The sequence below is a fragment of the Shinella zoogloeoides genome (genome assembly GCF_003574625.1).
GTDB lineage: Bacteria > Pseudomonadota > Alphaproteobacteria > Rhizobiales > Rhizobiaceae > Shinella > Shinella zoogloeoides_A.
Genome location: NZ_QNUJ01000009.1, coordinates 54,471 through 112,141, shown reverse-complemented (window position 1 = coordinate 112,141; position 57,671 = coordinate 54,471). Strand labels below are relative to the sequence as shown.

Below are 57,671 nucleotides of genomic sequence, written 5' to 3'. Positions count from 1 at the left end.
TCCGGCCTCGCGCTCGCCGCCGAACGCGCGGAACTCAGGCTGACGGGCGGCGCGTGGATCGAGGCTCTGGTGCTGGCGATCCTCATCGGTTCGCTCGTGCGCCTCCTTCTGCGCCGGCCGGAGGCCTTCGATCCCGGCATCGCCTTCTCGGCCAAGTATTTCCTGGAGGTCGCCATCGTGCTGCTCGGCGCCGGCGTCAGCGCGGCGGCGATCGCCGGCATGGGCCTGCCGCTGATCGCCGCCATCGCGGCGGTGGTTGCGACGGTCCTGGTCGCCAGCTACGGGATCGGCCGGGGGCTCGGGCTTTCGCGCCGTGTCGCGCTGCTGGTCGCCTGCGGCAATTCCATCTGCGGTAATTCCGCCATCGCCGCGACCGCGCCGGTCATCCATGCGGATGCGGAGGACGTCGCCTCCTCCATCGCCTTCACGGCGGTGCTCGGCATGGTGACGGTGCTGCTGCTGCCGGCGCTGGTGCCGCTGCTCGGCCTGTCGGCGACGGGCTACGGGGTGATGGCGGGCATGACGGTCTATGCGGTGCCGCAGGTACTGGCCGCCACCGCCCCGGTCTCGGCCCTCAGCATCCAGATCGGCACCTTCGTCAAGCTGATGCGCGTGCTGATGCTCGGCCCGGTCGTCTTCGTGCTGTCGCTCGTCTCGGGCAAGGCGGGCGGGCGCCGGCCGGCGCTGCACCGGCTGGTGCCGTGGTTCATCCTCGGCTTCCTCGCCATGCTTTTCGCGCGCAGCTTCGGTCTCATCGATGCGGGGCTCGCCGGGACCATGAGCAGGGCGGCCACCGTGCTGACCATCCTCTCCATGGCCGCGCTCGGCCTCGGCATCGACCTGAAGCGCGTCCTGCGCGCCGGGCCGCGGGTGACGGTGGCGGTCGTGCTTTCGCTCGGCCTGCTGGTCGTCGCCAGCTATGCCATGGTGCTGCTGCTCAACCTTGCGACGGCCTGAGAGGTCTCAGGCCGCGTCTTCCCGCACGGTCGTCGGCACGTAGTTGAGCACGGGGCCGAGCCAGCGCTCGACATCGCCGACCGCCATGCCCTTGCGACGCGCATAGTCCTCCACCTGGTCGCGCTCCACCTTGGCGACGCCGAAATAATAGCTTTCGGGCGAGGCGATGTAGAGGCCGGAGACGGAGGAGCCCGGCCACATGGCATAGCTTTCCGTCAGCTCGACGCCGATCTCCTTCTCCGCGTCGAGCAGGCGGAAGAGCGTCGTCTTCTCCGTGTGGTCCGGCTGGGCGGGATAGCCCGGCGCGGGGCGGATGCCGGCATAGGGCTCGCCGATCAGGTCGGTGGGCGAGAAGGTCTCGTCCGGCGCATAGCCCCACAGTTCCTTGCGGACATATTCGTGCATGCGCTCGGCGAAGGCTTCGGCGAAGCGGTCGGCCAGCGCCTTGACGAGGATCGAGTTGTAGTCGTCGTTCGCCCGCTCGAAGCGCTCGGCGATGGCGATCTCGCCGATGCCGGCCGTCACGACGAAGCCGCCGAGATAGTCCTTGCGGCCGCTGTCGACGGGCGCGACGAAGTCGGAGAGCGCCACGTTCGGCCGGCCGTCCCGCTTGGAGAGCTGCTGGCGGAGCGTGAAGAAGGTGGCGAGGTCCTTGTCGCGCGCCTCGTCGGTGAAGAGCCGGATATCGTCGCCGACGGTGCCGGCCGGCCAGAAGCCGACGACGGCCTTCGGCGTGAACCATTTTTCCGCGATGATCTGGTTCAGCATCGCCTGCGCGTCGGCAAAGAGCTGGCGGGCCACCTCGCCGTGCTTTTCGTCCTCGAAAATCCGGGGATAGACGCCCTTCAGCTCCCAGGTCTGGAAGAAGGGCGTCCAGTCGATGTAGCGGGCGAGCTCGGCAAGGTCCCAGTCCTGGAAGACGCGGGTGCCGAGGAAGGACGGCGTTTTCGGTTCATAGGCCGACCAGTCGGCCTTGAAGGCGTTGTCGCGGGCCCTTGCGATGGGAAGGCGCTGCTTTTCCGCCTCGCTGCGCGCATGGGCGTCGGCGACCTTGCGGTATTCGGCCTTCAGGGTGTCGACATAGCCGGGCTTCATCTCCGCCGACAGCAGGCTGCCGACGACGCCGACGGCGCGGCTGGCATCGGTGACATAGACGGCCTGGCCGCGCTCGTAGCGCGGGTGGATCTTGACGGCCGTGTGCACGCGGCTCGTCGTCGCCCCGCCGATGAGGAGGGGAATGTCGAAGCCTTCGCGCTCCATCTCGGCGGCGACATGGGCCATCTCGTCGAGCGAGGGGGTGATGAGGCCGGAAAGGCCGATGATGTCGACCTTCTCTGCCTTCGCCGTCTCGAGGATCTTCGTCGCCGGCACCATGACGCCGAGGTCGATGATCTCGTAGTTGTTGCAGGCGAGCACGACGCCGACGATGTTCTTGCCGATATCGTGCACGTCGCCCTTGACGGTCGCCATCAGGATCTTGCCGGCGCTCTGGCGTTCGTCGCCGCCGCCGCCATTGGCGAGCTTCTCGGCTTCCATGTAGGGCAGCAGCACGGCGACGGCCTGCTTCATCACGCGGGCGGACTTCACCACCTGCGGCAGGAACATCTTGCCCGCGCCGAAAAGGTCGCCGACGACGTTCATGCCGGCCATCAGCGGGCCTTCGATGACGTGGAGCGGGCGCTCGGCCTTCTGCCGCGCCTCTTCCGTGTCCTCTTCCACGAATTCGGTGATGCCGTTGACGAGGGCGTGCTCCAGCCGTTTCTCCACCGGCCATTCGCGCCAGGCGAGATCGCGCTCCTTGGCTTCCTTGCCGCCCGCACCCTTGAAGCGCTCGGCGATCTCCAGCATGCGCTCGGTGGCGGTGCCGCCGGTCTTGGGCACGCGGTTCAGCACCACGTCCTCGCAGGCCTCGCGCAGCTCGGGCTCGATCGTGTCGTAGACGGCGAGCTGACCGGCATTGACGATGCCCATGTCCATGCCCGCCTGGATGGCGTGGTAGAGGAACACGGCGTGCATCGCCTCGCGCACCGGCTCGTTGCCGCGGAAGGAGAAGGAGAGGTTCGAGACGCCGCCGGAAATGTGGACATGCGGCAGCGTCGCGGTGATCTCGGCGGTCGCCTCGATGAAGTCGACGCCGTAATTGTCGTGCTCCTCGATGCCGGTGGCGACGGCGAAGATGTTGGGGTCGAAGACGATGTCCTCCGGGGCGAGGCCCGCGACTTCGGTCAGCAGCTTGTAGGCGCGGGTGCAGATCTCCACCTTGCGCGCCTTGGTGTCGGCCTGGCCTTTCTCGTCGAAGGCCATGACGACCACGGCGGCGCCATAGGCGCGCACGAGCTTGGCATAGCGCAGGAAGGCTTCCTCGCCTTCCTTCAGCGAGATCGAGTTGACCAGCGGCTTGCCCTGAACGCATTTCAGGCCCGCCTCGATGATCTCCCACTTGGACGAGTCGATCATCACGGGAACGCGGGCGATGTCCGGCTCGGCGGCGATGAGATTGAGGTATTCCACCATCGCCTTCTGGGAATCGATGAGGCCTTCGTCCATGTTGATGTCGATGATCTGCGCGCCGTTGGCCACCTGGTCGCGGGCGACGTCGAGGGCTGCCGCATAGTCGCCGGCGGTGATCAGCTTGCGGAATTTCGCCGAGCCCGTGACGTTGGTGCGCTCGCCGACATTCACGAAGGGAATGGCCTCCGTCAGCGTGAACGGCTCGAGGCCGGACAGGCGCATATGGCGCGGGATATCCGGGATCTGGCGCGGCTTGTGGCGCGCGGCGGCTTGCGCGATGGCGCGGATATGGGCGGGCGTCGAGCCGCAGCAGCCGCCGACGATGTTGACCAGGCCGTCGCGCATGAAGCCTTCGATCTGTTCGGCCATTTCCTCCGGCGTCTCGTCGTACTTGCCGAAGGCGTTGGGCAGGCCGGCATTCGGATAGGCGCAGACGAAGGTCTCGGCGACCGAGGAAATCTCGGAGAGATGCGCGCGCATGGCATTGGCGCCCAGCGCGCAGTTGAGGCCGATGGAGAAGGGCGTTGCGTGACGCACCGAGTTCCAGAAGGCCTCCGGCGTCTGGCCGGACAGCGTGCGGCCGGAAAGGTCGGTGATCGTGCCCGAGATCATGACCGGCAGATGGATGCCCTTTTCCTCGAAGACCTCGCGGGTGGCGAAGATCGCGGCCTTGGCGTTCAGCGTGTCGAAGATGGTCTCGATGAGGATGATGTCGGCGCCGCCGTCGATGAGGCCGCGCACCTGCTCGGCATAGGCGGTGCGCAGGTCGTCGAAGGTGACGGCGCGGTAGCCGGGATTGTTGACGTCCGGCGAGATGGAGGCGGTGCGGTTCGTCGGGCCGAGCGCGCCGGCGACGAAGCGGCGACGGCCGTCCTTCTGCTCGGCGCGCAGGCCCGCGCGGCGGGCAAGGCGCGCGCCGTCGCGGTTCAGCTCATAGACCATGTCCTGCATGCCGTAATCGGCCTGGGCGATGGTGGTGGAGGAGAAGGTGTTGGTCTCGAGGATGTCCGCGCCGGCCAGCGCGTAGCGGTAATGGATGTCCTCGATGGCGGCCGGCTGCGTCAGCGTCAGGAGGTCGTTGTTGCCCTGCTGGTGACAGGCACAGTCGCCGAAACGGTCGCCGCGGAAGTCCTCTTCCACGAGCTTGAGCGTCTGAATCTCCGTGCCCATGGCGCCGTCGAGCACGAGTATGCGCTCCTGCGCGGCAGCCTTGAGCGCGGCCAGGACTTCGCTGCCGTCGCGCGGCGGCTGTTCGGGGCCGAACAGGGTGTCCAGGTGGGAATTGGCCATGGGAGCCCTCCGGTACTGACAAATCGTATGTTGGAGATCACATAAAGATATCTTTATGTCAATATGTGTTCATTCGCGCAGATCGATTCAACGCCCGGCGGAAGGAGCCGCCAAGGGGTTGTTCATGGCAATACCCGGATCGGCGTTTCGTTGCGAGCGCTATTGCAGGCGGACTGCCCCAAGGTTGCCGGAAAGGGCGGTTGTAATGCCCCACAGGAACTTTTCGCGCGGTTGCGCGTTGCGCTTCGCCAGTATCCTGTCTTCCCTCGCGTCAAACGAGGGGCGCAGGGATTCACCAAAACCGCAGATGAGGGTCCATGCTGCGCCATCCGGTCCTGTTGACATGTTGCAAGTCTCTGTCCTTACGGCTAAAAAATGCCGTTTTCATGCACCACGCGGCCAGGATGCCAATCAGCGTGTCGCCTGAGCCAGTTCCATCCGTGAAGCGCCCCGAGGGCGCCGCCCGGTGTCATGGCTGATCGCGGCGCCGAGACGAAGCCTGTCCGCGACAAACCCTCCGGCGCCAAGGCCGCCGCCGGTTGGCTCACCATGGCCGGATCCAGAATCAGAAACATGCCCCTTCACAATACGCCGCAAGCCCCGCGTGATGCCGATGCCAAGCACATCGACTACAACGATTCCATCCGCGCCACCTATCTGACGCTGGAGGAGCTGGCCGAGTGCGGCGAAGCGCTTGCGCGCGACAGGACGGCGGCCCTGCCCGGCTACCAGCCCTTCGAGTTCCGCCCGCGGCACAAGGAGAACGAGAAGGAAATCTTCCGCGTCTACCAGGCGACCGCACGGGACGTGGAGGCCGGTGCGCAGATCACACCCGCGGCCGAATGGCTGCTCGACAACTATTACGTCATCGAGGAAGCGATCCAGGAGGTCCGGCGCGACTTTCCCCGCCGCTTCTTCCGGCAACTGCCGACCATCGAGATCGACGGCAGGCCGGTTCCCCGCACGCTGGCCATCGCCTGGCTCTATGTCGCCCATACCCATAGCGGCGTGTCGGTGGAAAGCCTGACGGCCTTCGTGCAGGGCTTCCAGAAGCTCGATGCGCTGAAGATCGGTGAACTCTGGGCGCTGCCCTCCTTCATCCGCTTCGTGCTGCTCGAGAATCTGCGGCGTATTTCCAGCCGCGTCGAGCGCTCGCGCAAGATGCGCTTCAAGGCGAACGAGGTGGCCGACGAGCTGATCCGCCTCAACGATCCGGAAAAGTGCATCGCCTATCTCGGCTCGCTGGAGAGCTTCGTCGAGGACAATACCTTCGTCATTCAGCTTCTCTATCGCCTGCGCGACGGCCTTCAGGCCTCCGGCGCGGTCATCCAATGGCTGGAGCGCAGGATCGAGAGCCGCGGCAGCGACCTCGAAGAGCTGATCGTCGCGGAGAACAACCGCCTGTCCTCCGGCAACGTGACGATGAGCTCGCTCATCAAGAGCCTGCGCACGGTGGACGACACCGAATGGCCGGTCTGGTTCGAGAGCGTCAGCCGCCTCGACGAGGCGCTGCGCCAGAGTTCGGACTACAGCGACCTCGATTTCGGCTCGCGCAACAAGTACCGCAACACGATCGAGCGTTTCGCCCGCCGCTCCGGCAAGACGGAACTGGAGGTCACCGAGACCGCCATCGCCATGACGGCCGAGGACGCGGCCGCCCATGGGGACGATCCCGACTACGAGGCCAATGTCGGCGCCTTCCTCGTCGGCAAGAAGCGCAAGCTCCTCGAAAAGCGCATCGGCTACCGCCCCTCGCTCGTCCAGCGCATCGTGCGCCTGACGCGCAAGCTCGACTGGCTCGCCATCGCCGGCCCGAACATCATCCTCACGCTGCTGGCGATGATCGCGGTCTACTATTTCCTCGACCAGCTCGACATTCCGAACGGCGCATGGCTGATCATGCTCGTCCTCTTCGCGCTGCCGGCCTCGGAAGGCGCGACGGGTCTCTTCAACACGCTCGTCACCTTCTTCGTCACGCCCTCGCGGCTCGTCGGCTACGAGTTCAAGGACGGCATTCCCGAGGATGCGCGCACGCTGCTCGTCGTGCCCTGTCTGATCTCCAAGCGCGACCATGTGGACGAGCTGGTGCGCAACCTGGAAGTCCACTATCTGGCCAATCCGCGCGGCGAAATCTATTTCGCGCTGGTCAGCGACTGGGCCGACAGCCAGAGCGAGGAGACGCCGGCCGATCTCGACGTCCTGGAATACGCCAAGCGCGAGATCGCCACGCTCTCGGCCCGCTATGCCTATGACGGGCGCACGCGCTTCTATCTGCTGCACCGCCGCCGCCTCTACAATCCTTCCGAAGGGGCGTGGATGGGCTGGGAGCGCAAGCGCGGCAAGCTGCACGAGTTGAACCTTCTGCTGCGCGGCGACGGCGACACGACCTTCCTGCCGGGCGCCAATGTCGTTCCGGCCGACGTCAAATATGTCATGACGCTCGATTCCGACACGCGCCTGATGCGCGATGCCGTGACCAAGCTCGTCGGCAAGATGCACCACCCGATCAACCGCCCGGTCATCGACGAGGCGACGGGCGAGATCGTCGCCGGCTATTCCATCCTCCAGCCGCGCGTCACGCCCTCGCTGACGACGGGCAAGGAAGCCTCCACCTTCCAGCGTATCTTCTCGGCCGACCGAGGCGTCGACCCTTACGTCTTCACCGTTTCCGACGTCTACCAGGACCTTGCCGGCGAAGGCACCTTCACGGGCAAGGGCCTCTACCATGTCGACGCCTTCGAGGCGGCGGTGAAGGGGCGGATCGGCGAGAACGCCGTTCTCAGCCACGACCTGCTCGAAGGTTCGCTCTCGCGCTGCGCGCTGGTGACGGACGTGGAGCTCGTCGAGGACTTCCCGACGCGCTACGGCGTCGAGACCTCGCGCCAGCATCGCTGGGCGCGCGGCGACTGGCAGCTGCTGCCCTATCTCTTCGGCCCGTCGAGCGGCATTCCCATGCTCGGCCGCTGGAAGATGTACGACAATCTGCGCCGCAGCCTCATTCCCATCGGCTGGCTCGTCGCCTCCGTCATGGGCTGGTACTACATGGAGCCACGCCAGGCGCTGATCTGGCAGCTCGTGCTGATCTTCCTGCTCTTCGTCGCGCCGACGCTCTCGCTCATCTCGGGCATCATGCCGCGCCGCAGCGACATCGTCGCGCGCGCCCATGTGCACCGCGTCTTTTCCGATATCCGCGCGGCCAATGCGCAGGTCGCCTTGCGCATCGTCTTCATTGCCCATTCGGCGGCGCTGATGGCGGACGCCATCGTGCGCTCGCTCTACCGCACCTTCATCAGCGGCAAGCTGATGCTGGAATGGCGCACGGCCGCGCAGGCCGACAGCGGCGCGCGCGGCGGCATCCTCGCCCATTACAAGTCCATGTGGCAGGCGCCGGCGCTCGCGGTGTTCTCCGTCGCGCTCGCCATGATCTCCAAGACGGGCCTGCCCTTCATCGGCGTTCCCTTCGCGCTCGTCTGGATGCTCTCGCCGATGATCGCCTGGTCCGTCAGCCAGACGGCGGAGACGGAGGACCAGCTTGTCGTTTCCGACCATGTCGCGACCGAGCTGCGCAAGATCGCGCGGCGCACCTGGCGCTATTTCGAGACCTTCGTCACCGCCGAGCAGCATTTCCTGCCGCCGGACAATTTCCAGGAAATACCGCAGCCGGTTCTGGCCGAGCGCACCTCGCCGACCAATATCGGCGTCTACCTGCTCTCGGTCATCTCGGCGCGCGATTTCGGCTGGCTGAGTTTCGAGGAGACCGTGCGCCGCCTCGAGCAGACCGTCGCCACCATCGACGGCATGCCGAAATACCGCGGCCACCTCTACAACTGGTACCGCACCAATACGCTGGAAACGCTCGGGCCGCGCTATGTCTCGGCGGTCGACAGCGGCAACCTTGCCGGCCATCTCATCGCCATCTCCTCCATGTGCCGCGAATGGGCCGAAGCCCCGTCGGCGCATCTCCAAGGCAGCCTCGACGGCATCGGCGACGTCGCCGCGATTCTTTCCGAAACGCTCAAGCAGCTTCCGGACGACCGCAAGACCGTGCGCCCGCTGCGCCGCCTCATCGAGGAGCGTATCGAGGGCTTCCACAACGCGCTCGCCGCCGTCAAGCGCGAGCACGAATTCGCCTCGATCCGCGTCATCAATCTTTCGGTGCTGGCGCGCGACGTCAACAAGCTGATCGTCAATCTCGACCACGAGATCAAGTCGCCGCAGAGCGCGGAGGTCGTGCACTGGGCGGGCGCGCTGGTCTCGACCTGCGAGGCGCATATCGCCGACAGCGTCTTCGACCTCGGGAGCATCGAGGCGCTGCGCGACCGGCTGGCCGTGCTGCGCGACCGGGCGCGCGACATCGCCTTCTCGATGGATTTCGGCTTCCTCTTCCGCCAGGAACGGCGCCTCCTTTCCATCGGCTACCGCGTCGAGACGAACGAGCTGGACGAGGCCTGCTACGACCTGCTTGCCTCCGAGGCGCGCCTGACGAGTCTCTTCGCCATCGCTAAGGGCGACCTGCCGACCGAGCACTGGTACAAGCTCGGCCGCCCGGTCGTTCCGGTCGGCTCGCGCGGCGCGCTCGTCTCCTGGTCGGGCTCGATGTTCGAATACCTGATGCCGCCGCTCGTCATGCAGGAGCGCCAGGGCGGCATCCTCAACCAGACGAACAATCTGGTGGTCGTCGAGCAGATGAACCACGGCCGCCGCCTCGGCACGCCCTGGGGCATCTCGGAAGCGGCCTTCAACGCCCGCGACCACGAGCTGACCTACCAGTACACCAATTTCGGCGTGCCGACGCTTGGCCTCAAGCGCGGCCTTGGCCAGAACGCCGTGATCGCGCCCTATGCGTCGCTCCTCGCCACGCAATATGCGCCCAAGGCGGCGCTGGAGAACCTCGAGCGCCTGCGCAAGCTCGGCGCGCTCGGCGTCTACGGCTTCCATGACGCCGTTGACTTCACCCCGACGCGCGTGCCGGAAGGCAAGACCTGCGCGGTGGTGAGGAACTACATGGCGCACCATCACGGCATGTCGATCGCCGCCGTCGCCAATGTCGTCTTCAACGGCGTGCTGCGCGAGCGCTTCCATTCGGACCCCGTCATCGAGGCCGCCGAACTGCTGCTGCAGGAAAAGGCGCCGCGCGACATCCCGGTCATCAACGCCAAGCGTGAGCCGGAAACCGTCGGCAGCACGCAGGCCGACCTGCTGCGCCCGGAAATCCGCATCTTCAAGGATCCGATCTCCCGCGAGCGTGAGACCGTGTTCCTGTCGAACGGCCATTACTCCGTCATGCTCACGGCGACCGGCGCGGGCTATTCGCGCTGGAACGGCCAGTCCGTCACCCGCTGGAAGCCCGACCCGACGGAAGACCGCTGGGGCTCCTTCCTCTTCCTGCGCGACATGGCGACGAACGAATGGTGGTCCGCCACCGCCGAGCCCCGGCGCATCGAGGGCGAGGTGACGAAGACCCAGTTCGGCGACGACAAGGCGGAGTTCATCAAGACCGTCGGCACGCTGACCAGCGAGGTCGAGTGCATCGTCGCCACCGAGCACGATGCCGAAGGCCGCCGCCTGACGCTGCTCAATACGGGCACGGAGGACCGCTTCATCGAGGTGACCTCCTATATGGAGCCCGTCATCGCGACGGACGACGCCGACAACGCCCATCCGCTCTTCTCGAAGATGTTCGTGCGCACCGAGATCGGCAAGCGCGGCGACGTCATCCGCGCGGAGCGTCAGAAGCGCAATCCGAACGAGCCGGACATGGCGATCGCCCATCTCATCGTCGACAATGCCGGCCCCTCGCGCCGCACGGAGATCGAGACGGACCGCCGCCGCTTCATCGGCCGCGGGCGCTCGCTGCCGACTGCCGCCGCCTTCGACGCCGGCGCTCAGCTCTCGGGCACGGACGGCTTCACGCTCGATCCGATCCTGGCGCTGCGCCGCGTGGTGCGCGTTCCGGCCGGCAAGAAGGTCAAGGTCATCTTCTGGACCATCGCCGCGCCGAGCCGCGCCGAGGTGGATGCCGCCATCGACCGCTATCGCCATCCGGATGCCTTCAACCACGAGATGATCCATGCCTGGACGCGCTCGCAGGTGCATATGCGCCATGTCGGCGTCACCTCGCAGGAGGCGGCGAGCTTCCAGATGCTCGGTAAGTACCTGACCTATCCGGACATGCATCTGCGGGCCGATACCGGCACGATCGAGACGGGGCTCAAGGCGCAGTCGGCGCTCTGGCCGCTGGCGATTTCCGGTGACTTCCCGATCTTCATCGTACGCATCAACGACGAGATCGACCTTGATGTCGCCCGCGGGGCGTTGCGCGCGCAGGAATATCTGCGCCACCGCGGCGTCACCGCCGACCTCGTGATCCTCAACGAGCGCGCTGCCTCCTATGCGCAGGACATGCAGCACACGCTCGACCAGATGTGCGAGGCGCTGCGCATGCGCGGCCAGTCGGATGGCGTGCGCCAGCATGTCTTCACGGTGCGCCGCGACCTGATGGAGGTCTCCACCTGGCAGGCGCTGCTGGCGACGGCCCGCGCCGTCTTCCACGCCCGCAACGGCACGCTTTCCGACCAGATCGCCCGCACCGTCTCGCTCTTCTCGACGCCGCGCGGTGAGGAGGAGGCAAAGGCGGATGCGGATGCAATCGTGCCGAAGCTTCCGGTGCCGGAAGGCGAGCCCGTTGCCATCGATGGCGAGGGCCTTTCCTTCTGGAACGGCTTCGGCGGGTTCAACGTCGACCGGCGCGAATATGCCGTGCGCCTGCGCGGCGGCGAGGCGACGCCGCAGCCGTGGATCAACGTCATCTCCAACCGCGAATTCGGCTTCCACGTCTCGGCGGAAGGCGCCGGCTTCACCTGGAGCCGCAATTCGCGCGACTTCCAGCTCACGCCCTGGACAAACGACCCGGTCATCAACCGCCCCGGCGAGGCCTTTTATGTGCGGGACCGCGACCGCGACACCGTGATGACGCCCTTCGCCGCCCTTTCGCGCAAGCGGACGGTGAAGTTCGAGACTTGGCACGGCCTCGGCTACACGGCCTTCCGCAGCTGGGAGGACGGCATCGAGCTCGATCTCGTCCAGACGGTCGATCCCGAGGACCCGGTGAAATATTCGCGCCTCGTCGTGAAGAACACCGGCGAGACGGCGCGCAGCCTCACGGTCTACGGCTATGTCGAATGGGTGCTCGGCAACAATTCCGCCAAGACGGCGCCCTTCGTCGTGACGAGCCATGACGAGGAAAGCGGAGCGCTCCTTGCGACCAATCCCTACAGCCTCGAATTCTCCGGCCGGACCAGCTTCTTCGGCGTCAATGCGCCGGTCGCGGGCTTCACGGCGCGGCGGCGCGATTTCATCGGCCGCACCGGCGATATCGTGCTTCCCTCGGCCGTCGCGGCGGGGCAGCCGCTTTCCGGCAGTGTCGACGGCATTGGCGACCCCTGCGCGGCGCTCGCCGTCGACATCACGCTGAAGCCCGGCGAGAAGCGCGAGCTCCTCTTCATGCTCGGCGACACCGCCGATGCGGAGAGCGCCCGCGCGCTGGCCGGCAAGAGCCGGGCGGCGGATTTCGATACGGTCATGGCGTCGGTCCGCTCCTTCTGGGAGCGCTTCACCGGCACGCTTCAGGTCAAGACGCCCGATGCGGCGCTCGACCGGATGGTCAATGACTGGCTGCCCTATCAGGCGCTCGGCTGCCGCATCATGGCACGCACCGCCTTCTACCAGGCGAGCGGCGCCTATGGCTTCCGCGACCAGCTGCAGGATACGCTCGCCTTCATCATGCATCACCCGGAGCTGGCCCGCACGCAGATCCTCAACGCGGCGGCCCGCCAGTTCGTCGAAGGCGACGTGCAGCACTGGTGGCTGCCCGATACCGGCGCCGGCGTGCGCACGATGATCTCCGACGACGTCGTCTGGCTCGCCCATGCGGTGGAGTATTATTGCCGGGTGACCGGCGACCGCGGGCTGCTCGACGAAAGGCTCGCCTTCATCGAGGGCCAGCAGCTCGCTGAGGGGCAGCACGATGCCTTCTTCAAGCCCGACCGCTCGTCGGAAGAGGCCTCGCTCTATGACCATTGCGCCCACGCGCTCGATCTCGCGCTCCGGCGCACCGGCGAGAACGGCCTGCCGCTGATCCTCGGCGGCGACTGGAACGACGGCATGAACCGCGTCGGCGAGGATGGGCGCGGCACGAGCGTCTGGCTCGGCTGGCTTCTCGCCGGTACCCTGCGCGGCTTCCTGCCGATCGCCCGCGAACGGGACGATCACGGCCGCGCCGAAATCTGGGAAGGCCATCTCGGCCGGCTGAAGGAAGCGCTCGAAACGGCGGGCTGGGACGGCGGCTACTACCGACGCGGCTATTACGACGACGGGACGCCGCTCGGCTCGGCGACAAGTGCCGAGTGCCGCATCGATTCCATCGCCCAGAGCTGGAGCGTGCTCTCCGGCGAGGGCGAGCCCGCGCGCTCGCGGCAGGCGATGGACGCCGTCATGGCCGAACTCGTCGACAAGGAAAACGGCATCATCCGCCTGTTCACGCCGCCCTTTGCCGAAACCCCGCAGGATCCGGGCTATATCAAGGCCTATCCGCCGGGCGTGCGCGAAAACGGCGGCCAGTATACCCATGCGGCGACCTGGGTCGTCCTGGCGCTGGCGCGCCAGGGGAGGGGCGACGACGCCTATGCCTGCTTCGATCTCCTCAACCCGGTCGGGCATGCCCTCGACCCGGAGGCGGCCGAACGCTACCGCGTCGAGCCCTATGTCGTGGCCGCCGACGTCTACGGTGTCGGCGAGCGCACCGGGCGGGGCGGCTGGAGCTGGTACACGGGCTCGGCCGGGTGGCTCTACCGGGCGGCCGTCGAGGGCATTCTCGGCATCCGCAAGGAAGGCGGCCGTCTCTTCGTCGATCCGGTGCTTCCGGCGGCGTGGAACGGCTACAGCGCCACCCTCACGCTCGACGGACGGAAGCTTTCGATCCGCGTCGATCGCGGCGAGGACGGTGGATGGCAGGCAACCGTGAACGGCACTGTCATCAAATCTTCAAACGAGGGCTATTTGCTCTGATCCGCACCACGCGGATCAGAGTATCATGGCAGACAGACATGGACCGACAGGCGTCGTGCCGCGGCAACGCGACACGCGCCTCGACGTCTTCCGGGCCCTCGCCCTCCTGACGATCTTCGTCAATCACGTTCCGGGCCAGTACCTGGAGCACCTGACGTACAAGAACTTCGGTTTTTCCGATTCCGCGGAAGCCTTCGTGCTGATCTCCGGCATGTCCGTCGCGCTCGCCTACGGCGCGCGCTTTGCCGTCGGCGAGCGACTCGCCCTGACGCTGCGCATCCTGCGGCGGGCGCTGACGCTCTATATCGCGCATATCATGACGAGCATCATCACCTTCGCGATCTTCGCGGGCGGGGCGTTGTGGTTCGCGCGGCCGGACCTGCTTTCGGAGATCAACCTGCGCGCCGTCGTCGACCGCACGGACGAGGGCGTCGTCAGCATGGTGCTGCTCGGCCACCAGTTCGGCTATAACAACATTCTGTCCATGTATGCCGTCGTCTTCCTGATGCTGCCCGGCTTCCTCTGGCTCTACCGGCAGAGCGCGCGCCTGCTGCTCGCCGTGTCGGGAACGATATGGCTCTGTGCCGGCATCTGGCGGATCGCGCCGTCGAACTTCCTCGACGACGGCTACTGGTTCCTCAACCCTTTGTCCTGGCAGTTCCTCTTCGTCATCGGCTTCGTCGGAATGATGCGCGCGAGGGGGAAGGGCATTCCGCGCCATCCGGTGCTGACGGCGCTTGCCGTGGCCTATCTCGCCGTCTCGATGCTCTGGGTGGTCCTCTCCTGGTGGTTCATCGACTTCTCCTACGGCCTGCCGGCGGTGCTGACCGGCTTCGACAAGACCTTCCTCTCCGCCACGCGGCTGCTGCATGTGCTGGCGGGGGCCTATCTGATGGCGACGATCCCGGCGCTTACCGGATGGGCGGCGCTGCCGCTTTCCCATCCGCTGGTGGCGGTGGGGCGGCATTCGCTCGCCGTCTTCATCTTCGGTACGATCCTCGCGATGGTCGGGCAGGTGCTGATGTTCGTCACGGGGAAGAACCCGCTGCTCGGGACGCTCTACGTGCTGCTCGGCATCGCCCTTCACTTCGCCTATGCGCGCTATCTCGACTGGCAGGCCGCGGTCATCGCCAATGCAAAACGGCAGGGCCTCGAGGCCCTGCCGGTCAAAAGCGATCCGTAAGCGATGACGCCCGTCAGGCGGCAGTGTGGCTCTTGCGCACGTCGTCGTCGGTCAGGATGCCGCTGGCGCGCAGCAGCGCGGCGAAGCGGCCGTTGCTCTGGCTGAGATCGTTGAACGTCCCCATCTCGGCGATCTGGCCGTGATCCATGAAGACCACCAGATCGGCCTCGCGGACCGTCGACAGGCGGTGCGCGATGATGAAGGTCGTGCGGTTGCGGCGGAGCGAATCGATCGCCGCCTTGACGCGTGCCTCCGTCTCCACGTCGAGCGCGCTGGTCGCCTCGTCGAGCACGAGGATCGGTGCGTTCTTCAGGATCGCGCGGGCGATGGCGATGCGCTGGCGCTCGCCGCCGGAAAGGCGGTTGCCGCGCTCGCCGACATGGGTGTCGTAGCCGCTCTGGCGCGAGGTGATGAAGTCGTTCGCCGCCGCCGCTTCGGCGGCCGCCACGATCTCCTCCTGGCTCGCGCCCTCGCGGCCGAGGCGGATATTGTCGGAGATCGAGCGGTTGAGCAGGCCCGCATCCTGGAAGACGGTGGCGATGGAGCGGCGCAGCGACTTGCGCGTCACCGTTGCGATATCGACGCCGTCGATGAGGATCTGGCCGGACTGCGGCTCGTAGACGCGCTGCAGGAGATTGACCAGGGTGGTTTTGCCGGCGCCCGTCGGGCCGACGATGGCGACCGTCTGGCCGGCTTCCGCCGTGAAGGAGACATCGCGCACGCCCTGTGTGGCATTGGCGAAGTCGAAGCTGACATTACGGTACTCGACCCTGCCCTTCACCTCGCCGAGCTCGCCGGCATCGCTCGGCTCCTCGCGGTCCTTGACGGCGTCTTCCAGCGTGAAGAAGTCCTCCAGCTTGGCGCGCGCCTCGAAGATCTGCGTGGCGAAGGCCTTCATCTGGTCGAGGCGACCGATCAGCAGGCCTGCAAAGCCGATGAAGGCAATGACGTCGCCGACGCGGATCTCGCCCTTCTGGACGAGCACGGTGCCGATGACGAGAATCGTCATCATGGAGATGGTGGAGGCGATGCGGTTGAGCGCGCTGGCGAGCGCCCACCAGTCGAGCACCGGGAACTGCGCGTTGATCAGGCGCTCGGCAAAGCCCTTCAGCTCGCGGGTTTCCGCCTCGATGCGGTTGTAACTGTGCACCACCGAGACGTTGCTGATCGAGTCCGACACATGGGAGAAGACGGTGTGGTAATGGTTCTCCACCGACGCCTGTCCCTCGCGCGTGCGGTTCATCACCGCCTTGCCGATGAGGACATAGAGCGCGCCGAGCACCACGAGCACCAGCGACAGGCGATAGTCCATCGTGAAGGCGGTCGGGATGAGGAGGGCGAGCGCGATGGCGGTGGCAAGATGCGTGCGCATGAATTCGAGCCAGAGGCCGAACAGCGTCTCGCAGGCGCGCAGCAGCGTGTGCAGCGCGTTGGAGGTGCCGCGCTGGCTATGCCAGGCGAGCGGCATGGAGATGATGCGGCCGAAGGCTTCCGTCAGCAGACTCGCGCGCCGTCCATGGGCCAGCCGGTCCGCCTCGCGGGCGACGAGCACATAGGCGATGGTGTTGAACAGGCCGAAGCCCGCCCACATCAGAAGCAGCGGCGTGACGGCGCTCTTGCTGGAGATGGCATCGATGATGCGGCCGAAAAGGATGGGCTCGGCAATGGTGATGACCGCCAGGATGACGTTGGCGGCGACGACGAGACCGACTCGAAGCTTGTAGGTGCCAAGATAGCTGAGGGCTCTTGCATAGACCTGAAACAAAGACACGGGAATGGAGCCTTTCCGGCGATACCAGTTATGCGGTGCAGCGAGCACCTTCTGTCCCTTCGCTGCGGGTATTAATCAGCGGAAGCGACAAAAGTTCTTCCGCGTCAAGCAAATTTCATGACCGCCCTGACATCTTGCGTGATTTTCTCATTTTCACGGCAGCCATGCATGCAAGACGATTGATTTTCAGCATGCGATCCTGCCATTTGTAAGGCGGGGAATATGAATGGGGCGCTTGGGCCGGTTGTCGGCCGGGTTCAGCTTTATCAGTTGGTTAAACAAAGCTAGTCAAGCGCGGGGCATATGAATATCAACTTGCTGGTGCAATTCCTTGCACTGATCGACGAGTTGCGCGATCGGGAAGAGGCGACAGCCGAATTCGAGCGTCTGCTGACGCTTTGCGGCTTCGATTATTACGGTCTCCTGCTGGCGCCGAGGCCGGTGGACGAGCCGTCCCGCCTGCTGCTTGCCGGCCGCTGGCCGGAGGGCTGGCCCGAACTCTACCTGCGCAGGCGCTACATGCAGATCGACCCGACCGTGCGCTATCTCGGACATGCCCAGCAGGGCTTTCGCTGGCGTGATACGCTCGGCGCCTTCCGCACGAGCCCGCATCGCAAGCGCATGGAACGCATGATGGTGGACGCCCGCAACAAGGGGCTTGAGGACGGCTATGTGTTCCCTATCCACGGCCGGCGCGGCCTCATCGGCAGCCTCAGCATCGGGGGCAAGCCGGTGGACCTTGAAAGCGTGGAACTCGGTCTCTTCGACAGCATCGCCCGGCGGCTTTACTGGAAGCTGGTCCATGCGGTCGATCCGGAGACCGCCGGCCGGCTTGCCGAGGTGGTCGACGTGGAGTTGACTCGCCGCGAGATGGAGGCGCTGACGCTGCTTGCCGAAGGCATGACCTCGCACGAGATCGGCCGTACTCTCGGCATATCCAGCCATACCGTCGACTGGTACATGAACGGCATTCAGGAAAAACTCGCCGCGCGCAACCGCCATCACGCCATCGCGATCGCCTTCAGGCTGGGGCTGGTATCCTAGCAGGTTTGTAGCCGTAGAATCGCCTAAGCGGTTGCGAGTAAACGATTTTCGGCGCGAAGACGCTTCGCGCCCCCGTCGCGATTGTTTCCAGCGGCGCAAATCTTTTGTTCCGTGACGACTCCAAAATTGCACTTTGGAAATTACCCGCTAATAATTCTCTTCGCGGGTGCAGCATTTTCCCGTTTTCCAAGCCGCCGCTTTCCAAGTCAATGAGGAGTCCGACTTGCCCATTTCCAAGATCCTTGTCGCCAACCGTTCAGAAATTGCCATCCGCGTGTTCCGCGCGGCCAATGAACTGGGGCTGAAAACAGTCGCGATATGGGCCGAGGAAGACAAACTTGCGCTGCACCGCTTCAAGGCGGACGAGAGCTACCAGATCGGCCGCGGTTCGCATCTTTCGCGCGACCTCGGCCCTATCGAGAGCTATCTGTCGATCGAGGAAGTGATCCGCGTCGCCAAGCTCTCGGGTGCTGATGCGATCCATCCCGGCTACGGCCTGCTGTCGGAAAGCCCGGAATTCGTCGATGCCTGCGATGCCGCCGGCATCACCTTCATCGGCCCGCGCCCGGCCACCATGCGCCAGCTCGGCAACAAGGTCGCCGCGCGCAACCTCGCCATCTCCGTCGGCGTGCCGGTCGTGCCGGCGACCGATCCGCTGCCGGACGACGAGAAGGAGATCCATCGCCTTGCGGAGGAGATCGGCTATCCCGTCATGCTCAAGGCCTCCTGGGGCGGCGGCGGGCGCGGCATGCGCGCCATCCGCGATCCGAAGGACCTGATCCGCGAGGTGACGGAAGCCAAGCGCGAGGCCAAGGCCGCCTTCGGCAAGGACGAGGTCTATCTCGAAAAGCTCGTCGAGCGCGCCCGCCACGTCGAAAGCCAGATCCTCGGCGACACGCACGGCAATGTCGTGCATCTCTTCGAGCGCGATTGTTCCATCCAGCGCCGCAACCAGAAGGTCGTCGAGCGCGCGCCCGCGCCCTATCTTTCGGATGCGCAGCGCCAGGAGCTCGCCGACTATTCGCTGAAGATCGCCAAGGCGACCAGCTATGTCGGCGCCGGCACGGTCGAGTACCTGATGGATGCCGACAGTGGGAAGTTCTACTTCATCGAGGTGAACCCGCGCATCCAGGTCGAGCACACCGTCACGGAAGTCGTGACCGGCATCGACATCGTCAAGGCGCAGATCCACATCCTCGACGGCCATGCCATCGGCACGCCGCAGTCGGGCGTGCCCGCACAGGCGGATATCCGCCTCAATGGCCATGCCCTCCAGTGCCGCATCACCACCGAAGACCCGGAGCAGAACTTCATTCCCGACTACGGCCGCATCACCGGCTATCGTTCGGCCTCCGGCTTCGGCATCCGCCTCGACGGTGGCACGGCCTATCCCGGCGCGGTGATCACCCGCTTCTACGATCCGCTGCTGGTCAAGGTCACGGCCTGGGCGCCGGATCCGCTGGAGGCGATCGCCCGCATGGACCGCGCGCTGCGCGAGTTCCGCATCCGCGGCGTCGCGACGAACCTCACCTTCCTCGAAGCGATCATCACCCACGAGCGCTTCCGGGACAACAGCTACACGACCCGCTTCATCGACACGACGCCGGAGCTCTTCCAGCAGGTCAAGCGCCAGGACCGCGCCACCAAGCTGCTGACTTACCTCGCCGACGTTACCGTCAACGGCCATCCGGAGGCCAAGGGCCGGCCGAAGCCGCCGGCCGACGTCGCCAGGCCGGTCGTGCCCTTCATCGAGGGTGAGATCGTCCCCGGCACCAAGCAGAAGCTCGATGAGCTCGGACCGAAGAAGTTCGCCGAGTGGGTGCGCGCGCAAGGCCAGGTGTTCCTGACCGACACGACCATGCGCGATGCGCACCAGTCGTTGCTCGCCACCCGCATGCGCACGCATGACATCGCCCGCGTCGCCGGCACCTATGCCCGCGCCCTGCCGCAGCTCTTTTCGCTGGAATGCTGGGGCGGCGCGACCTTCGACGTCTCGATGCGGTTCCTGACGGAAGACCCGTGGGACCGGCTGGCCCGCATCCGCGAGGACGCGCCGAATCTCCTCCTCCAGATGCTGCTGCGCGGGGCGAACGGCGTCGGCTACAAGAACTATCCCGACAATGTCGTGAAGTATTTCGTGCGCCAGGCGGCCAGGGGCGGCATCGACGTCTTCCGCGTCTTCGACTGCCTCAACTGGGTCGACAACATGCGCGTCTCGATGGAGGCGGTCGCCGAAGAGAACAAGATCTGCGAGGCGGCGATCTGCTATACGGGCGACCTGCTCAATTCCGCCCGCCCGAAATACGACCTCAAATACTACACCGCCCTTGCGAGCGAGCTGGAAAAGGCCGGCGCGCACATGATCGCGGTGAAGGACATGGCAGGCCTCCTGAAGCCGGCCGCCGCGCGGGTACTGTTCAAGGCGCTGCGCGAGGCGACGGACCTGCCGATCCATTTCCACACCCACGATACGTCCGGTATCGCGGCGGCGACCGTGCTTGCCGCCGTCGAATCCGGCGTGGACGTGGTGGATGCGGCGATGGATGCGCTTTCCGGCAACACGTCGCAACCCTGCCTCGGCTCGATCGTCGAGGCGCTGAAGGGTTCCGAGCGCGATCCGGGCCTCGATCCCGAATGGATCCGCCGCATCTCCTTCTACTGGGAGGCCGTGCGCTTCCAGTACGCCGCCTTCGAAAGCGACCTCAAGGGGCCGGCCTCGGAAGTCTATCTGCATGAAATGCCGGGCGGCCAGTTCACCAATCTCAAGGAGCAGGCGCGCTCGCTGGGCCTGGAAACCAGGTGGCATCGTGTCGCCCAGGCCTATGCCGACGCCAACCAGATGTTCGGCGATATCGTCAAGGTGACGCCCTCCTCCAAGGTGGTGGGCGACATGGCGCTGATGATGGTCTCGCAGGACCTCACGGTCGCCGATGTCGAGAACCCGGCCAAGGATATCGCCTTCCCCGACTCGGTCGTCTCGATGCTGAAGGGCGACCTCGGCCAGCCCCCGGGCGGCTGGCCGGCCGGTCTCCAGAAGAAGGCGCTGAAGGGCGAGACGCCCTATACGGCCGTGCCGGGCTCGCTGCTGCCGCCGGCCGATCTGAATGCCGAGCGCAAGGCCATCGAGGACAAGCTGGAGCGCAAGGTCGACGACTTCGAGTTCGCCTCCTACCTCATGTATCCGAAGGTCTTCACCGACTATGCGCTGGCCGCCGACCTGTACGGCCCGGTCAGCGTGCTGCCGACGCCGGCCTATTTCTACGGCCTTGCCCCCGGCGAGGAGCTTTCGCCGGAGCTGGAGAAGGGCGTTTCCCTCGTCATCCTGCATCAGGCGAAAAGCGAGCCGGACGAGCAGGGCATGGTCAAGGTGTTCTTCGAGTTGAACGGCCAGCCGCGCCTCATCAAGGTGCCGGACCGCAACCGCGCCGCCACCTCGGCCGTGCGCCGCAAGGCCGACAGCGGCAATGCCGCCCATCTCGGCGCGCCGATGCCGGGCGTCATTTCGACGGTCTCCGTCTCGGCCGGCCAGACGGTCAAGGCCGGCGACGTGCTGCTCTCCATCGAGGCGATGAAGATGGAAACGGCGCTGCATGCCGAAAAGGACGGCATGATCTCGGAAGTGCTGGTCAAGGCCGGTGACCAGATCGACGCCAAGGACCTTTTGATCGTCTACGGCGCCTGAAGCCCGCATGACAGGGGATGGGCTGGGCCTATCCCCTCTTTGCCCTTGCGCTTGCGCAATTCCGGCCGCAAAACGCTGCCACTCTATCAGAATTGTTCAATGAAACGCAGGCTTCCATGAGCTTCGTCATCCGCACCGCCGCGCTCGGCGATATCGCCGCCTTCACCGAAATCTACCGCGAATCCGTGCTGAACGGCGTGGCGAGCTATGAGATCGATCCGCCGACGCTCGACGAGATGGAAGCGCGCTTCACGGCGATCACCGGCAAGGGCTATCCCTATATCGTGGCGGTGGAGCAGACCGGCCTCATCCTCGGCTATGCCTATGCCTCGGCCTTCCGCACGCGGCCGGCCTATCGCTGGCTGGTGGAGGACTCGGTCTATCTGGCGCCGGAAGCACGCGGCAAGGGCGTCGGCAAGGCGCTCTTGGCCGAGCTCATCCGCCGCTGCACGGATCTCGGCTTCCGCCAGATGGTGGCCGTCATCGGCGGCGCGCACCCGGCCTCCATCGCCGTCCACAGCGCCGCCGGCTTTGCGCATTCGGGCCGCATGACGGCGACCGGCTTCAAGCACGGCCGCTGGCTGGACACGGTCTTCATGCAGCGCCCCCTCGGCGACGGGGCGGAGACGGAGCCGTCGGTGGCGGACTATCCGGGGACGATGGGGTGAATTGAAGGGGGATCGGGGTAGGCCGTAACCTCCTCTCCGTCATGCTCGGACCTGACTAGAGCATCCCGCCGCCAATGCCGAGCTACTTGAATCCTCGGGTCAAGCCCGAGGGTGACTTCATTGGAAGCGGGAGAAGGGGAAGGGCGGGCTTACGTCTCGACGAGACGCAATACCTTGTCGAAGACCTTCAGCACCTGGTTCAGTTCGTGCCCGCGCTTCAGAATCATGCCCTGCTGGTTGACGACGCTGTAGGCGCCCTGCTTGGCGGCAAGCTTCGGGTTCTTCTCCACCCGGTAGAGCGGCATTTCGCCGGATCGCTTGAAGATCGAGAAGACGGCCTTGTCGCGCATATGGTCGATGGCATAGTCGCGCCATTCGCCTTCACCCACCATGCGGCCATAGACCCAGAGGATCGCATCGAGTTCGCGGCGGTGGAAGGTCACCGGCAGCGGATCCTTGCTGTTGCGGTATTCCTTGAGGTCGACCACGACACTGGACGCCTGCAAATCCGGCTGATCGGTCATCGAATCTCCGCACCTCGTCTGTGACGGCTGCGTGACAGTGTGCCTGAGCGGCGCCGAAATGCAAGCTGGATGGGCCGAAAGCGGCGATTTCGCAAAAATCTGTCCCGCCGCATTTCAGACAAACAGAAGCCCAAATTAAAAGAGAGAGTTCGCCCGTCGCGGCCCGTACCAGTCTGTTGCCTCAAGCAGGAAGCCGGTTCGGAACGGTGCGCGACTGTCGAAGTTGCCCTGTATCCGTTGCCGGCAGCTTCGTCCCGGTCCGGTCCGTCTTTCTTCGAACCCTCAAGCCCCAGCCCCTCGAAGAAGCCGGACCGGACCTCCCCCGCGGGGGAGGATTTACCGTGATGCCTCGTCGCCTGCCAGAACCGTCGCCCCGAGGATCGCGCCGGGCGTGTCGGCCGTCTTCATGCGCTGGAGAAGCACGGCGCAGCCGCCGGGTTTTTCCTTCTTCTTCAGCATGTCGGCGGGAAGCACCAGATTGGTCTCCTTGCCCTCCCACATGCCGATCGTTTCCATATTGGTCACGGCGTGCCAGTAATTGACGGTCTTGCCGCGATTCTCGCCCTTGTCGATATTGATCGAGCGTTCGCGCTCGAAATAGGCGATCACGATATTGGCCTTGCCCTGCCCGGCTCCGACGTGGATGCGCAGCTCGTCGTTCTTCACCTCGACAGTCACCGGCACGTCGAGCCCCTTGCCTTCCTTCGGCAGGGAATCGAGGCGGGTGCGGATGCCGGAAAGGTCGGCGCCGTTGATGTGCTCGCGGCCGTTCAGCACGGCCTGGGGCGTATAGACGCCGTTGCGGCCGAACATGCGGGCATAGGCATATTGCCGTGCGGTGTTGTCCTTGGAGGCGAGCGTGTCTGCCCAGCCGAGATAGTTCCAGTAATCGACATGATAGGCGAGAGCGACGACCTTGCCTTCGCGTGCAAGCGTCTCGAGCGCCTTGTCGGCCGGCGGGCAGGAGGAGCAGCCCTGGCTGGTGAAAAGCTCGACGACGCCCTTCGGCGCGTTCGCTTCCTGTGCATGGGCGATGCCGGCGCCGAGCGTCAGCAGGATCGCCAGACATTCCGGTACATACGGTCTCGGCATGATCATTTCCAATGCAATGCCGGCCGCAGGCCAGCCTTTTCAGCCGTCTTACGCCCTTGCCGCTTCAACAGGAAGTCACGATGGAGTGAGATTTTTGCCCTCGAAAACGAAAAATGCCGGGGCTTTCTGCCCCGGCACTTCGTTTTCAGCCGTTGGTGGCTCAGGCGGCGAGGTCGCGCAGAACGGTCTGCAGGATGCCGCCGTTGTTCATGTAGGTCACCTCGTCCAGCGTATCGATGCGGCAGAGGAGCGGAACTTCCTTCACCGTGCCGTCGGAGTAGGCGATCCTGGCGATCTTCTTCTCGCGCGGCTTGATATCGCCTTCCAGGCCTTCGATGGTGACGACTTCGTCGCCCTTGAGGTCGAGCGAGGCCCAGGTCGTGCCTTCCTCGAAGACGAAGGGCACGACGCCCATGCCGACGAGGTTGGAGCGGTGGATGCGCTCGAAGGACTGCGCCACCACGGCCTTGACGCCGAGGAGGTTGGTGCCCTTGGCAGCCCAGTCGCGCGAGGAGCCGTTGCCGTATTCGACGCCGGCGAAGATGACGAGCGGGACGCCCTCGGCCTTGTACTTCATGGCCGCGTCGTAGATCGACATCTCTTCCTTGGACGGATAGTGGATCGTGTAGCCACCTTCCTTGCCGTTCGGACCGAGCATGTGGTTGCGGATGCGGATATTGGCGAAGGTGCCGCGCATCATGACTTCATGGTTGCCGCGGCGCGTGCCGTACTGGTTGAAGTCCGCGACCGCGACGCCGTTGCCCGTAAGATAGGCGCCGGCCGGCGAGGCCGCCTTGATCGAACCGGCCGGGGAAATGTGGTCGGTGGTGATCTTGTCGCCGAAGAGACCGAGGACGCGCGCGCCTTCGATGTTCTTGAGGCCCGAGCCGGTCTTGCCCATGCCCACGAAATAGGGCGGGTTCTGCACATAGGTCGACTTGTCGTCCCAGGCATAGGTCTGGCCTTCAGGAACCTGCACGGCCTGCCAGTTCTCGTCGCCCTTGAAGACGTCGGCATACTTCGTGGCATAGAGCTCACGGGTGACGTACTTCATGATGAACTCCTGGATCTCCTTGGAGGAGGGCCAGATGTCCTTGAGGTAGACGGGGTTGCCGTTCTGGTCCTCGCCGAGCGGTTCCTTGGTCAGGTCCTTCTGGACCGAACCGGCAAGCGCATAGGCGACGACGAGCGGCGGGGAGGCGAGGTAGTTCGCCTGCACGTCCGGCGAGATGCGGCCTTCGAAGTTGCGGTTGCCCGAAAGGACGCCCGCGGCGATCAGGCCCTTGTCGTTGATCGTCTTGGAGATCGGCGCCGGCAGCGGGCCGGAATTGCCGATGCAGGTCGTGCAGCCGAAGCCGACGAGGTTGAAGCCGAGCTTGTCGAGATCGGCCTGCAGGCCCGACTTGGCGAGATATTCGCCGACGACCTGCGATCCCGGTGCCAGCGACGTCTTGACCCACGGCTTCGTCTTCAGGCCCTTGGCGACCGCATTGCGGGCGAGAAGACCGGCGGCGATGAGGACCGACGGGTTGGACGTGTTGGTGCAGGACGTGATGGCGGCGATGGCGACGTCGCCGTGGCCGATATCGTAGTCCGTGCCTTCGACGGCGTAGCGGTTCGAAAGCTGGCCGGGCTTCTTGTAGTCGTTTTCAAGCGCCGTGGCGAAATTCGGTGCGATGTTTTCCAGCGGGATGCGGCCTTCCGGACGCTTCGGGCCGGCCATGGCCGGAACCACGTCGCCGAGGTCGAGTTCGAGCGTGTCGGTGAAGACGAGGTCGGAGCCGTCGCCGTCACGCCACATGCCCTGCGCCTTCGAATAGGCTTCGACGAGGGCGATGCGCTGCTCTTCGCGGCCGGACATGGTGAGGTAGTTGACGGTCTCGCCGTCGACCGGGAAGAAGCCGCAGGTCGCGCCGTATTCCGGGCCCATATTGCCGATCGTCGCGCGGTCGGCGAGCGTCATGTTGTCGAGGCCGGGGCCGAAGAATTCGACGAACTTGGAGACGACGCCCTTCTTGCGCAGCATCTGCACGACCATCAGCACGAGGTCGGTCGCGGTGACGCCTTCCTTGAGCTTGCCGGTCAGCTTGAAGCCGATGACCTCGGGCAGAAGCATGGAGACCGGCTGGCCGAGCATGGCGGCTTCGGCTTCGATGCCGCCCACGCCCCAGCCGAGAACGCCGAGGCCGTTGATCATGGTCGTGTGGCTGTCCGTGCCGACACAGGTATCCGGGTAGGCGATGATCTCGCCGTCTTCTTCCTTGGTCCAAACGGTCTGGCCCAGATATTCCAGATTGACCTGGTGACAGATGCCGGTGCCCGGGGGAACGACGCGGAAGTTCTTGAAAGCCTGCTGGCCCCACTTGAGGAAGCGGTAGCGCTCGCCGTTGCGCTGGTATTCCAGCTCGACGTTACGGGCAAAGGCGGTCGGCGTGCCGAATTCGTCGACGATGACCGAGTGGTCGATCACGAGGTCGACGGGAACGAGCGGGTTGATCTTCTCCGGGTCGCCGCCGAGCGAGACCATCGCGTCGCGCATGGCCGCAAGGTCGACCACGGCGGGAACGCCGGTGAAGTCCTGCATCAGGACGCGCGCCGGGCGATAGGCGATCTCGTTTTCGACCGTGCCCTTGTTCGTCAGCCATTCGGCGACGGATAGGATGTGCTCCTTGGTGACCGAGCGGCCGTCCTCGAAGCGCAGCAGGTTCTCAAGAAGCACCTTCATCGAGTAGGGCAGCTTCGAGACGCCGGCAAGGCCGTTCGCTTCGGCCTTGGGCAGGCTGTAGTACACATAGTCGGTGCCGTTGACCGTAAGGGTCGAGCGACAATTGAAACTGTCTAGGGATTTGGACACTTTATACCCCGTCTCGTCTGGCGCCAGAAAGCTGACGTACGAACGCCCGAGCGCCTGAGGCGCGAATGGGATGCGGGTGCGGCCATTTCCGCTGTCCGTACGCGGAAATCATTCCCGTGTTCGGCGCTTGGATGAAATTCACGCCGACCGCTGGCGTGTTGCGGGCGTTATAGATAATTTCTAAGAAACGATCCAGAGCGCCTGACGGTAAATCGGGACAATTTTTTTGCGTTGCGACCAAGGTCGTAAAGGGAAAGTGAAAAGCCATGCGGCTCGTCGCCGACGGATTGAGCGCCAAGCGCGGCGAAGACCTGATTTTCCAAGATATTTCCTTTGAAATCGGTAGCGGCGAAGCCCTCGTCGTCAAGGGGCCGAACGGCTCCGGCAAGTCGACGCTGCTGCGGGTTCTGGCGGGCCTCCTGCCGGCGCATGCGGGAGCCGCGAAATTCCTTGCTGCAGCGCAACCGGTCGGCCAGATCGGTGAGGCCGCGCACTATCTCGGCCACCGCAACGCGATGAAGCGAGAGCTCACCGTCGAGGAGAACCTGTCCTTCTGGAAATCCTTCTTCGGCGATTTTGCCGGCGGGGCGGGCGTGCCGGTCATGGAAGCAGTCGAGGCTGTCGGTCTCGGCGGCATCGCGCATCTTCCCTTCGGCTATCTCTCGGCCGGCCAGCAGCGCCGCATGGCGATGGCGAAGCTGCTCGTTTCGTGGCGGCCGGTCTGGATCCTCGACGAGCCGACGGCGGCGCTCGATGCGGCAGCCGAGGCGATGTTCACCGGTCTCGTCACGGCTCATCTTGCAAGCGGCGGCATCGCGATTGCCGCGACGCACCAGCCGCTGGGGCTGGAGGGAGTGAAGGAATTGCGGATGACGGGGTTTGCCGGGATCATGGAGGATGTGTGGTGATGGGCGTGTCCGTGGCTACCCCCCTCTGCCCTGCCGGGCATCTCCCCCACAGGGGGGGAGATTGGCTGGGGGCGAGGACATCCCGTAATGTGCATCGTCTGCTCTGGGCGGGACCCGGCCAGGATTCGATCTCCCCCCTTGTGGGGGAGATGCCCGGCAGGGCAGAGGGGGGTGCGCCAAGACCTCAACGCGGGAGGATCGCCACATGATCGCCCTCCTCCTCCGAGACCTCAAGCTCTCCGTGCGCGCCGGTGGCGGCGCGCTGGTCGGCGTCCTCTTCTTCATGACCGTCGTCGCCGTCATCCCCTTCGGCGTCGGGCCGGACCTCAATCTCCTCGCCCGCATCGGTCCTGCGATCCTGTGGATCGGTGCGCTGCTCGCTTCCCTCCTCGGCCTCGACCGGCTGTTCCAGGCCGAGCGCGAGGACGGTTCGCTCGATCTTCTCCTGATGCAGGAGACGCCGCTGGTGCTGACGGTCTTCGTCAAGTGCCTCGCCCATTGGCTCGCGACCGGCCTGCCGCTCGTCATCGCCTCGCCGCTGCTCGGCCTCTTCATGAACATGGACGAGATCGCCATCGGCGCGACGACGCTGACGCTGCTTGCCGGCACGCCCGCCATCACCTTCATCGGTGCGGCCGGCGCGGCGGTGGCGGTGGCGCTGCCGCGCGGCGGGCTGCTCGTCTCCATCCTCGTCCTGCCGCTTGCCATTCCCGTGCTGATCTTCGGGGTGAGCGCGGTCTATGCGGCGATCCAGGAGCCGGCGCCCTTCCTGCCGCCCTTCCTCATTCTCGTCGCGCTCAACCTCGCCTTCGCCGTCATCGGCCCGGTCGCCGCGGCTGCGGCCCTTCGTCTTTCGAGCGACTGACGAGAAAGTGATTGCGGCAGATCAATTGAAGACCGGGTGCTTCCGCGTTAAAGAACCATCATGAACGAACCGAGCCTTGCCATCCGCAAATTCAGCGACCTCGCCAACCCGACGCGGTTCCTGGCGCTGGTCGCCATCGTCTGGCCCTGGCTTGCCGGGCTGACGCTCTGTCTCTTCGCGGCGGGGCTCTACCTCTCCTTCACCACGACGGGCGATTACCAGCAGGGCGAGACGGTGCGCATCATGTATGTGCATGTGCCGGCCGCCTGGCTTTCCATGATGTGCTATTCGGTCATGGCGCTCTCGGCGCTCGGCACGCTCGTCTGGCGCCATCCGCTCGCCGACGTCTCGGCCAAGGCCGCCGCGCCTATCGGCGCCTGTTTCACACTCGTCGCGCTCATCACCGGCTCGCTCTGGGGCAAGCCCATGTGGGGCACATGGTGGGTGTGGGACGCCCGACTCACCTCCGTCTTCGTGCTGTTCCTGATGTATCTCGGCCTCATCGCGCTCGGCCGCGCCATGGACGATCCGACGCGCGCCGCCAAGGTCAGCGCCGTGCTGATCCTCGTCGGCTTCGTCAACATCCCGATCATCAAGTTCTCGGTCGAGTGGTGGAACACGCTGCACCAGCCGGCGAGTGTCATCCGCATGGGCGGACCGACCATCGACCCGGAATTCCTCTGGCCGCTCCTCATCATGGCCGTCGCCTTCACCATGCTGTTCTTCACGCTGCATATCCTCGCCATGCGCAACGAGATCCTGCGCCGCCGCATCGCGGTGCTGCGCCGCCACGCGGCCCGCGCCGCCGGCCGTGCTGGAGGCGCTGCATGAGCCATACCTTCTACGTCGCGGTGTCCTATATCGCCGCCTTCGCCGTCACGCTCGGCCTCGTGCTCTGGGTCTTCATCGATCATCGCGGCCGCCGCCGCGAGATCGAGCAGCTCGAAGCCGCCGGCGTCCGCCGCCGCTCGGCGCGCAGCGAGGGCAATCCATGAGCGAGAGCGAAGACAATGCCGAGGGCGCGGGCAAGCGCACGCGCCTGATCCTCGCCGCGCTGCCGCTGGCAATCTTCCTCGGTCTGGCGCTGATCTTCTGGACGCAGCTCAATTCCGGCCGCGACATCTCGGAAATCCCCTCCGCGCTGATCGGCACCAAGGCGCCGTTCCGCGATCTCGAACCGCTCGCCGGCGCCACGAAGGACGGCGCGCTGGTTCCGGCACTGACGGCGCAGACGGGTAAGGGCAAGCTGACGCTCGTCAATTTCTGGGCCTCCTGGTGCGTGCCGTGCCGGCAGGAGCATCCGGTCATCCTGGCATTGTCGAAGGATCCGCGCATCACCGTCGTCGGCGTTAACTACAAGGACGGCAGCGAGAATGCGCTGCGCTTCCTCGGCGAGCTCGGAAATCCTTTCTCGGCCATCGGCCTCGATCCCGTCGGCAAGATGGCGATCGACTGGGGCGTCTACGGCATCCCGGAATCCTATCTCGTCGGGCCGGATGGGACGATCCTCTACAAGCGGGTCGGTCCGTTCGACGAAAAGAGCCTGAAGGGCGGGCTCTATCCGGCCATCGAGAAGGCGCTCGGGACGCCCGCTGCTGGCGGCTGATAACTCTCAAAAGGGTTGGGTAATCGCGGGAGCGTTCGCCCCTCATCCGGCCTGCCGGCCACCTTCTCCTTGGCTGCGGGGCGAAGGGATATGCCGCGCCGTTTTCCCAATCAGCAACCGTTTGTGGGGCACGTCCCCTCTCCTCGCTTGCGGGGAGAGGGGTAGGGTGAGGGGCAGCCCCATGCAGGGCCGTCTTCCGTTACACGGTTTCCGCCTCCACCCCTTGCGCGCCGAAGCGCGCGGGATTATGCCTTCTTTCGCTCTAACGGGGTGCCCCGCGGGTTTCGACCTGCCGGCTGAGAGGCGTTTGCCAACCCGAAGAACCTGATCCGGCTCGTACCGGCGGAGGGATTAGACGGCTCAATCCAGCGCCCTATTCCCGTTTGTGACCAGACAAGGAGGCGCTGATGCGCGCGGCATTTCTTTCTTCCATCGCGGTGCTCGCCGCAACCCTCGCCTTTCCCGCCTTCGCACAGGAAAAGACGCTGACCGTCTACACCTATGAGAGCTTCGTTGCCGAATGGGGCCCGGGGCCGAAGGTCAAGGAGACCTTCGAAAAGACCTGCGGCTGCAAGGTCGAATGGGTCGGCGTCGCCGACGGCGTCGAGCTTTTGACCCGCCTCAAGCTGGAGGGCGAGGGCACCAAGGCCGACGTGGTGCTCGGTCTCGACACCAACCTGATCTCGGAAGCCAAGGCGACCGGCCTCTTCGAGCCGCACGGCCTGAAGCCGGAAGGCCTTACCGTTCCGGGCGGCTTCTCCGACGATACGTTCCTGCCCTATGACTACGGCCACTTCGCCGTCGTCTACGACACCGAGGCGCTGAAGATCCCGCCAACGAGCCTCAAGGAGCTGGTCGAGGGCGATCCGTCGCAGAAGATCGTCATCGAGGACCCGCGCACCTCGACGCCCGGCCTCGGCCTGCTGCTCTGGGTCAAATCCGTCTATGGCGATAAGTCGGCGGAAGCCTGGACAAAGCTGAAGAACCGCGTGCTGACCGTCACCCCCGGCTGGTCGGAAGCCTATGGCCTCTTCACCAAGGGCGAGGCGCCGATGGTGCTCTCCTACACGACGTCGCCGGCCTATCACGTGATCGCGGAGAACACCGAGCGCTACAAGGCTGCCGCCTTCTCCGAGGGTCATTACATCCAGATCGAGGTCGCCGGCCTGACGCGCACCTCCCATGACAAGGACCTCGCCCGGCAGTTCCTCACCTTCATGACAGGGCCGGATTTCCAGTCGATCATCCCGGAAACCAACTGGATGATGCCGGCCGCCAAGACCCGCGATCCGCTGCCTGCCGCCTTCGACGCGCTGGTGAAGCCGAAAAAGACCTTCCTGATGCCGTCCGAAGAGGTCGCGGCGAACCGCAAGGCCTGGATCGACGAATGGCTCGGCGCGATGAGCGCGAAGTAGCATGATCTTCGCCCGCGCCGAACGACGGATGCTGGATATCGCCGGGGGCCTTGCCCTCGGCGGCGTGCTCGTCTTCGTCGGCGCGGCGACCGCCGTGCTGCTCGCCCATGCGGGCGGCGGCAGCGGTGCGCCGCTGCTCGACGCCTATATCGGCCGCGTCGCCCGGTTCACGCTGATGCAGGCGGCGCTTTCCACGCTGCTCTCCGTCCTGCTCGCCATCCCTGTCGCCCGGGCGCTTGCCCGGCAGCGGACCTTTCCCGGCCGCGTCTGGATCGTCCGCCTCTCCGTCGTGCCGCTCGGCCTGCCGGCACTGGTTGCCGCGCTCGGCGTCGTCGGGATCTGGGGGCGGCAGGGCGTCGTCAACGATCTCCTGCGCCTTGCCGGCCTCGAAAGCCCGGTCAGCGTCTACGGGCTCGCCGGCATCCTCATCGCCCATGTCTTTTTCAACCTGCCGCTCGCCGTGCGTTTCCTGCTCGCCGCGCTCGACCGCATCCCGCCGGAATACTGGTTGTCCTCGGCCAATCTCGGCATGAGTGGCGGCGCGGTCTTCCGGCTCATCGAATGGCCGGTCATCCGCCGCGTGCTGCCCGGCATCGCCGGCCTCGTCTTCATGCTCTGCGCGACGAGCTTCACCATCGTGCTCACCCTCGGCGGCGGGCCGGCGGCCACGACCATCGAGGTCGCGATCTACCAGGCGCTGCGCTTCGATTTCGATCCTGAGCGCGCCGTGCTGCTCGCTTTCCTGCAGATCGCGGTGACGGCGGCGCTGCTCTGGCTCATCTCGCTCTTCGGCCGCCCGCCGGAGGAGGGCATGACCGCCGGCCGCGCCATCCGCCGCTTCGACGGCCGCCGGCGGCGCGTCCCGGATGGCCTCGTCATCCTCCTTTTCACGCTCTTCACCGCCGCCCCGCTCGCCGCCATTCTCGTCTCGGGCCTTGCCGCCGATTTCGTCAGGCTGGCTGCCGATGCGCAGCTCCACCGCGCGCTCGCCACCAGCCTTGCCATCTCGCTCGCCTCCGCCACCCTCAGCCTTGCCGTCGCCCTTCCCGTCGTGCTGGTGCCGCGCCTTGCCGAAAGCGGCGACGGCGGGGCGGCGACGCGGCTGATGGGCCGCGCGCTGCCGGCGGTCGGCTCGCTGATCCTGCTCGTGCCGCCGGTCGTCGTCGCCACCGGCTGGTTCCTGATGCTGCGCACCTTCGGCGAGACGGGCCGCTTCGCGCCCTTCGTCGTCACCGTGCTCAATGCGCTGATGGCGCTGCCCTTCGTCATCCGTGTGCTGGAACCCGCCTATCGCACGCATCTCTCCCGCACCGCGCGCCTCGCGCTCAGCCTCGGCGTCACCGGCTGGCGGCGCTTCCTGCGCATCGACTGGCCCGCGCTGAAAAAGCCCTTCCTCACCGCCTTCGCCTTCGCCATGGCGCTGTCGCTCGGCGATCTCGGCGCCGTCGCCATTTTCGGCGCGGAGGGCTTCGTCACGCTGCCCTGGCTGCTCTATTCCCGCATGGCGAGCTACCGCACGGCCGATGCTGCGGGCATCGCGCTGATCCTCGGCGTGCTATGCCTGCTGCTGACGCTGCCCTCGACCGCCGCCGAGCGCCAAACCGAAAGACCCGGCTCCGATGCCTGACCCCGCCATTTCCCTTGCCGATATCACCGTGCGCTTCGCGGAAAAACGCCTCGCCTTCGATTGCGCCATTCCGGCAGGGGCCGCCGTTGCCGTCGCCGGCCCCTCGGGCGCTGGCAAGTCGACGCTCTTCAACGTCATCGCCGGTTTCGAGAAGCCGGCAAGCGGCAGCGTGAGATTGTTCGGCGAGGACATGACCGGCCACGATCCGGCGGAGCGGCCGGTCTCCATCGTCTTCCAGGACAACAACCTCTTTGCCCACCTTTCCGCCGCCGACAATATCGGCCTCGGCATCGATCCGGGCCTGAGGCTGGATGCGGCGGGCCGCGAGGCGGTCGCTGCCGCGCTCGCCCGCGTCGGCCTTGCCGGATACGAGAAGCGCCTGCCGGGCTCGCTTTCCGGCGGCGAGCGGCAGCGCGTGGCGCTCGCCCGCGCGCTGGTGCGCCGCCGGCCGATCCTGCTGCTCGACGAGCCCTTCGCCGCGCTCGATCCGGCCATGCGGGCGGACATGGCGCGGCTGATCGCCGAGCTTCATGCCGAGACGAAGAGCACGCTCCTCTTCATCACCCACCAGCCCGAGGACATCGGCCGCCTTGCCGAGCGAGTGCTGTTCCTGGAGGCCGGCTCGATCCTCCTCGATGCGCCGGCGGCGGATTTCCTTGCACGCCTCGATCCACCTCCCGTTGCAAAATTCCTCGGCCGTTCCGGCATTTAGCGCGGGGCGGGGCGATTTGACCGGGGCGGACGCCACAATTTGGTCGCCCCCCTGTGTCACCGGAGCCACAGGAAAACCGTTTGTCGAATCGGGAGTTGCCGGCCGGGTATGGCGCGTCTATCTCATCCGTTCGAAGGCGATGCGCGCTCGCGCCGCGGCCGAAGGCTGTAGCACGGGCGCGAACCCATTCAGGGGCTTGGGCAAGAGACATGGCGAAAGCGACGCAGGGAGCTGCAATGGTATCCGGGCGCGGGGTCGTGAGACCCGTCGCGGCCCTGCTGCTCGCGGGCACGCTGCTTTCGGGCTGCCAGTCGCTCATCGAGCAGAGCTATGAGCCGACGATCTCGCCCTCTTCCAATCCGCAGATCGTCGAAGAGGTGCAGAAGAACGATCCGCGCGCCCAGATGGGCGCCCGCGAGCACCCGCGCATCGTGGCGAGCTATGGCGGCGAATACAAGGACGCCAAGACCGAGCGCCTCGTCGCCCGCATCACCGGCGCGCTGACGGCCGTTTCGGAAAACCCGAACCAGTCCTACCGCATCACCATCCTCAATTCCCCGGCCATCAACGCCTTCGCGCTGCCGGGCGGCTATCTCTACGTGACGCGCGGCCTGCTGGCGCTCGCCAACGACGCCTCGGAAGTCGCCGCCGTGCTCTCGCACGAAATGGCGCATGTCACCGCCAACCACGGCATCGAGCGGCAGAAGAAGGAAGAGGCCGAGGTCATCGCGAGCCGCGTCGTCGCCGAGGTGCTGTCCAGTAACATCGCCGGCAAGCAGGCGCTGGCGCGCGGCAAGCTGCGCCTTGCCGCCTTTTCGCGCAACCAGGAGCTCCAGGCCGACGTCATCGGCGTGCGCATGCTGGGTGAGGCGGGCTACGATCCCTATGCCGCCGCGCGCTTCCTCGATTCCATGGCCGGCTATGCCCGCTTCACCGCAGTCGATCCGGAGGCCGACCAGAGCCTCGACTTCCTGTCGAGCCATCCGAACGCGCCGCAGCGCGTCGAGCTGGCGCGCCTGCACGCCCGCGCCTTCGGGGCGGAGGGCACGGTCGGCGACCGCGGCCGCGACTACTATCTCGCCGGCATCGACGGGCTGCTCTACGGCGACGCGCCGGAAGAGGGCTATGTGCGCGGCCAGACCTTCCTGCACGGCAAGCTCGGCATCCGCTTCGACGTGCCGGAAGGCTTCCAGATCGACAACAAGGCCGACGCGGTCCTGGCGACCGGTCCCGGCGACGTCGCGATCCGCTTCGACGGCGTCGCCGACAGCAAGGGGCAGGACCTCGTCAACTATATTTCGAGCGGCTGGGTGACGGGCCTCAGGCCCGAGACGATCCGGCCGGTGTCGATCAACGGCCTGCCGGGGGCGACCGCGCGGGCCGCCGCCGACCGCTGGGAATTCGACGTCACCGTCGTGCGCATCGACAACCAGATCTACCGCTTCCTGACGGCGGTGCCGACGGGCTCCAAGGCGCTGGAGCCGACGGCGGCGATCCTCAGGAACTCGTTCCGCAAGCTGACCGCGGAGGAAGCCGCCTCGCTGAAGCCGTTGCGCGTGCGCGTCGTCACCGCCCGCCCCGGCGATACGATCGCCTCGCTCTCGGCGCGCATGATGGGGACGGAGCGCAAGCTCGATCTCTTCCGGCTGATCAACGCCATGACCGCGACGAGCACGGTTAAGCCGGGCGACAAGTTCAAGATCATCACCGAATAAACGGCAAGGTTGCCGGTCGCGCCTTCCGGATGCGCAAACAAAAACCCCGCCGTTTCCGGCGGGGTTTTTTCATCGGCCATCCGGCCTGCTGGCATCAGTCGCGATTGCCGAGGAAGCGCAGCAGGAACAGGAAGAGGTTGATGAAGTCGAGGTAGAGCGTCAGCGCGCCCATGATGGCCTTGCGGCCGGCCATGGCGACGTCGTCGGCCTCGAAGTACATTTCCTTGATCTTCTGCGTGTCCCATGCCGTCAGGCCGGCGAAGACCAGCACGCCGATCGCGGAGATCGCGAAGTCGAGCGCCGAGGACTTGAGGAACAGGTTGACCAGCGAGGCGATGATCAGGCCGAAGAGGCCCATGACCAGGAACGAGCCGATCGCGGAGAGGTCACGCTTCGTCGTGTAGCCGTAGAGCGACAGGGCGCCGAAGGCGGCGGCCGAGACGAAGAAGGTCTGCGCGATGCTGGCGCCGGTGTAGATCAGGAAGATCGACGACAGCGACAGGCCCATCAGGCCGGCATAGACCCAGAAGGTCGTCTGCGCGGCCGAAACGCTCATCGTGTGAATGCGGAAGCTCAGGAAGAAGACCAGCGCCAGCGGGGCGAGCATCACGACCCAGCGCAGCGGGCTCAGATAGATCGCCTGGCCGAAGGCCGTGAGCTGGCCGCCGGAAATCGCGGCCTGGGAAGCGAAGAACGCCACGAGGCCGGTGATCGCAAGACCCAGCGCCATCAGGTTGTAGACCCGAAGCATGTAGGAGCGCAGGCCCTCGTCGATGACGGCGCCGGCCTGGGCGCCCGCCGGTCGGGTCTGGTAATTGCGGAGATCAGCCATGTTGTCCTCTTGGTTCAAGCCCCATGGGATTACGGTGTCGGTCCCTGCCTTGCGGGCGGTTCCGGGCAGCCGCTGCGGGGCTCCAGCTTGCCTGACGTGAATATGAGCATGAATTGTGTTCCGCACAAGACCCGCAACCTCGGCGGAGGGTGCGGGCCGGTCGTTTTTCAGAGCTCGCGCAGCACGGGCGCGGCCTTCTGCCCCAGAATGCGCCAGGTCCCCGCAAGGCCGATGCCGACGGTGAGGATAAGCGCGGTCGCGACCGTCATCACCGCGACGTCGGGCAGGAAGCTCGACGGCAGCTTCATGATGCGGCTCACCACGAACCAGGCCGCCACCCCGCCGGCGAAGAGCGCGAAGACGGCGGTGGCGAGCCCCAGCATCAGGTATTCGTAGCTGAAGGCGCGGATGAGCGTCGCCCGCGTCGCGCCGAGCGTCTTCAGCACCACCGCGTCGTGCACGCGCGCCCGGTTGCCGGCGGCGAGCGCCCCGGCGAGCACGAGGATGGAGGCGACCAGCGCGACGGCGGCGGCCGCCCTTATGGCGGTGGCGAGCTGCCCGACCAGTTCGTTCACCACATCGAGCGCGTCCTTGACGCGCACGCTGGTGACGGTGGGATAGGCATTGGTGATCGCCTTCAGCGTCGCGGCCTCCTGCGTCGCCGTCGCGCCCGGGTCGATCACGGTGGCGAGCCAGGCATGCGGCGCGCCGGCGAAGGTGTTCGGCGAGAAGACCATGACGAAGTTGATCGACAGCGATTCCCACTCGACATTGCGGAAATTGGCGATGCGTGCGGTGATGTTGCGGCCGAGCACGTTGACGGTCACCGTATCGCCGATCTTCAGGCCGAGCTCGCGGCCCTCCTCGGTGGAGAAGGACACCAGCGGTTCGCCGGAATAGTCCTCCGGCCACCAGGTCCCTTCCGAAAGCGTCGAGTTTTCCGGCACGCGCTTGGCATAGGTGATGCCGCGGTCGCCGCGCAGCACCCATTGCCCTTCCGGCGGAACCTTGACCTGGGCGACGTCGACACCGTCGAGCTCCATCACCCGGCCGCGCAGCATCGGCACCTCGATGATCTTGCCCTCCGGCATGTTCGCCTTCAGCACGTCGCGAAAACCGTCGAGTTCGCTGCCCTGGATATCGACGAAGAAGAAGTTCGGCGCGCGCTCCGGCAGGTTGCCGGTGAGCTCCCGGCGCAGGTTTCCGTCGATCAGCGTCAGCGTGACGAGGAGGGCAAGGCCGAGGCCGAGCGACAGCACGACGGAGGAGGTCAGCGCGCCCGGCCGGTGGATGTTGCCGACCGCGAGCCGGAGCGCCGGCGAATTGACCCGCGGACTGCGCCGCGCCAGCGCGGTGATCAGCATGGCGACGGCCCTGAGCACGACGAAGGCGAAAGCGATGGCGCCGAGGAAGACGAGCGCGATGTAGCGGTCATAGGCCGTGTAGACGGCAAGGCCGGCCAGCGCCGCAAGGAAGAGCGCAGCGCCCAGAATATAGGGCCAGCCCGGCAGGCGGCCCGCCTCGAAGCCCTGCTCGCGGAAGAGCGCGGTGGCCGGCACCTCGCGGGCATGGCCGAGCGGCATGATGGCGAAGGCGAGCGCCGTCAGCAGGCCGAAGACGGCGGCAAGCAGCAGCGCGGAGGGGTAGAGCTCGGCCTTGGCCGATACCGGCAGCACGCCGCCGAGGAACTGCATCGCCACCGGCGGCATCAGGGCGCCGACCGCAAGGCCGATCAGGATGCCGATCGAGGCGATCAGCGCGATCTGCGCGAGATAGACGAGCGCGACGAGTGAGGCCGGTGCGCCGAGGCACTTGAAGGTCGCGATCACCGAGCGCTTGGAATCGAGATAGGCGCGCACGGCGTTCGCCACGCCGACGCCCCCGACGATCAGCGCCGTCAGGCCGACCAGCGTCAGGAACTGCGAGAAGCGGGTGATGTTGGCGGTCAGCGCCGGTGCCGCGCTGTCGGCCGTGCGGATCGACCAGCCGGCCGTCGGGAAGGCTTTGTTCGCTTCCGCGCGGATGGCGGCCGGGGAGAGATCGGGTTTCGCAAGGCGGATGCGATAGGCATTCTCCACGAGGCTGCCGGTCTGCACCAGCCCGCTCGCCCGCAGGGCCTCTTCGGACAGCATCAGGCGGGGAGCGAAGCCGAAGCCTTCAGAGACGGCGTCCGGCTCGCGGGCGAGCGTGGCGGCGATGCGGATCTTCGCCGTGCCGAGCAGGATCTCGTCGCCGACGGCAAGGCCGAGCCGGTCGAGCAGCAGCGGCGCGACGACCGCGCCATAGGCGTCGCCCTCCTTCGCGAAGAGCGCCGCGGCCGGCTTCTGCGGCTCGGTCTCCAGCGTGCCGTAGAGCGGATAGGCGCCGTCGACGCCCTTCGCCTCCACCAGCGTCTGGTCGGAGCCGTCCGGCAGGCGCACCATGGAGCGCAGGCCCGTCGTGCGGGAAACCGCGCCGAGGCCCTCGAAATAGTTCAGTTCCTCGGGCGTGGCGAAGCGGTTGCGGAATTCGAAGCGCACGTCGCCGGCCAGCAGCGTCTGGCCCTGCGAGGCTATTGCCTGCGTAATGGCGCTCGACACCGAATTGACGCCGGCAATCGCCGCCGTGCCGAGTGCGATGCAGGCGAGGAAGATGTAGAAGCCCTTCAGGCCGCCGCGCATTTCGCGCAAGGCAAGGCGAAGGGCGAGCGGGACCTGGCGGAGGACCGCGCCCACCCTCATGCCGGCACCGCTTCGGCAAGCGCGCGCAGGGGCGCGGCGCCCGAGACGATCTCGCCCGAGCGCATGGCGACCTGCCGGCCGCAGCGGGCGGCAAGCGCCGGATCGTGCGTTACCAGCACCAGCGTCGTGCCGCGCTCGGCCTGCTTGGAAAAGAGGAGGTCGGCGATCTGGCGGCCGGTCTCGGTGTCGAGGTTGCCGGTCGGCTCGTCGGCGATCAGCAGCTTCGGCGATGGCGCGAGTGCCCGGGCGATGGCGACGCGCTGCTGCTCGCCGCCCGAGAGCTGGCCGGGATAGTGCGACAGGCGCTCGCCGAGCCCGACGGCCTCCAGCTCGCGCCGCGCGATATCGAAGGCGTCGCGCACATTGGCAAGCTCCAGCGGCACGGCGACGTTTTCCAGCGCCGTCATGTTGGGAATGAGGTGGAAGGACTGGAAGACGATGCCGATGTTGCGGCCGCGGAAATCGGCCACCCTGTCCTCGTTCATCGCGTGCAGGGCGGCGCCGTCGATATGGATCTCGCCGCCGTCCAGCCGTTCGAGGCCTGCCAGCACCATCAGCAGTGTCGACTTGCCGGAGCCGGACGGCCCGACGATGCCGACCGATTCGCCCGCGTCGATCGTCAGGTCGATCCCCTTGAGGACATGCACGGATGCGGCCGCCCGTCCGAGGGTGAGATCGGCTTTTTTCAGATCGATGATGGTTCTGGCCAAGGAATTCTGCCCTATATGTATGGAAAAGACTGGAATGCCAGCAATCTAGGATCAGCATCATGTCGTTTAAAGCGGCGCTCGGATTTTTCGCCTCACTTGCCATCACAGCTTTGTTATCCACGGGCATGGCCCGCGCCGAACCTGTCAAGCTCGTCGGCTTCGGCGACAGCCTGATGGCCGGCTACCAGCTTCCGGCCGCCGACGCCTTCCCGGTGAAGCTGGAGGCGGCCCTTCGGGCGAAGGGCCATGAGGTCGAGATCGCTAATGCCGGCGTTTCGGGCGACACGACCTCCGGCGGCCTTGCCCGCCTCGACTGGTCGATCCCCGACGGGACGCAGGGCGTCATCCTCGAGCTCGGCGCCAACGACGCGCTGCGCGGCATCGCGCCGGAGGAGACCGAAAAGAACCTCGATGCCATGCTGACGCGGCTCAAGGAGCGCGGCATCGCGGTGCTGCTCGCCGGCATGCTCGCCCCGCCCAATATGGGCCCGGATTATGCCGAACGCTTCAATGGCATCTACGGACGCCTTTCGGAAAAGCACGGCGTTCCGCTCTATCCGTTCTTCCTCGACGGGGTCGTCACCAAGGCGAACCTCCAGATCGAGGATGGAATGCATCCGAACCCGGCGGGCGTGGACGTCATGGTTCAGTCCATCCTGCCGACGGTCGAGACCTTCCTCAAGTCGATCAAGGCAGGGGAGTAGTTCTCGCGGGTGCGAAATTAGGGTTGCGCAAAAATCCGTTGCGTGATTCGCTGACGTTACTTTCCAGCAGGGAGAAGTCGCCATGCCGAGACTTTTCGTCGCCCTCGAAGTGCCGCGCAACGCGGCGATGAGCCTCTCGCTCCTGAGAGGCGGACTTCCCGGAGCCCGCTGGATAGACGTCGAGAACTTCCACATCACGCTGCGCTTCATCGGCGATATCGACGGGCGCACCGCCGACGAGGTGGTCGACCGGCTCGACCGCATCGAGCGCCCGGAATTCCAGCTCGCGCTTTCCGGCATCGGCTCCTTCGGCTCGAAGAAGCCGCATTCGGTCTTCGCCGGTGTCACGCAGGCGCCGGAAATGTACGCGCTGCAGGGCGAGGTCGAGCGCATTTGCCAGCGCCTCGGCCTTCCCGCCGATCCACGCAAGTTCACCCCGCACGTCACGCTCGCGCGCCTGCGCAACGCCCGCACCGAGGACGTCGCCCACTACCTCTCCGGCCGCGGAAACTTCCACACCGCGCCCTTCACCGTGAACCGCTTCGTGCTGATGTCCTCGAAGGAATCGGTCGGCGGCGGGCCGTATCTGACGGAAGAGGTGTTTCCACTCTACGAGGCGGGCGGCGGCTGGGACGGGGCGGATCTGCGCGACCATCTCGTATAGGCTTCGGGCGATCAAGCTTTCAAAGCGGCGCGCTCAGCGAAGCCCGCCCAACTGTTCCACGAAGACGCCGAAGCGTGTGCCGCGCCCGGCAAGGGCGATCTTGTCGCCGGGTGCCATTCGCGCTCTCAGATCATCCGGGACGTAGCAAAGATTGTCGTAGAACCAGGGCAATTCCTTGAGGGAAACCGGGAAGGTGCATTTTCCTCTGGCCAGTCCGTCGGACTTGCTTACGGTAAAGACATGGGCGATCTGATATCCTGACAATAAAGCTATGATCATCGGGATGGATATCACGGTTATAATTCTGCCGACGGCATATCCGACAAAGGGAAACAATAACAAATAAGGTGTATTGTCCCGGCCCTTCTTTGGTCTTTTATATATGAAAAAGGCGCCGGGCACGAAGAATAGGGCCGCGAGACCCAGTCCAACGACGAGACTTGGCAGATATGAATCGGATACCCATTGTCCCGAAGGGACATATTCGTAGCCAAGAAATTTAAGAAGGAAGGGCAGGAAGCTGATCAGTAGCAAAATGCCCGCCACGGACAAAGCCGCGGGAAATAGAAAGCGCCGCTTTTCCAGTTGTCGCCCTCCCGGCAACCAAATCTTGTCCGGCATCCGTTCCGGATCGCTGTCTAAATAATAGATTGCAAAACAACGATTCTGCAATGCCAGGTAAAAATTTCTTCAAACGTTGCTTGCCGGTGGGTTTTGCCGATCCGGTGAAAGAACAAACCCTGAATCACCCAGAGTCATCGATTCGTCTCCGTTTCGTTCGTGCCCTGTTCCAGACCCGCGCCAAACCATCGGGAAAACCGCCCTATTTCACCTCCCCCCTTGCCATCGGCCGCCCCGATGGGCATCTGTGAGCCCGAAACTGAAACCTGCCGGGGCATGTCTTGTCGCAAGCACCCATGATCCTGAGCGGCCGCGGGGTGACCGCGGTGCTCGGCCCGACCAATACGGGCAAGACCCACTACGCAATCGAACGCATGGTGGCACATGAGACGGGCGTTATCGGCCTGCCTCTGCGCCTTCTCGCGCGCGAGGTCTATACGCGCCTCGTCGAGAAGGTCGGCCAGCACAATGTCGCGCTCGTCACCGGCGAGGAGAAGATCACGCCGCATATGGCGCGCTTCTCTGTCTGCACGGTGGAGGCGATGCCGCGCGAGACGCGCGCCGCCTTCGTCGCCATCGACGAGGTGCAGCTTGCCGGCGATCTCGAACGCGGCCACATCTTCACCGACCGGGTGCTGCATCTGAGGGGCCGCGACGAGACGCTGCTGCTCGGCGCGGCTACCATGAAGCCGATTCTCGAGCAGCTCCTGCCCGGCATCCATGTCATCGAACGGCCGCGCCTGTCGCAGCTCTTCTATTCCGGCTCGAAGAAGATCACGCGCCTGCCGCAGCGCACCGCCATCGTCGCCTTCTCGGCCGACGAGGTCTATGCCATCGCCGAGCTGATCCGCCGCCAGCGCGGCGGGGCGGCGGTGGTGCTCGGCGCGCTCTCGCCGCGCACCCGCAATGCGCAGGTCGCGCTCTACCAGGAGGGCGATGTCGAATATCTCGTCGCCACCGATGCCATCGGCATGGGCCTCAACCTCGATGTCGACCATGTCGCCTTCGCGCAGGACCGCAAGTTCGACGGCTACCAGTTCCGCAACCTCAACCCGGCCGAGCTCGCCCAGATCGCCGGCCGCGCCGGCCGGCACCTGCGCGATGGCACCTTCGGCGTGACGGGCCGCGTCGATCCCTTCGACGACGAGCTGGTCAAGCGCATCGAGACGCACCATTTCGATCCCGTGAAGGTGCTGCAATGGCGCACGACCCGCTTCGACTATTCCTCCCTGCAATCGCTCCGCCAGTCGCTCGACGCACCGCCGCCGATCGGCGGGCTGACACGGGCGCTGCCGGCCGTCGACCAGCAGGCGCTGGACCATCTTTCGCGCTACCCGGATGTCCGGGACCTTGCGACGACCCCCGAGCGTGTCGAAAAGCTCTGGGAAGCCTGCGCGCTTCCCGATTATCGCCGCATCACGCCTGCCCAGCATGCCGATCTCATCTCGACGCTCTATGCGGACCTGGTAAAGCGTGGCACGGTGAACGAGGATTTTCTGGCGGATCAGGTCCGCCGGGCCGACAGGACCGATGGCGAGATCGACACGCTTTCGGCACGAATCGCGCAGATAAGGACCTGGACCTATGTGTCGAATCGACCCGGATGGCTTGCCGATCCGACACACTGGCAGGAAAAGACGCGGGAAATCGAAGACCGATTGTCCGATGCGCTACATGAACGGTTGACGAAACGCTTTGTTGATCGCAGGACATCTGTGCTCATGAAGCGCCTGAGAGAGAATGCGATGCTGGAAGCTGAAATCAGTGTGAATGGCGATGTCTTCGTAGAGGGACATCATGTCGGGCAGTTGGCCGGTTTCCGGTTCACGCTGGCCGCCGGGACGGAAGGCCCCGATGCGAAGGCCGTGCAGGCGGCTGCGCAGAAGGCGCTCGCGCTGGAGTTCGAGGCCCGTGCCGCACGCCTGCATGCCGCCGGCAATGCCGATCTCGCGCTGAGCTCGGACGGCACCGTGCGCTGGCTCGGCGATCCCGTCGCCCGCCTTTCGGCCTCCGACCATATCATGCGTCCGCGCGTCATCCTGCTCTCCGACGAGCAGCTGACGGGCAATGCGCGCGACCACGTTGCCGCCCGCATCGAGCGCTTCGTGAACCATCACATCGCGACCGTGTTGAAGCCGCTGGACGACCTCTCGCGCGCCGAAGACCTGCAGGGCCTTGCCAAGGGCCTCGCCTTCCAGCTCGTGGAAAGCCTCGGCGTGCTGTTCCGCCGCGACGTCGCCGACGACGTGAAGGCGCTCGACCAGGATGCCCGCGCTTCCATGCGCAAGCACGGCATCCGCTTCGGCGCCTACCACATCTTCATGCCGGCCTTGCTGAAGCCCGCCCCGGCCGAGCTCATCACGCTGCTCTGGGCGCTGAAGAACGACGGCCTCGACAAGCCGGGCTATGGCGACCTCATCCCGGTGCTGGCCGCCGGCCGCACCTCGGTCGTCACCGATCCGAGCTACGAGCGCGCCTTCTACAAGCTGGCCGGCTTCCGTTTCCTCGGCAAGCGCGCCGTGCGCATCGACATCCTCGAGCGCCTTGCCGACCTCATCCGCCCGCTCCTGCAGTGGAAGCCCGGCACGCCGCGCCCGGAAGGCGCCTATGACGGCCGCCGCTTCATGGCGACGACCGCCATGCTCTCCATCCTCGGCGCGACGCCGGATGACATGGAGGAAATCCTCAAGGGTCTTGGCTACCGCGCCGACAGCGTGAAGGCCGAGGAGGCCGCCGCCTTCCTCGCCGCGCAGGCCCCGGCCGCCGCTGCGGAGACCCCGGCCGAAGCAGGCACGGAGACCTCCGACGAACACGATGCCGACGCGTCCGACGAAGGCGAAGCGACGGCTGAAGCCCCGGCCGAGACAGTCGAGGCTCCGGCTGCGGCCACCGAGGCACCCGTTGCCGAGACTGCGGAAGCCCCGGTCGCGGAAGCGGCCGGCGAAGGCGAGCCGGCCGAGGCCAAGCCCGTCCTCCTCTGGCGTCCGGGCTCGCGCCACGACAATCAGCGTCAGGGCCAGCGCCACGGCGACCGTCAGGGCCAGGGCGAACGCCGCGGCGGCGAGCGTCATCGCGGCCAGCCGGCCGGTGAGCGTGGCGAGCGCCGGGAAGGCGGCCGCGGCCGCCCGGACCAGAACAAGGGCCGCGACGGAAAGCCGCAGGGCGGCAACCGCCCGGATCGCGGCGAGCGCAACGACCGTGGCGGCAAGCCGCAGCAGGCGAAGTTCGAGGCCCGGCCTCCCCGCAAGGAAAAGCCGATCGATCCGGATTCGCCCTTCGCCAAGCTCGCGGCGCTCAAGGAGCAGATGAAGAAGTAGGCCGATGGCTCATAATGAGGAACAGCCCGCGGGTCAGGCGCGGCAGCGCATCGACAAGTGGCTGTTCTTCGCGCGGCTGCGCAAGTCCCGCTCGCTCGCGGCGAAGTCCGTCGAGGCGGGCGATGTCAGCGTCAACGGCGTCAGTGTCCGCCAACCCTCGCATGCGGTGCGGCCGGGCGACGTTATCGTCCTCTCGCTCGACCGGCACGACGCGGTGGTCAAGGTGCTCCAGCCCGGCGTGCGCCGCGGTCCCTATGAGGAAGCCCGTCTTCTCTACAGCGACATGACGCCGCCCCCTCCGTCCCGCGAGGAGCGCAATCTTTTCGCGCAGGCGACGCGCGAACGGGGCGCCGGACGGCCGACGAAGCGGGAGCGCCGGGAAACCGACCGGCTCCAGGCTTTTCCCGGCGACGACGAGGATTAGAATTCTATACCTCGCACGCGTCAGGCGGCGCATGTATTACGCTTGCAAAGCGCCCGCAAAGCCTTTACCTCAGCCACCGGACAGCCTGCGCGAGCGCGGCCCTCTTCTGTCCGGCAAGCCGACTGCGTGACAGGTTTTGCGGCGCCGGATGGCCCCGCCTCCGCCGCCTTATGACGATTCTGGAGTGAAGCATGACGTATGTCGTGACCGACAACTGCATCCGCTGCAAGTACACGGACTGTGTGGAAGTGTGCCCCGTCGACTGCTTCTACGAGGGCGAGAACTTTCTCGTCATCCATCCCGACGAATGCATCGACTGCGGCGTCTGCGAACCGGAATGTCCCGCCGAGGCCATCAAGCCGGATACCGAGCCGGGCCTCGACAAGTGGCTGAAGATCAATTCGGAATTCGCCTCGGTCTGGCCGAACATCACGATCAAGCGCGATGCGATGCCGGAAGCCAAGGAAATGGACGGCGTGGAAGGCAAGTACGAGCAGTATTTCTCGCCGAAGCCCGGCCAGGGCGACTGACCCCGCCGGCCGGGCGCGATCGCCCGGCACCGGGCGGCAATGACCGAAGCTGGGGAAAAAAGCATGCTCGCGCGAAAAGCGCGATAGGGCAGGCTTGATGACCCATGCGAAGCAAATTATTGATTTCGGCACTTTTTTGTGATAGGGTCCGGATACTGATCCAAATCGCGGCATTTTGCGTGCCCGAACACCACCACGAAAGCTAACGATCCCTCAACGTCGCTCACCTCCCATAGGCAACCTCGGTTGCTCAAATGTGATCGCGTCGAAAGGGACGTTTTTGCGCATGGCGGACGGACCAGTGGTGACACCCCCAAGGTGCCCCCCGTCTTTCCCGGGTCCCCGGACCCACCCCGGCCGTCGCCGGGGAGCGTAACAGGGAGTATTTGAATAGAATGACGACCCAGCAGAAGAAATCTTCCACGCGCCAGGGCTTCAAGACCGGCGAGTCGATCGTCTATCCCGCTCACGGCGTCGGCCAGATCGTCGCCATCGAAGAGCAGGAAGTCGCCGGCATGAAGCTCGAGCTTTTTGTCATCGATTTCGAGAAGGACAAGATGCGTCTCAAGGTGCCGGTTGCCAAGGCCGTTTCCATCGGCATGCGCAAACTGTCGGAGACCGATTTCGTCGACCGCGCGCTGAAGGTTGTCCAGGGCAAGGCCCGCGTGAAGCGTACCATGTGGTCGCGCCGCGCGCAGGAATACGATGCCAAGATCAATTCGGGCGACCTGATCTCGATCGCCGAAGTGGTCCGCGACCTCTATCGCGCCGAGAACCAGCCGGAACAGTCCTATTCCGAGCGTCAGCTCTATGAAGCCGCTCTCGACCGTATGGCCCGCGAAATCGCCGCCGTGAACAAGATGTCGGAAACCGAAGCCGTCCGTCTCGTCGAGACGAACCTCGCCAAGGGTCCGAAGCGCGGCAAGGCCATCGAGGAAGACGACTCGCAGGACGAAGCGGCCTGATCTAGGGCGCAACGTCGAAATTTAAAGCCCGGCTGGCGACAGCCGGGTTTTTTATTGGAACTTTTTTGCGCCGCACCCGTTTGAACGCCCGAGGACGACCGGCTCCGGGCGGCCGCGGGAGTGGAACAGCCGCTTTCTTCGCTCGAAGCCCTTTTCGAGCGATCCGCAGGCTCCTCTGAAACGTCATCGTCACGCAGACGAGAGATAATGCCTCTCGCCGCCTCGGTTCACGTGGAGAGACCGCCATGGCTACGACGACCGCAGACCGCCGCATGATCAAGCTCGCTATGTCCGCCCCCTATCTGGAAAGGGAGGAGGAGCAGGCCCTCGCCCATGCCTGGAAGGACAATCACGACCAGCATGCGCGCAATCGCATCGCCATGGCCCATATGCGCCTCGTCGTCTCGATGGCGGGCAAGTTTCGCAACTTCGGCCTGCCGCTCGGCGATCTCGTGCAGGAGGGCTATATCGGCCTGCTGGAAGCGGCAGCCCGCTTCGAGCCGGAGCGGCAGGTGCGCTTCTCCACCTATGCAAGCTGGTGGATCCGCGCCTCCATCCAGGACTATGTGCTGCGCAACTGGTCCATCGTGCGCGGCGGCACAAGCTCCGCGCAGAAGGCGCTCTTCTTCAACCTTCGGCGCCTTCGCGCCCGGCTCGCCCGCGGCGATGACCATCTGACGAGCGAGGCGATCCATCAGGAAATCGCGGCGGCCCTCGGGGTCAGCACGGCGGATGTGCGCACCATGGATGCGCGGCTTTCCGCCTCCGACGTCTCCCTCCAGGCGCCGCTTTCGGTAGGGGAGGGCGGCGAAGGCTCGAACCGCCTCGATTTCCTCACCAGCGACGCGCCCCTGCCCGATGAGCAGGCCGAGGGCAGCATCGACGGCGAACGCCGTCATCACTGGCTGCACTCGGCGCTTGGCCAGCTCAACGAGCGCGAGATGAAGATCATCCGTGCCCGCCGCCTCGCCGAGAATGGCGCGACGCTCGAGGAACTGGGTGTTCTCCTCGGCATCTCGAAGGAGCGCGTGCGCCAGATCGAGAACCGGGCGCTGGAAAAGCTGAAAGCCGTGCTGATCAGCAAGACGGCGGATTTCGCCTACGCGTGAGGCTTACGGCGCCTTTTCTTCTTCCGGCTGCTCGGCCGAATGGCGCATGATCAGCGGCATCTGCGAGAGCGTGAAGAGGATGGTGATGGGCATGGTGCCCCAGACCTTGAAGGCGACCCAGAAATCGGTCGAAAAATTGCGCCAGACGACCTCGTTCATCACGGCGAGCACGATGAAGAACAGGCCCCAGCGCAGCGTCAGCTTGCGCCAGCCCTCGTCCGTCAGCTTGAAGGCGGCGTGGAAGACGTAGCCGAGCAGCGACTTGCCGAAGAAAAGCCCGCCGAGCAGGATGGCGCCGAACAGCGTGTTGACGATGGTCGGCTTCATCTTGATGAAGGTGTCGTTCTGCAGCCAGAGCGTCAGCGCGCCGAAGACGAAGACGACGACGCCCGAGATCAGCGGCATCATCGGCAGGGTGCGCGTCAGAATCCACGAGACGATGAGCGCGATGGCCGTCGCGGCCATGAAGAGGCCGGTGGCGATGAAGATCGGCCCGCCCATCTCGGCCAGCACCGGAAAGTGCGACGCCAGCCATTCGCCGCGCGAATTGGCGAAGAAGAAGACGACGAGCGGTCCGAGCTCCAGCACCATCTTGAGGAGCGGGCTGACCTTCTCCTCTTCCTTGGCCGGTGCGTCCAGCGTTGCCTTGCTCATGCTCCAACTCCTGCGATCGCTTCCGCGAAATCCTTGGCCTCGAAGGGTTCGAGATCGTCGATCCCTTCGCCGACACCGATGAAATAGACCGGCAGCTTGTGCTTGGCGGCAATCGCCACAAGGATGCCGCCGCGGGCCGTACCGTCCAATTTTGTCATGATCAGGCCCGAGACCCCCGCGACGTTGCGGAAAATCTCCACCTGGTTCATCGCGTTCTGGCCGGTCGTGGCGTCGAGCGTCTGGAGCACGGTGTGCGGGGCGTCGGGATCGAGCTTGCCGAGGACGCGCACGATCTTCTCTAGCTCGGCCATCAGCTCGGCCTTGTTCTGGAGGCGGCCGGCGGTATCGACGATGAGGACGTCGCTCTTCTTCAGCTTGGCCTGCTCGTAGGCCTCGTAGGCAAGCCCCGCCGCATCGGCGCCGAGCTTGGAGGAAACGATGTCGGAGCCGGTGCGATCCGCCCAGATCTTGAGCTGCTCGATGGCCGCGGCGCGGAACGTATCGCCGGCCGCCAGCATGACCTTGAGGCCCGCTCCGGAAAGCTTGGCGGCGAGCTTGCCGATGGTCGTGGTCTTGCCGGTGCCGTTGACGCCGACGACGAGGATGACATGCGGCTTGTGGCTGAGATCGAGCTCCAGCGGCTTTGCGACAGGTTCGAGGACCTTGGTGATCTCCGCCGACATGATGCGCGAGACATCCGCGCCGGTCACGTCCTTGCCGTAGCGCTCGGAGGCGAGCGTGTCGGTGATGCGCAGCGCCGTCTCCACGCCGAGATCGGCCTGGATCAGCAGGTCTTCGAGGTCCTGCAGCGTATCGTCGTCGAGCTTGCGCTTGGTGAAGAGGCTGGTGATCTGGCCGGTGAGCTGCGAGGAGGTGCGGGCAAGGCCCTCGCGCAGGCGCTGGAACCAGGTGCGCTTCGGCTGCGCCACGGGCGCGGCCTCCTCGACGGGCACCTTCGCGGATGTGGCAAAGCCCTTCGGCAGGGCGGGCGCGTCGGCGGGCTTTTCAGCGCGGAGGGCTTCTGCCAGAACGGGGTCCTCGATGTCGTCCGGCGTATCCTCTTTCGACCCTGCTTCGGCGATCTCTTCCGCGGGCGCGACGAATTCTTCGACCGGCTCTTCCTCGACGGTTTCGTCTTCCGCCCCAGCTTCCGGCTCTGCGACGACCTCTTCGGCGGCTGGCTCGCTCTCGGGCTCCGCTTCGGTCGGTTCTTGGGCGGCCGGCGGAGTCGGTGCGTGGGGAAGCGGGTAGATCTCCGGTTCGACGTCTTCCGGAATATGGTAGTCCGCTTCCGGATTGACGGCCTCCGCCTCATCGAGCAGCGGGTCGCGGTCCTCGTCTTCCTCGGCAGGAGCGGCGGGGATTTCCGCGGTTTCCTCCGATGCGGTCTCTTTCGGTGCAGGCTCTTCTGGCGCAGGCTCGACGGCCGGCTGGTCGATGATGTCCGGCTCGGCGACAGGTGTCTCTACCACCTGCTGCTCGGCAATGGGCGCCTCCGGCTTCGGCTCGGTGGCGGTGTCTTTTCCGAATGTAAAAATCTTCTTGATGAAGCCGAGAGCCATGAAAGGTATCCGCTAGTTGCGAAGGGACGCGGCGCCGGCCGCATTAAGGGGCCGCATCGTCAGGTGCCTGCCATTGTGTCCGGTGATCGTCACCGGCACAAGATCGCGGGGCTTAAGCCCCGCGGCATCGACGAGCGTGAAGTTTTCCGTATGAGCTAGGCCGTTATTTTCCACGAGGATTGTTTCCTCTCTCCCGATCATCGAGACGAGATGGGCCTCGTGCAGCCTTTTTCCAGTCTCGCGCAGCCGGGCGGCGCGGTCCTTGACGAGCGCGCGGTCGAGTTGCGGCATGCGGGCTGCCGGCGTGCCGGGGCGCGGGCTGTAGGGAAAGACGTGGAGATGGGCGATGCCGCAGTCTTCCGCAAGCCTCGTCGCATTGGCGAACATTTCTTCCGTTTCCGTCGGAAACCCTGCGATCATATCCGCGCCAAAACTGGCATCCGGCCGCGCCGTCCGCACCCGCGCGCAGAAATCCCGTGCATCGGCGCTCGAATGGCGGCGCTTCATGCGCTTGAGGATCAGATCGTCGCCGTGCTGCAGGGAAAGATGCAGGTGCGGCATGAAGCGGGGCTCGTCGGCGACGAGATCCCAGAGATGGTCGTCTGCCTCGATGCTGTCGATGGAGGAAAGCCGCAGCCGGCGGATTTCCGGCACCTGCTTCAGCAGCGTCTTGGCGAGCAGGCCGAGGCTCGGCCTGCCGGGCAGGTCCGCGCCGTAGCTCGTCGCATCGACGCCCGTCAGCACGATCTCGCAGTAGCCGCTCTCGACGAGCCTGCGCGCCTGATCGACCACCGCGCCCATCGGCACGGAGCGGGAATTGCCGCGGCCATAGGGGATGATGCAGAAGGTGCAGCGGTGGTCGCAGCCGTTCTGCACCTGCACGAAGGCGCGCACATGGCCGTCGATCAGCTTCACCATCTGCGGCGCGGTCCCGCGCACGCTCATGATGTCGTTGACGCGCAGCTTCTCTTCCGCCGAGACGCCGAAATCCGGCAGCGCCCGGTAGGAAGCGCTTTTCAGCTTCTCCTCGTTGCCGAGCACCGCATCCACCTCCGGCATATCGGCAAAGGTATGCTTCTCCGTCTGCGCCGCGCAGCCGGTGACGATGATGCGGGCATGGGGATTGTCGCGCCGGGCGCGGCGGATCGCCTGCCGGGCCTGGCGCACAGCCTCGCCGGTGACGGCGCAGGTATTCACCAGCACGGCATTGTTCAGCCCCGCCTTCTCGGCCTGCGCGCGCATCACTTCCGATTCGTAGGTGTTGAGCCGACAGCCGAAGGTTATGACCGTAACGCCGCTCAAAGGGCGGCCGCCCCGGTCTCGTCGCGGCGGAAGGCGCCGGTCGAGGGATCGAGCGTGCCCGACCATTCCCATTCGGCAGGTCCCGTCATCACGACATGGTCGTCCTCGCGCCATTCGATGGTCAGCGTGCCGCGGTTCGGGCTGCTGGCGACGGTGATCGCAACCTTGCGGTCCGTGCGGCCCGTGCGCGCACCGGAAACGCCGGCCGCGCAGGCGGCCGAGCCGCAGGCGAGCGTCAGGCCCGCGCCGCGCTCCCAGGTCCGCGTCGTCATGGAGGACGGCGAGGTGACCTGCGCCAGCGTGATATTGGCCTTTTCCGGGAACATCGGATGGTTTTCGAGGAGCGGGCCGAAGCGGTCGAGATCGAAGCTCATCGGGTCGCGGTCGACCCAGAAGACCGCATGCGGATTGCCCATCGACATGGCGGCGGGCGAATGCAGGATCGGCGCGTCGATCGGCCCGATCTGCAATTCGATACGGCTCGTGTCGAAGAATTCCTCCGCGAGTGGAATGCGGTCCCACGCGAAGACTGGCTTGCCCATGTCGACGGAGATCGTGCCGTCCGCATGTTCGATGGCGTTGAGGATGCCGGCAACCGTCTGGAAGGTGAAGGCCTTGCGGCCTGTCTCGGCGGCGAGCGCCTGCACGACGCAGCGCGTGCCGTTGCCGCAGGCCTGCGCCTTGGTACCGTCGCAGTTGAGGATGTCGATGAAGGCGTCCGTGCCCTCGACCTTCGGATCGTGGATCGCCATGATCTGGTCGAAGCGGGTGGCAGGATCAGCATTGAGCGCGATGGCGGCCGCCGGCGTCACGGCATCGGCGCGGCCACGCATGTCCACGACCAGGATCATGTTTCCCAGTCCGTTCATACGGGCGAATTGCGCTTCAGCGGCCATGTCGGAATGTTCCTGTAAAGACCCAGCGTGGAGTCTTTGATTTCTTGCGCGTATATGGCGCAAACAGGCCTCGATTACCAGACGGAGTCTTCGAATCCTGCCCGCGCCGCTGCCGAATCCTTGGTGCGCGAAGGATTCGCAGGACTCCAATCCTTGACTTTCCGGCCCCTTTGCTGTTTAAGCCGCGCATCTGCGACAAGTGAGACTGCTTGAAGCCGCCGACCGGGACCCATTGCGGTATAAACAGATCCCGGAGGTCAACACCCGACAGCGCGATGCGCCCTCGGGTGCTTTTTGGCTTTGCGTCTTGTTTTTGACGCCGATTGCACCGACGTTTCCGCGTGACGTGGAAACAAGAAGGAAGACGTGATGTTTGAAACACTCCAGGACCGCCTTGGCTCCATTCTGAATGGACTGACAGGCCGTGGCGCGCTTTCCGAGGCCGATGTCTCGGCGGCGCTGCGCGAGGTCCGCCGTGCGCTGCTGGAAGCGGACGTGGCGCTGGAAGTGGTGCGTTCCTTCACGGATGCGGTGCGCGAAAAGGCCGTCGGCGCGGAAATCCTGAAGTCGATCAAGCCCGGCCAGATGGTCGTCAAGCTCGTCCACGACGAGCTGGTTTCCATGCTCGGCTCCGAGGGCGTCTCCATCGACCTCAATGCCGCCGCCCCCGTCGTCATCATGATGGTCGGCCTCCAGGGCTCGGGCAAGACCACGACGTCGGGCAAGATCGCCAACCGGCTGAAGACGCGCGAGAAGAAGAAGGTCCTGATGGCCTCGCTCGACACGCGCCGCCCGGCCGCACAGGAGCAGCTTCGCCAGCTCGGCGTACAGACCGGCATCGACACGCTGCCGGTCATCGCCGGCCAGTCGCCGACCGATATCGCCGCCCGCGCCGTACAGGCCGCAAAGCTCGGCGGCCATGACGTCGTCATCCTCGACACCGCCGGCCGCACCCATATCGACGAACCGCTGATGATCGAGATGGCGGAGATCAAGCGGAAGTCTAATCCGCATGAAATCCTGCTCGTCGCCGACGCGCTGACCGGTCAGGACGCCGTCAACCTCGCCCGCAACTTCGACGACCGCGTCGGCATCACCGGCCTCGTGCTCACCCGCATGGACGGCGACGGCCGCGGCGGTGCGGCCCTTTCCATGCGCGCCGTCACCGGCAAGCCGATCAAGCTGATCGGCGTCGGCGAGAAGATGGGCGAGCTGGAGGAATTCCATCCCCGCCGCGTCGCCGACCGCATCCTCGGCATGGGCGATATCGTCTCGCTCGTCGAGAAGGCGGCGGAGAACATCGACGCCGAAAAGGCGGCCGCCATGGCCGCCAAGATGGCCAAGGGCAAGTTCGACCTCAACGACCTCGCCGACCAGCTTCGCCAGATGCAGAAGATGGGCGGCATGGGCGGCATCATGGGCATGATGCCCGGCATGGCCGGCATGAAGGACAAGATGTCGGCCGCCGGCCTCGACGACAAGCTCTTCGGCCGCCAGATCGCCATCATCAATTCGATGACCAAGGCCGAGCGCGCTAACCCGGACATGCTCAAGCATTCCCGCAAGAAGCGCATCGCCGCCGGTTCCGGCACCGATGCCGCCGACATCAACAAGCTTCTCAAGATGCACCGCCAGATGGCGGACATGATGAAGATGATGGGCGGCAAGAAGGGCGGCATGATGAAGCAGATGATGGGCGGCCTTGCCGGCAAGATGGGCCTCGGCGGCCTTGGCGGCGGCATGCCCGATCTTTCCAGCATGGACCCCAAGCAGCTCGAGGCGCTCGCCAAGCAGGCGGAAGCCGCCGGTATCAAGCCGGGCAGCCTGCCGGGCCTCGGCGGCAGCGGCGGTCTTCGCCTGCCCGGTCTCGGCGGCGGCCTTCCGGGCCTGCCCGGCCTGCCGAAGAAGAAGTGAGGAACGCCGCATGACGATCGATCCGAAGGTCAAGCAGCAACTGGGGGAATACCGGCAGTCGATCGACAATATCGACGCCGCCCTCGTCCATATGCTCGCCGAACGCTTCCGCTGCACCAAGGCGGTGGGCGTGCTGAAGGCGACGCATGAACTGCCGCCGGCCGATCCGGCGCGCGAGGAATACCAGATCGAACGCCTTCGCCGCCTGGCGAAGGATGCCAATCTGGATCCGGATTTCGCGGAGAAGTTCCTGAACTTCATCATCCGCGAGGTGATCCGGCATCATGAAGCCATTGCCGCCGAACATGGCGGCGCAAACCACACCGCTTGAAAAGCGGCCCATCTACCCAAGGAGAAATGACATGTCCCTGAAGATTCGTCTCGCCCGTGGCGGTTCCAAGAAGCGCCCCTACTACCAGATCGTCGTTGCCGACGCCCGCTCCCCGCGTGACGGCCGCTTCCTCGACAAGATCGGTTCCTGGAACCCGATGCTCGGCAAGGAAGACGCGACCCGCGTCCAGATCGACGCCGACCGCGCCAAGGAATGGCTCGCCAAGGGCGCCCAGCCGACCGACCGCGTTGCCCGCTTCCTCGACGACGCCGGCGTCCTGAAGCGCGAAGCCCGCAACAACCCGGACAAGGCAAAGCCGGGCAAGAAGGCTCTCGAGCGCGCCGCCGAAAAGAAGCAGAAGGAAGAAGACGCCGCTGCTGCTGCCGCTGGCGAATAATCTGCCTCGACTTTTTATGGAGACGGGCGGCGTGCTTCATGCCGCCCGTTTTCATTTGTCTGCCGCAATTCCGAACACGAAACCGCTGCACACTTTTGCTGGAATTGCTCTAGGAGCCTCCGCGCGAACGTCGTAAGAGGCTTTGCAAGACCACACGGAACCGAACCATGGTGAAACTGGAAAATCCCGTCCTCATGGGCAGCGTCGGCGCGGCGCAGGGCCTGCGCGGCGAGGTCCGCGTGAAATCCTACACCATCGACCCGACCGCCATCGGCGATTACGGGCATCTCCACACCGAGGACGGCCGGTCCTTCGAAGTGCTGGAGGTGCGCGAGGCGAAGAACGTCGTCGTCGTGCGCTTCCGCGGCATCAACGACCGCAACGCCGCCGAGGCGCTGAACGGCCTCGATCTCTATATCGAGCGCGACAACCTGCCGGACGAGGAGCTGGACGAGGACGAGTTCTTCTATGCCGACCTCGAAGGGCTGGAGGCCGTCGACACGACCGGCCGCAGCCACGGCAAGGTGACGGGTATCTTCGATTTCGGCGCGGGCGATCTCCTCGAACTCAAGGGGCCGGGCAAGCGTCCCGTGCTCATTCCCTTCTCCGAGGCCGCCGTGCTGGAGATCGACGTCGAAGGCGGGCGCCTGTTGATCGACGCCGTCGCCGCCGGCCTCGTCGATGACGACAAGGACGGTCCCGGCAGCCGCCGTCGCCGCCCGCCGCAGGGCGAGGGGGAGTGACGTGGCTTTCCGCGCCACCATCCTGACACTCTATCCGGAGATGTTTCCGGGCTTTCTCGGTCAGTCTCTCTCCGGCAAGGCGCTGACGCGCGGCGACTGGTCGCTCGACTGCGTACAGATCCGCGATTTCACCACCGACCGTCACCGCACCGTCGATGACACGCCGGCCGGCGGCGGGGCGGGCATGGTGTTGAAGCCGGACGTGCTGGCCAAGGCCATCGACCATGCCTCCGCCGGCGACGACCGCCCGCGCCTCCTGATGAGCCCGCGCGGAAAGCCGCTGACGCAGAAGCGCGTGCGCGAACTTGCGGCCGGCGAGGGCGCGATCATCGTTTGCGGCCGTTTCGAGGGCGTCGACCAGCGCGTCATCGACGGGCGGCAGCTCGAGGAGGTCTCCATCGGCGACTACATCCTTTCGGGCGGCGAACCGGCGGCGATGATCCTCATCGATGCCGTCGTGCGTATTCTGCCCGGCGTCATGGGCAATGCGCTTTCCGGCGAGCACGAGAGCTTCGAGGGCGGGCTGCTGGAACATCCGCACTATACCCGTCCGCAGGTCTTCGAAGGCCGGGAAATCCCCGGCGTGCTGACCTCGGGCAACCACGCGGCCATAGACAGGTGGCGCCGCGAGGAAGCGGAAAAGCTGACGCTCGAGCGTCGGCCGGACCTTCTCTCCGATCAACCCGTCAAGAAGTAATAGGCCGTCAGGGCAAGGCCGACGGCGACGACGAGCATGCGGATCACCGGCTGGGGCACGCGCCGCGCCGCCCAGACGCCGGACCAGCCGCCGAGGCCCGCCGCCGGCACCATGACGGCGGCCTGCGGCCAGCCGACCACCTTGCCGCTGGCGAAGACGACGATGGCCATGGCCGCAATCACCACGGCGAGGAAGTTCTTCAGCGCATTCAGCCGGTGATAGTCGCCGCCCTTGGTCAGCCCGAGCACGGCCAGCGTCATGATGCCCATGCCCGCGCCGAAGAAGCCGCCATAGATCGAAGTGACGAACTGGCCGAACAGCCCGAGCGGCGTGACGGGCTTTTCCGGGCTGAGGGTCTTCGGCTTGAGATAGGGCCCCGCGGCGAAGACGGCGGTTGCGGCCAGCAGCAGCCACGGCACCAGTGCCCGGAAGGACTGGTTGGAGAGCGAAAGCAGCAGCAAGGCCCCGCCGAGGCCGCCGACCAGCGAGAGAGCCCCCAGCTGGACCGCCTCCTTCCAGTCGGCGCGGATTTCGCGGGCATAGGCGAGCGAGGACGTGATATAACCGGGAAATTGCGTGATGGCGGAGGTCGCGTTGGCGAGGATGGGCGGCAGTCCGAGCATCGTCATCGCGCCGAAGGTGAGGAAGGTGCCGCCACCCGCGATGGCGTTGACGACGCCGGACAGGAAGCCGGCAACGAACAGAAAGATGGCGTCGGCAAAGGTCATGATGCTCCCCGGAGCGCCGGCAGGGCCGCGCTCTTCTTCCCGTAAGGGTGATAGCGTCACACCAGAGGAGCCGCAAGGACGGGTGGCGACGGTCCCACCGTCGATTCTTTGGCCGCAGGGGATGACAAGCCGCCTCGTTTGGTGTATTGGCCCGCACGGATTTGGGATTACCCAGCCGACCTGCAAGCAAAGAATGGCGAATCCGCTCCGTCCGGCAACGGACCAACCCGAGAGGCATGACCTCGAAGGCCACCGCCGAGCGCTCTGGCTGTTTCAGAAGAACCGAAGGTTAGACCGATGAACATCATCCAGCAGCTCGAAGCCGAACAGGCCGCCAAGATCGAAGCCAAGCGCCAGCTCC

At 65.7% G+C, this 57,671-nt stretch carries 43 protein-coding genes and 1 riboswitch (2 of these 44 cut by a window edge); of the genes, 29 read left to right on the top strand and 14 right to left on the bottom strand.

Annotation, left to right across the window (positions count from 1 at the left end; all coding sequences use genetic code 11):
• On the top strand, window positions 1–957 hold the 3' portion of the coding sequence (locus DSD28_RS18325) for a YeiH family protein (RefSeq protein WP_119257864.1). 78 nt of this gene lie to the left of the window's left edge; 957 of the gene's 1,035 nt are visible here — the last part of the coding sequence; its start codon lies off the left edge, out of view; the stop codon is at window positions 955–957.
• Window positions 958–963: 6 nt separating this feature from the next.
• Here DSD28_RS18325 and metH read toward each other — a convergent pair whose 3' ends face one another.
• Window positions 964–4,758 (bottom strand): methionine synthase, encoded by a 3,795-nt coding sequence (metH, locus tag DSD28_RS18320; RefSeq protein ID WP_119257863.1) that lies wholly within the window; start codon window positions 4,756–4,758, stop codon window positions 964–966.
• Between the two features lie 573 nt (window positions 4,759–5,331).
• Between metH and DSD28_RS18315 the strand changes: the two genes are divergently transcribed.
• Together DSD28_RS18315 and DSD28_RS18310 are read left to right on the top strand one after the other, a co-directional pair.
• Window positions 5,332–13,824 carry a GH36-type glycosyl hydrolase domain-containing protein gene (locus DSD28_RS18315; RefSeq protein WP_119258012.1) on the top strand — a complete coding sequence of 2,831 codons (8,493 nt, stop codon included), beginning with the start codon at window positions 5,332–5,334 and terminating at the stop codon, window positions 13,822–13,824.
• Window positions 13,825–13,849: 25 nt separating this feature from the next.
• Window positions 13,850–15,007 carry an OpgC family protein gene (locus tag DSD28_RS18310; protein ID WP_119257862.1) on the top strand — a complete coding sequence of 386 codons (1,158 nt, stop codon included), beginning with the start codon at window positions 13,850–13,852 and terminating at the stop codon, window positions 15,005–15,007.
• 13 nt (window positions 15,008–15,020) lie between these two features.
• On the opposite strand, the gene DSD28_RS18305 is transcribed toward DSD28_RS18310, so the two are convergent.
• Window positions 15,021–16,778, bottom strand: a complete 1,758-nt coding sequence (locus tag DSD28_RS18305) for a glucan ABC transporter ATP-binding protein/ permease (protein ID WP_119257861.1) — start codon at window positions 16,776–16,778, stop codon at window positions 15,021–15,023.
• A gap of 303 nt (window positions 16,779–17,081) precedes the next feature.
• Here DSD28_RS18305 and DSD28_RS18300 point away from each other — a divergent pair, with 303 nt between their 5' ends.
• The 3 genes from DSD28_RS18300 to DSD28_RS18290 all read left to right on the top strand — a co-directional run bounded on the left by DSD28_RS18300 (window position 17,082) and on the right by DSD28_RS18290 (window position 22,172).
• Window positions 17,082–17,822 (top strand): helix-turn-helix transcriptional regulator, encoded by a 741-nt coding sequence (locus DSD28_RS18300; protein ID WP_119257860.1) that lies wholly within the window; start codon window positions 17,082–17,084, stop codon window positions 17,820–17,822.
• Between the two features lie 223 nt (window positions 17,823–18,045).
• Entirely contained in the window at window positions 18,046–21,504 is a 3,459-nt protein-coding gene (gene pyc / locus DSD28_RS18295) for a pyruvate carboxylase (RefSeq protein ID WP_119258011.1), read from the top strand.
• 116 nt (window positions 21,505–21,620) lie between these two features.
• Window positions 21,621–22,172 (top strand): GNAT family N-acetyltransferase, encoded by a 552-nt coding sequence (locus DSD28_RS18290; RefSeq protein ID WP_119258010.1) that lies wholly within the window; start codon window positions 21,621–21,623, stop codon window positions 22,170–22,172.
• Between the two features lie 149 nt (window positions 22,173–22,321).
• Here DSD28_RS18290 and DSD28_RS18285 read toward each other — a convergent pair whose 3' ends face one another.
• From DSD28_RS18285 to acnA, 3 genes are all read right to left on the bottom strand, one after another.
• A complete protein-coding gene (locus DSD28_RS18285; protein ID WP_119257859.1) occupies window positions 22,322–22,696 on the bottom strand; it encodes a DUF2794 domain-containing protein in 375 nt (124 codons plus the stop codon).
• Between the two features lie 336 nt (window positions 22,697–23,032).
• Window positions 23,033–23,791 (bottom strand): DUF1223 domain-containing protein, encoded by a 759-nt coding sequence (locus DSD28_RS18280; RefSeq protein WP_432430871.1) that lies wholly within the window; start codon window positions 23,789–23,791, stop codon window positions 23,033–23,035.
• A gap of 157 nt (window positions 23,792–23,948) precedes the next feature.
• The gene (gene acnA / locus DSD28_RS18275; protein WP_119257857.1) at window positions 23,949–26,642 is read right to left on the bottom strand and encodes an aconitate hydratase AcnA; all 2,694 of its coding nucleotides are present in this window, start codon (window positions 26,640–26,642) and stop codon (window positions 23,949–23,951) included.
• A 266-nt stretch (window positions 26,643–26,908) separates the two neighbouring features.
• Between acnA and ccmA the strand changes: the two genes are divergently transcribed.
• From ccmA to DSD28_RS18225, 9 genes are all read left to right on the top strand, one after another.
• Window positions 26,909–27,550: a heme ABC exporter ATP-binding protein CcmA gene (ccmA, locus tag DSD28_RS18270; RefSeq protein ID WP_119257856.1), complete on the top strand. Its 642-nt coding sequence runs from the start codon at window positions 26,909–26,911 to the stop codon at window positions 27,548–27,550.
• 205 nt (window positions 27,551–27,755) lie between these two features.
• Window positions 27,756–28,415 (top strand): heme exporter protein CcmB, encoded by a 660-nt coding sequence (gene ccmB, locus DSD28_RS18260; RefSeq protein WP_119257855.1) that lies wholly within the window; start codon window positions 27,756–27,758, stop codon window positions 28,413–28,415.
• A gap of 60 nt (window positions 28,416–28,475) precedes the next feature.
• Complete coding sequence (locus DSD28_RS18255) at window positions 28,476–29,246, top strand: heme ABC transporter permease (RefSeq protein WP_119257854.1); 771 nt, start codon at window positions 28,476–28,478, stop codon at window positions 29,244–29,246.
• Window positions 29,243–29,410 (top strand): heme exporter protein CcmD, encoded by a 168-nt coding sequence (gene ccmD / locus DSD28_RS18250; RefSeq protein ID WP_119257853.1) that lies wholly within the window; start codon window positions 29,243–29,245, stop codon window positions 29,408–29,410. Before DSD28_RS18255 ends, ccmD begins: the two co-directional genes overlap by 4 nt.
• On the top strand, window positions 29,407–30,021 hold the full coding sequence (locus DSD28_RS18245; protein WP_119257852.1) for a DsbE family thiol:disulfide interchange protein: 615 nt from the start codon (window positions 29,407–29,409) through the stop codon (window positions 30,019–30,021). Before ccmD ends, DSD28_RS18245 begins: the two co-directional genes overlap by 4 nt.
• Window positions 30,022–30,277: 256 nt before the next feature.
• Window positions 30,278–30,389: riboswitch (TPP riboswitch) on the top strand.
• A 39-nt stretch (window positions 30,390–30,428) separates the two neighbouring features.
• Window positions 30,429–31,436 (top strand): thiamine ABC transporter substrate binding subunit, encoded by a 1,008-nt coding sequence (gene thiB / locus DSD28_RS18240; RefSeq protein WP_119257851.1) that lies wholly within the window; start codon window positions 30,429–30,431, stop codon window positions 31,434–31,436.
• 28 nt (window positions 31,437–31,464) lie between these two features.
• Window positions 31,465–33,063, top strand: a complete 1,599-nt coding sequence (gene thiP / locus DSD28_RS18235) for a thiamine/thiamine pyrophosphate ABC transporter permease (protein ID WP_119258009.1) — start codon at window positions 31,465–31,467, stop codon at window positions 33,061–33,063.
• On the top strand, window positions 33,056–33,775 hold the full coding sequence (gene thiQ, locus DSD28_RS18230; RefSeq protein WP_119257850.1) for a thiamine ABC transporter ATP-binding protein: 720 nt from the start codon (window positions 33,056–33,058) through the stop codon (window positions 33,773–33,775). Before thiP ends, thiQ begins: the two co-directional genes overlap by 8 nt.
• Before the next feature lie 236 nt (window positions 33,776–34,011).
• Window positions 34,012–35,490 (top strand): M48 family metalloprotease, encoded by a 1,479-nt coding sequence (locus tag DSD28_RS18225; RefSeq protein WP_119257849.1) that lies wholly within the window; start codon window positions 34,012–34,014, stop codon window positions 35,488–35,490.
• Window positions 35,491–35,584: 94 nt separating this feature from the next.
• Here the strand turns inward: DSD28_RS18225 and DSD28_RS18220 are convergent, their stop codons facing one another.
• The 3 genes from DSD28_RS18220 to DSD28_RS18210 all read right to left on the bottom strand — a co-directional run bounded on the left by DSD28_RS18220 (window position 35,585) and on the right by DSD28_RS18210 (window position 39,752).
• Window positions 35,585–36,322, bottom strand: coding sequence for a Bax inhibitor-1/YccA family protein (locus DSD28_RS18220; RefSeq protein ID WP_119257848.1), 738 nt, complete (start codon window positions 36,320–36,322; stop codon window positions 35,585–35,587).
• Window positions 36,323–36,489: 167 nt separating this feature from the next.
• Window positions 36,490–39,042: an ABC transporter permease gene (locus DSD28_RS18215; protein WP_119257847.1), complete on the bottom strand. Its 2,553-nt coding sequence runs from the start codon at window positions 39,040–39,042 to the stop codon at window positions 36,490–36,492.
• Window positions 39,039–39,752: an ABC transporter ATP-binding protein gene (locus DSD28_RS18210; RefSeq protein WP_119257846.1), complete on the bottom strand. Its 714-nt coding sequence runs from the start codon at window positions 39,750–39,752 to the stop codon at window positions 39,039–39,041. Before DSD28_RS18210 ends, DSD28_RS18215 begins: the two co-directional genes overlap by 4 nt.
• 59 nt (window positions 39,753–39,811) lie before the next feature.
• On the opposite strand from DSD28_RS18210, the gene DSD28_RS18205 reads away from it, so the two are divergent.
• The gene (locus DSD28_RS18205) at window positions 39,812–40,456 is read left to right on the top strand and encodes an arylesterase (RefSeq protein WP_119257845.1); all 645 of its coding nucleotides are present in this window, start codon (window positions 39,812–39,814) and stop codon (window positions 40,454–40,456) included.
• 82 nt (window positions 40,457–40,538) lie between these two features.
• Window positions 40,539–41,120 (top strand): RNA 2',3'-cyclic phosphodiesterase, encoded by a 582-nt coding sequence (gene thpR, locus DSD28_RS18200; RefSeq protein ID WP_119257844.1) that lies wholly within the window; start codon window positions 40,539–40,541, stop codon window positions 41,118–41,120.
• A 33-nt stretch (window positions 41,121–41,153) separates the two neighbouring features.
• Here the strand turns inward: thpR and DSD28_RS18195 are convergent, their stop codons facing one another.
• Window positions 41,154–41,741 carry a hypothetical protein gene (locus DSD28_RS18195; RefSeq protein ID WP_162911455.1) on the bottom strand — a complete coding sequence of 196 codons (588 nt, stop codon included), beginning with the start codon at window positions 41,739–41,741 and terminating at the stop codon, window positions 41,154–41,156.
• Between the two features lie 50 nt (window positions 41,742–41,791).
• Here DSD28_RS18195 and DSD28_RS25985 point away from each other — a divergent pair, with 50 nt between their 5' ends.
• The 6 genes from DSD28_RS25985 to DSD28_RS18170 all read left to right on the top strand — a co-directional run bounded on the left by DSD28_RS25985 (window position 41,792) and on the right by DSD28_RS18170 (window position 48,086).
• Window positions 41,792–41,992: a hypothetical protein gene (locus DSD28_RS25985; protein WP_162911454.1), complete on the top strand. Its 201-nt coding sequence runs from the start codon at window positions 41,792–41,794 to the stop codon at window positions 41,990–41,992.
• Between the two features lie 45 nt (window positions 41,993–42,037).
• On the top strand, window positions 42,038–45,058 hold the full coding sequence (locus tag DSD28_RS18190) for a helicase-related protein (RefSeq protein WP_162911453.1): 3,021 nt from the start codon (window positions 42,038–42,040) through the stop codon (window positions 45,056–45,058).
• Window positions 45,059–45,062: 4 nt separating this feature from the next.
• Complete coding sequence (locus DSD28_RS18185; protein WP_119257841.1) at window positions 45,063–45,482, top strand: RNA-binding S4 domain-containing protein; 420 nt, start codon at window positions 45,063–45,065, stop codon at window positions 45,480–45,482.
• A 191-nt stretch (window positions 45,483–45,673) separates the two neighbouring features.
• Window positions 45,674–46,012 carry a ferredoxin FdxA gene (gene fdxA / locus DSD28_RS18180; protein ID WP_119257840.1) on the top strand — a complete coding sequence of 113 codons (339 nt, stop codon included), beginning with the start codon at window positions 45,674–45,676 and terminating at the stop codon, window positions 46,010–46,012.
• A gap of 395 nt (window positions 46,013–46,407) precedes the next feature.
• On the top strand, window positions 46,408–46,977 hold the full coding sequence (locus DSD28_RS18175; protein WP_119257839.1) for a CarD family transcriptional regulator: 570 nt from the start codon (window positions 46,408–46,410) through the stop codon (window positions 46,975–46,977).
• Window positions 46,978–47,222: 245 nt separating this feature from the next.
• Window positions 47,223–48,086: an RNA polymerase factor sigma-32 gene (locus DSD28_RS18170; protein ID WP_119257838.1), complete on the top strand. Its 864-nt coding sequence runs from the start codon at window positions 47,223–47,225 to the stop codon at window positions 48,084–48,086.
• Between the two features lie 3 nt (window positions 48,087–48,089).
• Here the strand turns inward: DSD28_RS18170 and DSD28_RS18165 are convergent, their stop codons facing one another.
• From DSD28_RS18165 to dapF, 4 genes are read right to left on the bottom strand one after another with little or no spacing between them, the layout of a single operon-like run.
• Complete coding sequence (locus DSD28_RS18165) at window positions 48,090–48,740, bottom strand: septation protein A (protein ID WP_119257837.1); 651 nt, start codon at window positions 48,738–48,740, stop codon at window positions 48,090–48,092.
• On the bottom strand, window positions 48,737–50,302 hold the full coding sequence (ftsY, locus tag DSD28_RS18160) for a signal recognition particle-docking protein FtsY (RefSeq protein WP_119257836.1): 1,566 nt from the start codon (window positions 50,300–50,302) through the stop codon (window positions 48,737–48,739). Before ftsY ends, DSD28_RS18165 begins: the two co-directional genes overlap by 4 nt.
• Window positions 50,303–50,314: 12 nt before the next feature.
• A complete protein-coding gene (mtaB, locus tag DSD28_RS18155) occupies window positions 50,315–51,604 on the bottom strand; it encodes a tRNA (N(6)-L-threonylcarbamoyladenosine(37)-C(2))-methylthiotransferase MtaB (protein ID WP_119257835.1) in 1,290 nt (429 codons plus the stop codon).
• The gene (gene dapF, locus DSD28_RS18150) at window positions 51,601–52,500 is read right to left on the bottom strand and encodes a diaminopimelate epimerase (RefSeq protein ID WP_119257834.1); all 900 of its coding nucleotides are present in this window, start codon (window positions 52,498–52,500) and stop codon (window positions 51,601–51,603) included. The genes mtaB and dapF overlap by 4 nt, the downstream gene beginning before the upstream one ends.
• 369 nt (window positions 52,501–52,869) lie before the next feature.
• Here dapF and ffh point away from each other — a divergent pair, with 369 nt between their 5' ends.
• The 5 genes from ffh to trmD all read left to right on the top strand — a co-directional run bounded on the left by ffh (window position 52,870) and on the right by trmD (window position 56,582).
• The gene (ffh, locus tag DSD28_RS18145) at window positions 52,870–54,414 is read left to right on the top strand and encodes a signal recognition particle protein (protein ID WP_119257833.1); all 1,545 of its coding nucleotides are present in this window, start codon (window positions 52,870–52,872) and stop codon (window positions 54,412–54,414) included.
• A 10-nt stretch (window positions 54,415–54,424) separates the two neighbouring features.
• On the top strand, window positions 54,425–54,745 hold the full coding sequence (locus DSD28_RS18140; protein WP_119257832.1) for a chorismate mutase: 321 nt from the start codon (window positions 54,425–54,427) through the stop codon (window positions 54,743–54,745).
• A 31-nt stretch (window positions 54,746–54,776) separates the two neighbouring features.
• Window positions 54,777–55,142, top strand: coding sequence for a 30S ribosomal protein S16 (gene rpsP, locus DSD28_RS18135; protein ID WP_119257831.1), 366 nt, complete (start codon window positions 54,777–54,779; stop codon window positions 55,140–55,142).
• Between the two features lie 167 nt (window positions 55,143–55,309).
• Complete coding sequence (rimM, locus tag DSD28_RS18130) at window positions 55,310–55,885, top strand: ribosome maturation factor RimM (RefSeq protein ID WP_119257830.1); 576 nt, start codon at window positions 55,310–55,312, stop codon at window positions 55,883–55,885.
• Between the two features lies 1 nt (window position 55,886).
• A complete protein-coding gene (trmD, locus tag DSD28_RS18125; protein ID WP_119257829.1) occupies window positions 55,887–56,582 on the top strand; it encodes a tRNA (guanosine(37)-N1)-methyltransferase TrmD in 696 nt (231 codons plus the stop codon).
• Here trmD and DSD28_RS18120 read toward each other — a convergent pair.
• On the bottom strand, window positions 56,564–57,310 hold the full coding sequence (locus DSD28_RS18120) for a sulfite exporter TauE/SafE family protein (RefSeq protein WP_119257828.1): 747 nt from the start codon (window positions 57,308–57,310) through the stop codon (window positions 56,564–56,566). The genes trmD and DSD28_RS18120 overlap by 19 nt on opposite strands.
• A gap of 297 nt (window positions 57,311–57,607) precedes the next feature.
• Here DSD28_RS18120 and rplS point away from each other — a divergent pair, with 297 nt between their 5' ends.
• On the top strand, window positions 57,608–57,671 hold the start of the coding sequence (gene rplS, locus DSD28_RS18115; protein WP_119257827.1) for a 50S ribosomal protein L19. 455 nt of this gene lie beyond the right edge of the window; only the first 64 of its 519 coding nucleotides appear in the window; its start codon is at window positions 57,608–57,610; its stop codon lies beyond the right edge, outside the window.

What these genes read in the sequence shown, in the direction of transcription:
- DSD28_RS18255 (WP_119257854.1), top strand. Translation starts at nt 28,476, where the DNA reads ATGAACGAACCGAGCCTTGCCATCCGCAAATTCAGCGACCTCGCCAAC.
- ccmB (WP_119257855.1), top strand. Translation starts at nt 27,756, where the DNA reads ATGATCGCCCTCCTCCTCCGAGACCTCAAGCTCTCCGTGCGCGCCGGT.
- DSD28_RS18285 (WP_119257859.1), bottom strand. Translation starts at nt 22,696, where the DNA reads ATGACCGATCAGCCGGATTTGCAGGCGTCCAGTGTCGTGGTCGACCTC.
- DSD28_RS18290 (WP_119258010.1), top strand. Translation starts at nt 21,621, where the DNA reads ATGAGCTTCGTCATCCGCACCGCCGCGCTCGGCGATATCGCCGCCTTC.
- DSD28_RS18165 (WP_119257837.1), bottom strand. Translation starts at nt 48,740, where the DNA reads ATGAGCAAGGCAACGCTGGACGCACCGGCCAAGGAAGAGGAGAAGGTC.
- DSD28_RS18225 (WP_119257849.1), top strand. Translation starts at nt 34,012, where the DNA reads ATGGTATCCGGGCGCGGGGTCGTGAGACCCGTCGCGGCCCTGCTGCTC.
- ffh (WP_119257833.1), top strand. Translation starts at nt 52,870, where the DNA reads ATGTTTGAAACACTCCAGGACCGCCTTGGCTCCATTCTGAATGGACTG.
- rpsP (WP_119257831.1), top strand. Translation starts at nt 54,777, where the DNA reads ATGTCCCTGAAGATTCGTCTCGCCCGTGGCGGTTCCAAGAAGCGCCCC.
- DSD28_RS18190 (WP_162911453.1), top strand. Translation starts at nt 42,038, where the DNA reads ATGATCCTGAGCGGCCGCGGGGTGACCGCGGTGCTCGGCCCGACCAAT.
- rimM (WP_119257830.1), top strand. Translation starts at nt 55,310, where the DNA reads ATGGTGAAACTGGAAAATCCCGTCCTCATGGGCAGCGTCGGCGCGGCG.
- DSD28_RS18170 (WP_119257838.1), top strand. Translation starts at nt 47,223, where the DNA reads ATGGCTACGACGACCGCAGACCGCCGCATGATCAAGCTCGCTATGTCC.
- thiB (WP_119257851.1), top strand. Translation starts at nt 30,429, where the DNA reads ATGCGCGCGGCATTTCTTTCTTCCATCGCGGTGCTCGCCGCAACCCTC.
- DSD28_RS18315 (WP_119258012.1), top strand. Translation starts at nt 5,332, where the DNA reads ATGCCCCTTCACAATACGCCGCAAGCCCCGCGTGATGCCGATGCCAAG.
- DSD28_RS18120 (WP_119257828.1), bottom strand. Translation starts at nt 57,310, where the DNA reads ATGACCTTTGCCGACGCCATCTTTCTGTTCGTTGCCGGCTTCCTGTCC.
- metH (WP_119257863.1), bottom strand. Translation starts at nt 4,758, where the DNA reads ATGGCCAATTCCCACCTGGACACCCTGTTCGGCCCCGAACAGCCGCCG.
- DSD28_RS18215 (WP_119257847.1), bottom strand. Translation starts at nt 39,042, where the DNA reads ATGAGGGTGGGCGCGGTCCTCCGCCAGGTCCCGCTCGCCCTTCGCCTT.
- DSD28_RS18300 (WP_119257860.1), top strand. Translation starts at nt 17,082, where the DNA reads ATGAATATCAACTTGCTGGTGCAATTCCTTGCACTGATCGACGAGTTG.
- DSD28_RS18175 (WP_119257839.1), top strand. Translation starts at nt 46,408, where the DNA reads ATGACGACCCAGCAGAAGAAATCTTCCACGCGCCAGGGCTTCAAGACC.
- ccmA (WP_119257856.1), top strand. Translation starts at nt 26,909, where the DNA reads ATGCGGCTCGTCGCCGACGGATTGAGCGCCAAGCGCGGCGAAGACCTG.
- DSD28_RS18220 (WP_119257848.1), bottom strand. Translation starts at nt 36,322, where the DNA reads ATGGCTGATCTCCGCAATTACCAGACCCGACCGGCGGGCGCCCAGGCC.
- thiQ (WP_119257850.1), top strand. Translation starts at nt 33,056, where the DNA reads ATGCCTGACCCCGCCATTTCCCTTGCCGATATCACCGTGCGCTTCGCG.
- dapF (WP_119257834.1), bottom strand. Translation starts at nt 52,500, where the DNA reads ATGGCCGCTGAAGCGCAATTCGCCCGTATGAACGGACTGGGAAACATG.
- DSD28_RS18140 (WP_119257832.1), top strand. Translation starts at nt 54,425, where the DNA reads ATGACGATCGATCCGAAGGTCAAGCAGCAACTGGGGGAATACCGGCAG.
- thiP (WP_119258009.1), top strand. Translation starts at nt 31,465, where the DNA reads ATGCTGGATATCGCCGGGGGCCTTGCCCTCGGCGGCGTGCTCGTCTTC.
- ftsY (WP_119257836.1), bottom strand. Translation starts at nt 50,302, where the DNA reads ATGGCTCTCGGCTTCATCAAGAAGATTTTTACATTCGGAAAAGACACC.
- DSD28_RS18195 (WP_162911455.1), bottom strand. Translation starts at nt 41,741, where the DNA reads ATGCCGGACAAGATTTGGTTGCCGGGAGGGCGACAACTGGAAAAGCGG.
- ccmD (WP_119257853.1), top strand. Translation starts at nt 29,243, where the DNA reads ATGAGCCATACCTTCTACGTCGCGGTGTCCTATATCGCCGCCTTCGCC.
- DSD28_RS25985 (WP_162911454.1), top strand. Translation starts at nt 41,792, where the DNA reads ATGCCAGGTAAAAATTTCTTCAAACGTTGCTTGCCGGTGGGTTTTGCC.
- fdxA (WP_119257840.1), top strand. Translation starts at nt 45,674, where the DNA reads ATGACGTATGTCGTGACCGACAACTGCATCCGCTGCAAGTACACGGAC.
- DSD28_RS18185 (WP_119257841.1), top strand. Translation starts at nt 45,063, where the DNA reads ATGGCTCATAATGAGGAACAGCCCGCGGGTCAGGCGCGGCAGCGCATC.
- thpR (WP_119257844.1), top strand. Translation starts at nt 40,539, where the DNA reads ATGCCGAGACTTTTCGTCGCCCTCGAAGTGCCGCGCAACGCGGCGATG.
- DSD28_RS18310 (WP_119257862.1), top strand. Translation starts at nt 13,850, where the DNA reads ATGGCAGACAGACATGGACCGACAGGCGTCGTGCCGCGGCAACGCGAC.
- DSD28_RS18205 (WP_119257845.1), top strand. Translation starts at nt 39,812, where the DNA reads ATGTCGTTTAAAGCGGCGCTCGGATTTTTCGCCTCACTTGCCATCACA.
- DSD28_RS18245 (WP_119257852.1), top strand. Translation starts at nt 29,407, where the DNA reads ATGAGCGAGAGCGAAGACAATGCCGAGGGCGCGGGCAAGCGCACGCGC.